General features: G+C 40.0%; 57 protein-coding genes. 6 read left to right on the top strand and 51 right to left on the bottom strand.

Features of this window, described 5'->3' with window-relative positions; translation table 11 throughout:
* Positions 1–55 precede the first annotated feature (55 nt).
* On the bottom strand, positions 56–979 hold the full coding sequence (gene rnz, locus IE222_RS22975; protein ID WP_191276715.1) for a ribonuclease Z: 924 nt from the start codon (positions 977–979) through the stop codon (positions 56–58).
* 224 nt (positions 980–1,203) lie between these two features.
* Here rnz and zwf point away from each other — a divergent pair, with 224 nt between their 5' ends.
* Positions 1,204–2,673 (top strand): glucose-6-phosphate dehydrogenase, encoded by a 1,470-nt coding sequence (gene zwf, locus IE222_RS22970; RefSeq protein WP_240009799.1) that lies wholly within the window; start codon positions 1,204–1,206, stop codon positions 2,671–2,673.
* Between the two features lie 102 nt (positions 2,674–2,775).
* On the opposite strand, the gene IE222_RS22965 is transcribed toward zwf, so the two are convergent.
* The 4 genes from IE222_RS22965 to mce all read right to left on the bottom strand — a co-directional run bounded on the left by IE222_RS22965 (position 2,776) and on the right by mce (position 7,434).
* Positions 2,776–4,053 (bottom strand): DNA polymerase IV, encoded by a 1,278-nt coding sequence (locus IE222_RS22965; protein WP_191276714.1) that lies wholly within the window; start codon positions 4,051–4,053, stop codon positions 2,776–2,778.
* A gap of 83 nt (positions 4,054–4,136) precedes the next feature.
* A complete protein-coding gene (locus IE222_RS22960) occupies positions 4,137–5,258 on the bottom strand; it encodes a tripeptidase T (RefSeq protein WP_191276713.1) in 1,122 nt (373 codons plus the stop codon).
* A gap of 209 nt (positions 5,259–5,467) precedes the next feature.
* On the bottom strand, positions 5,468–7,015 hold the full coding sequence (locus tag IE222_RS22955; protein WP_191276712.1) for an acyl-CoA carboxylase subunit beta: 1,548 nt from the start codon (positions 7,013–7,015) through the stop codon (positions 5,468–5,470).
* A gap of 5 nt (positions 7,016–7,020) precedes the next feature.
* Positions 7,021–7,434, bottom strand: coding sequence for a methylmalonyl-CoA epimerase (gene mce, locus IE222_RS22950; protein WP_191276711.1), 414 nt, complete (start codon positions 7,432–7,434; stop codon positions 7,021–7,023).
* 161 nt (positions 7,435–7,595) lie between these two features.
* On the opposite strand from mce, the gene prli42 reads away from it, so the two are divergent.
* Complete coding sequence (gene prli42 / locus IE222_RS22945) at positions 7,596–7,694, top strand: stressosome-associated protein Prli42 (RefSeq protein WP_155928433.1); 99 nt, start codon at positions 7,596–7,598, stop codon at positions 7,692–7,694.
* Between the two features lie 107 nt (positions 7,695–7,801).
* Here prli42 and IE222_RS22940 read toward each other — a convergent pair whose 3' ends face one another.
* The 8 genes from IE222_RS22940 to IE222_RS22905 all read right to left on the bottom strand — a co-directional run bounded on the left by IE222_RS22940 (position 7,802) and on the right by IE222_RS22905 (position 16,489).
* Positions 7,802–8,314 (bottom strand): L,D-transpeptidase, encoded by a 513-nt coding sequence (locus tag IE222_RS22940; RefSeq protein WP_191276710.1) that lies wholly within the window; start codon positions 8,312–8,314, stop codon positions 7,802–7,804.
* Positions 8,315–8,415: 101 nt separating this feature from the next.
* On the bottom strand, positions 8,416–9,138 hold the full coding sequence (locus IE222_RS22935; protein ID WP_191276709.1) for an amino acid ABC transporter ATP-binding protein: 723 nt from the start codon (positions 9,136–9,138) through the stop codon (positions 8,416–8,418).
* Positions 9,131–9,790, bottom strand: a complete 660-nt coding sequence (locus IE222_RS22930; RefSeq protein ID WP_191276708.1) for an amino acid ABC transporter permease — start codon at positions 9,788–9,790, stop codon at positions 9,131–9,133. The genes IE222_RS22935 and IE222_RS22930 overlap by 8 nt, the downstream gene beginning before the upstream one ends.
* A gap of 81 nt (positions 9,791–9,871) precedes the next feature.
* Positions 9,872–10,648, bottom strand: coding sequence for a transporter substrate-binding domain-containing protein (locus IE222_RS22925; protein ID WP_191276707.1), 777 nt, complete (start codon positions 10,646–10,648; stop codon positions 9,872–9,874).
* Between the two features lie 198 nt (positions 10,649–10,846).
* Positions 10,847–11,284 carry a BrxA/BrxB family bacilliredoxin gene (locus tag IE222_RS22920; RefSeq protein WP_191276706.1) on the bottom strand — a complete coding sequence of 146 codons (438 nt, stop codon included), beginning with the start codon at positions 11,282–11,284 and terminating at the stop codon, positions 10,847–10,849.
* 77 nt (positions 11,285–11,361) lie between these two features.
* Complete coding sequence (gene meaB / locus IE222_RS22915) at positions 11,362–12,474, bottom strand: methylmalonyl Co-A mutase-associated GTPase MeaB (protein ID WP_191276705.1); 1,113 nt, start codon at positions 12,472–12,474, stop codon at positions 11,362–11,364.
* Positions 12,475–14,616, bottom strand: a complete 2,142-nt coding sequence (gene scpA, locus IE222_RS22910) for a methylmalonyl-CoA mutase (protein WP_223282860.1) — start codon at positions 14,614–14,616, stop codon at positions 12,475–12,477. It abuts the gene before it with no gap.
* Positions 14,617–14,653: 37 nt separating this feature from the next.
* The gene (locus IE222_RS22905; RefSeq protein ID WP_191276703.1) at positions 14,654–16,489 is read right to left on the bottom strand and encodes a methylmalonyl-CoA mutase subunit beta; all 1,836 of its coding nucleotides are present in this window, start codon (positions 16,487–16,489) and stop codon (positions 14,654–14,656) included.
* A 220-nt stretch (positions 16,490–16,709) separates the two neighbouring features.
* On the opposite strand from IE222_RS22905, the gene IE222_RS22900 reads away from it, so the two are divergent.
* Both IE222_RS22900 and IE222_RS22895 read left to right on the top strand, forming a co-directional pair.
* On the top strand, positions 16,710–17,036 hold the full coding sequence (locus IE222_RS22900) for a PadR family transcriptional regulator (protein ID WP_191276702.1): 327 nt from the start codon (positions 16,710–16,712) through the stop codon (positions 17,034–17,036).
* 4 nt (positions 17,037–17,040) lie between these two features.
* Positions 17,041–17,703, top strand: a complete 663-nt coding sequence (locus IE222_RS22895) for a DUF1129 family protein (protein ID WP_191276701.1) — start codon at positions 17,041–17,043, stop codon at positions 17,701–17,703.
* A gap of 38 nt (positions 17,704–17,741) precedes the next feature.
* On the opposite strand, the gene IE222_RS22890 is transcribed toward IE222_RS22895, so the two are convergent.
* The 8 genes from IE222_RS22890 to IE222_RS22855 form a co-directional block, all read right to left on the bottom strand.
* Positions 17,742–19,043, bottom strand: a complete 1,302-nt coding sequence (locus IE222_RS22890; RefSeq protein ID WP_191276700.1) for a dihydrolipoamide acetyltransferase family protein — start codon at positions 19,041–19,043, stop codon at positions 17,742–17,744.
* 38 nt (positions 19,044–19,081) lie between these two features.
* On the bottom strand, positions 19,082–20,065 hold the full coding sequence (locus IE222_RS22885; RefSeq protein WP_191276699.1) for an alpha-ketoacid dehydrogenase subunit beta: 984 nt from the start codon (positions 20,063–20,065) through the stop codon (positions 19,082–19,084).
* Between the two features lie 14 nt (positions 20,066–20,079).
* Positions 20,080–21,072 (bottom strand): thiamine pyrophosphate-dependent dehydrogenase E1 component subunit alpha, encoded by a 993-nt coding sequence (locus tag IE222_RS22880; protein WP_191276698.1) that lies wholly within the window; start codon positions 21,070–21,072, stop codon positions 20,080–20,082.
* A gap of 143 nt (positions 21,073–21,215) precedes the next feature.
* Positions 21,216–22,637, bottom strand: a complete 1,422-nt coding sequence (lpdA, locus tag IE222_RS22875) for a dihydrolipoyl dehydrogenase (protein WP_191276697.1) — start codon at positions 22,635–22,637, stop codon at positions 21,216–21,218.
* A 19-nt stretch (positions 22,638–22,656) separates the two neighbouring features.
* Positions 22,657–23,760, bottom strand: a complete 1,104-nt coding sequence (gene buk / locus IE222_RS22870) for a butyrate kinase (RefSeq protein WP_191276696.1) — start codon at positions 23,758–23,760, stop codon at positions 22,657–22,659.
* A gap of 83 nt (positions 23,761–23,843) precedes the next feature.
* A complete protein-coding gene (bcd, locus tag IE222_RS22865; RefSeq protein WP_191276695.1) occupies positions 23,844–24,947 on the bottom strand; it encodes a branched-chain amino acid dehydrogenase in 1,104 nt (367 codons plus the stop codon).
* Positions 24,948–25,031: 84 nt separating this feature from the next.
* Positions 25,032–25,967 carry a phosphate butyryltransferase gene (gene yqiS, locus IE222_RS22860; RefSeq protein WP_191276694.1) on the bottom strand — a complete coding sequence of 312 codons (936 nt, stop codon included), beginning with the start codon at positions 25,965–25,967 and terminating at the stop codon, positions 25,032–25,034.
* 83 nt (positions 25,968–26,050) lie between these two features.
* Positions 26,051–28,126, bottom strand: a complete 2,076-nt coding sequence (locus tag IE222_RS22855; protein WP_191276693.1) for a sigma 54-interacting transcriptional regulator — start codon at positions 28,124–28,126, stop codon at positions 26,051–26,053.
* A 149-nt stretch (positions 28,127–28,275) separates the two neighbouring features.
* Here IE222_RS22855 and IE222_RS22850 point away from each other — a divergent pair, with 149 nt between their 5' ends.
* A complete protein-coding gene (locus IE222_RS22850) occupies positions 28,276–28,521 on the top strand; it encodes a DUF2627 domain-containing protein (protein ID WP_191276692.1) in 246 nt (81 codons plus the stop codon).
* A gap of 24 nt (positions 28,522–28,545) precedes the next feature.
* Here the strand turns inward: IE222_RS22850 and IE222_RS22845 are convergent, their stop codons facing one another.
* The 23 genes from IE222_RS22845 to spoIIIAA form a co-directional block, all read right to left on the bottom strand.
* Positions 28,546–29,280 (bottom strand): glycerophosphodiester phosphodiesterase, encoded by a 735-nt coding sequence (locus IE222_RS22845; RefSeq protein WP_370465080.1) that lies wholly within the window; start codon positions 29,278–29,280, stop codon positions 28,546–28,548.
* Between the two features lie 126 nt (positions 29,281–29,406).
* Positions 29,407–30,201: a sporulation transcription factor Spo0A gene (gene spo0A, locus IE222_RS22840; protein WP_191276691.1), complete on the bottom strand. Its 795-nt coding sequence runs from the start codon at positions 30,199–30,201 to the stop codon at positions 29,407–29,409.
* A 294-nt stretch (positions 30,202–30,495) separates the two neighbouring features.
* Positions 30,496–31,782 carry a SpoIVB peptidase gene (gene spoIVB, locus IE222_RS22835; protein ID WP_191276690.1) on the bottom strand — a complete coding sequence of 429 codons (1,287 nt, stop codon included), beginning with the start codon at positions 31,780–31,782 and terminating at the stop codon, positions 30,496–30,498.
* A 160-nt stretch (positions 31,783–31,942) separates the two neighbouring features.
* Positions 31,943–33,640, bottom strand: a complete 1,698-nt coding sequence (recN, locus tag IE222_RS22830; protein ID WP_191276689.1) for a DNA repair protein RecN — start codon at positions 33,638–33,640, stop codon at positions 31,943–31,945.
* Between the two features lie 16 nt (positions 33,641–33,656).
* Positions 33,657–34,106, bottom strand: a complete 450-nt coding sequence (gene ahrC, locus IE222_RS22825) for a transcriptional regulator AhrC/ArgR (protein WP_191276688.1) — start codon at positions 34,104–34,106, stop codon at positions 33,657–33,659.
* A 125-nt stretch (positions 34,107–34,231) separates the two neighbouring features.
* A complete protein-coding gene (locus IE222_RS22820) occupies positions 34,232–35,068 on the bottom strand; it encodes a TlyA family RNA methyltransferase (protein ID WP_191276687.1) in 837 nt (278 codons plus the stop codon).
* Positions 35,069–35,071: 3 nt separating this feature from the next.
* Positions 35,072–36,967, bottom strand: a complete 1,896-nt coding sequence (gene dxs, locus IE222_RS22815; protein WP_191276718.1) for a 1-deoxy-D-xylulose-5-phosphate synthase — start codon at positions 36,965–36,967, stop codon at positions 35,072–35,074.
* Between the two features lie 145 nt (positions 36,968–37,112).
* Positions 37,113–38,006, bottom strand: a complete 894-nt coding sequence (locus IE222_RS22810) for a polyprenyl synthetase family protein (RefSeq protein WP_191276686.1) — start codon at positions 38,004–38,006, stop codon at positions 37,113–37,115.
* A 2-nt stretch (positions 38,007–38,008) separates the two neighbouring features.
* On the bottom strand, positions 38,009–38,242 hold the full coding sequence (locus IE222_RS22805; protein ID WP_191276685.1) for an exodeoxyribonuclease VII small subunit: 234 nt from the start codon (positions 38,240–38,242) through the stop codon (positions 38,009–38,011).
* Positions 38,239–39,591: an exodeoxyribonuclease VII large subunit gene (gene xseA / locus IE222_RS22800; RefSeq protein ID WP_191276684.1), complete on the bottom strand. Its 1,353-nt coding sequence runs from the start codon at positions 39,589–39,591 to the stop codon at positions 38,239–38,241. The genes IE222_RS22805 and xseA overlap by 4 nt, the downstream gene beginning before the upstream one ends.
* A 208-nt stretch (positions 39,592–39,799) precedes the next feature.
* On the bottom strand, positions 39,800–40,654 hold the full coding sequence (gene folD, locus IE222_RS22795; protein ID WP_191276683.1) for a bifunctional methylenetetrahydrofolate dehydrogenase/methenyltetrahydrofolate cyclohydrolase FolD: 855 nt from the start codon (positions 40,652–40,654) through the stop codon (positions 39,800–39,802).
* Between the two features lie 41 nt (positions 40,655–40,695).
* Positions 40,696–41,085, bottom strand: a complete 390-nt coding sequence (gene nusB, locus IE222_RS22790) for a transcription antitermination factor NusB (protein ID WP_191276682.1) — start codon at positions 41,083–41,085, stop codon at positions 40,696–40,698.
* Positions 41,086–41,251: 166 nt separating this feature from the next.
* Positions 41,252–41,659, bottom strand: coding sequence for an Asp23/Gls24 family envelope stress response protein (locus IE222_RS22785; RefSeq protein ID WP_191276681.1), 408 nt, complete (start codon positions 41,657–41,659; stop codon positions 41,252–41,254).
* Between the two features lie 19 nt (positions 41,660–41,678).
* The gene (accC, locus tag IE222_RS22780) at positions 41,679–43,034 is read right to left on the bottom strand and encodes an acetyl-CoA carboxylase biotin carboxylase subunit (RefSeq protein ID WP_191276680.1); all 1,356 of its coding nucleotides are present in this window, start codon (positions 43,032–43,034) and stop codon (positions 41,679–41,681) included.
* 15 nt (positions 43,035–43,049) lie between these two features.
* Positions 43,050–43,553, bottom strand: a complete 504-nt coding sequence (accB, locus tag IE222_RS22775; protein WP_191276679.1) for an acetyl-CoA carboxylase biotin carboxyl carrier protein — start codon at positions 43,551–43,553, stop codon at positions 43,050–43,052.
* 213 nt (positions 43,554–43,766) lie between these two features.
* Positions 43,767–44,327 (bottom strand): SpoIIIAH-like family protein, encoded by a 561-nt coding sequence (locus IE222_RS22770; RefSeq protein ID WP_191276678.1) that lies wholly within the window; start codon positions 44,325–44,327, stop codon positions 43,767–43,769.
* A gap of 16 nt (positions 44,328–44,343) precedes the next feature.
* The gene (spoIIIAG, locus tag IE222_RS22765; RefSeq protein ID WP_191276677.1) at positions 44,344–44,994 is read right to left on the bottom strand and encodes a stage III sporulation protein AG; all 651 of its coding nucleotides are present in this window, start codon (positions 44,992–44,994) and stop codon (positions 44,344–44,346) included.
* On the bottom strand, positions 44,987–45,619 hold the full coding sequence (spoIIIAF, locus tag IE222_RS22760) for a stage III sporulation protein AF (RefSeq protein WP_191276676.1): 633 nt from the start codon (positions 45,617–45,619) through the stop codon (positions 44,987–44,989). The genes spoIIIAG and spoIIIAF overlap by 8 nt, the downstream gene beginning before the upstream one ends.
* An 11-nt stretch (positions 45,620–45,630) precedes the next feature.
* Positions 45,631–46,839 (bottom strand): stage III sporulation protein AE, encoded by a 1,209-nt coding sequence (gene spoIIIAE, locus IE222_RS22755; RefSeq protein WP_223282859.1) that lies wholly within the window; start codon positions 46,837–46,839, stop codon positions 45,631–45,633.
* Positions 46,840–46,865: 26 nt separating this feature from the next.
* Positions 46,866–47,246, bottom strand: coding sequence for a stage III sporulation protein AD (gene spoIIIAD, locus IE222_RS22750; protein ID WP_191276716.1), 381 nt, complete (start codon positions 47,244–47,246; stop codon positions 46,866–46,868).
* A gap of 25 nt (positions 47,247–47,271) precedes the next feature.
* The gene (spoIIIAC, locus tag IE222_RS22745) at positions 47,272–47,475 is read right to left on the bottom strand and encodes a stage III sporulation protein AC (protein WP_007084610.1); all 204 of its coding nucleotides are present in this window, start codon (positions 47,473–47,475) and stop codon (positions 47,272–47,274) included.
* Positions 47,476–47,486: 11 nt separating this feature from the next.
* Complete coding sequence (spoIIIAB, locus tag IE222_RS22740; RefSeq protein WP_191276675.1) at positions 47,487–48,002, bottom strand: stage III sporulation protein SpoIIIAB; 516 nt, start codon at positions 48,000–48,002, stop codon at positions 47,487–47,489.
* Entirely contained in the window at positions 48,003–48,926 is a 924-nt protein-coding gene (gene spoIIIAA, locus IE222_RS22735; RefSeq protein ID WP_191276674.1) for a stage III sporulation protein AA, read from the bottom strand.
* Positions 48,927–49,138: 212 nt separating this feature from the next.
* On the opposite strand from spoIIIAA, the gene IE222_RS22730 reads away from it, so the two are divergent.
* The gene (locus IE222_RS22730; RefSeq protein WP_191276673.1) at positions 49,139–49,816 is read left to right on the top strand and encodes an SIMPL domain-containing protein; all 678 of its coding nucleotides are present in this window, start codon (positions 49,139–49,141) and stop codon (positions 49,814–49,816) included.
* A gap of 112 nt (positions 49,817–49,928) precedes the next feature.
* On the opposite strand, the gene IE222_RS22725 is transcribed toward IE222_RS22730, so the two are convergent.
* From IE222_RS22725 to IE222_RS22695, 7 genes are read right to left on the bottom strand one after another with little or no spacing between them, the layout of a single operon-like run.
* Positions 49,929–50,438, bottom strand: coding sequence for a TlpA family protein disulfide reductase (locus tag IE222_RS22725; RefSeq protein WP_191276672.1), 510 nt, complete (start codon positions 50,436–50,438; stop codon positions 49,929–49,931).
* 34 nt (positions 50,439–50,472) lie between these two features.
* Positions 50,473–50,604: a CcmD family protein gene (locus tag IE222_RS22720; RefSeq protein WP_191276671.1), complete on the bottom strand. Its 132-nt coding sequence runs from the start codon at positions 50,602–50,604 to the stop codon at positions 50,473–50,475.
* A 3-nt stretch (positions 50,605–50,607) separates the two neighbouring features.
* Complete coding sequence (locus IE222_RS22715) at positions 50,608–51,369, bottom strand: cytochrome c biogenesis protein (protein ID WP_191276670.1); 762 nt, start codon at positions 51,367–51,369, stop codon at positions 50,608–50,610.
* A 3-nt stretch (positions 51,370–51,372) separates the two neighbouring features.
* Positions 51,373–52,053 carry a heme exporter protein CcmB gene (locus IE222_RS22710; protein ID WP_191276669.1) on the bottom strand — a complete coding sequence of 227 codons (681 nt, stop codon included), beginning with the start codon at positions 52,051–52,053 and terminating at the stop codon, positions 51,373–51,375.
* The gene (locus tag IE222_RS22705) at positions 52,050–52,754 is read right to left on the bottom strand and encodes an ABC transporter ATP-binding protein (RefSeq protein ID WP_191276668.1); all 705 of its coding nucleotides are present in this window, start codon (positions 52,752–52,754) and stop codon (positions 52,050–52,052) included. The genes IE222_RS22710 and IE222_RS22705 overlap by 4 nt, the downstream gene beginning before the upstream one ends.
* 21 nt (positions 52,755–52,775) lie before the next feature.
* Entirely contained in the window at positions 52,776–53,771 is a 996-nt protein-coding gene (locus tag IE222_RS22700) for a hypothetical protein (RefSeq protein ID WP_191276667.1), read from the bottom strand.
* Positions 53,768–53,956, bottom strand: coding sequence for a hypothetical protein (locus IE222_RS22695; RefSeq protein ID WP_191276666.1), 189 nt, complete (start codon positions 53,954–53,956; stop codon positions 53,768–53,770). The genes IE222_RS22700 and IE222_RS22695 overlap by 4 nt, the downstream gene beginning before the upstream one ends.
* Between the last annotated feature and the right edge of the window lie 151 nt (positions 53,957–54,107).

Genomic DNA, 54,107 nt, shown 5'->3' with positions numbered 1-54,107 from the left:
GTAAAATTTCACCGGCTTTTTCATCTCAGAGAGGGGTTTTGTCCCAGCCTCTTTCTTATTTATAAGGAATCTTAATTTCCTTAAAATCCTCGGCAATATCAGTATTAGGAAAGATCTCTTGAGCCTCTGCCGCTAATTCCTTCCACGCAGTCTTATCATAGCGAGAGCTAATGTGTGTCAAACATAATTGCTTACATTCAGCCCTCCTCGCAATCTCAGCAGCCTGATGGGTAGTCGAATGGAAGTAATCAAAAGCAAGTGCCTCCTCCCCTTTCGAGAAGGTTGCTTCATGAATTAACAGATCCGCACCCCTAGCCAGCAACATCGCATTCTCACAAGACCTTGTATCTCCAAGAATGGTCACAATCCGTCCTTTTTGGGCAGGTCCTAAAAACTCGCTCGGCTCAATTACCCGGCCATCTTCTAATGTAACAGTATCACCATTCTTTATTTTTCGAAATATCGGCCCTGCCGGCACTCCTGCATCCATCAGCTTATCAGCCAGTAAGGTACCCGGCCTGTCCTTTTCTACAATTCGATATCCAAAAGAGGTAATGCCATGATCTAAAATCTTAGCCTCTACCAAAAATTGCTCATCTTCGAGCACAATCCCTTCGTCGATTTCGACAACCTTTAACGGATATTTCAAGTAGGTCTGGCTAATCGATAGACTTACCTGCAAAAATTCCTGAATTCCTTTTGGTCCATATACGGTCACCTCTGAGTCTCCGCCTTGAAATGACCGGCTTGACAATAAGCCGGGAAGGCCGTATATATGATCGCCATGAAGATGGGTGATGAAAATTTTTTCAATCCTCCTCGGTTTAATTGAGGTATGTAAAATTTGGTGCTGTGTAGCTTCACCGGCATCGAACAGCCAAACCGCCCCGCGCTCCTCGAGCAGTTTAAGTGCTATCGATGTGACATTGCGAAGCTTAGCAGGCATCCCTGCTCCTGTTCCTAAGAAAAAAATATCCACGACAAACCCTCCGTTCCAATTTACCAATATGGATAATATAGCATAAACATCTTTCAATTACCCGAAAATCATATGAAACAAAAGTAATTTCATACATGCAAATCAATATATTTGAGAAATCTAAGAGAAACCGATACTATTATTTTTGTTAATAAATACATAAGCGAGTATGCTGCAAGAAGAGAGGTAACTATATAGTGGAACAAAACATGACTTCATTAATCATGATTTTCGGGGCAACAGGTGATTTGGCAAAACGAAAGCTATTCCCTTCCCTTTACCGATTATTTGAACGAGGTAAATTATCAGAACGGTTTGCAGTAATTGGCGTAGGCAGAAGAACCCTTTCTAATGATGAATTTCAACAGTCTATAAAGGATTCAGTCACATCTGCGTTGGGAGAAAAGGACGACATTGAAGAATTCGTAAGGCATTTCTACTATCAATCCCATGATGTAGCCGATTCAAATTCATATTCAGCTTTAAAAAAGCTTGCTGACGAGGTTGATGAGCATTACCAGCTTGAAGGAAACCGGATTTTCTACCTGGCAATGGCACCAGAATTCTTCGGACCGATTGCTTTGCATTTGAAATCAGACGGCTTAACAGATGTCAAAGGTTATAAACGCCTGGTAATTGAAAAACCATTTGGGCATGACCTAGCATCCGCAAAAGAATTAAATCATCAAATTCGAACCGCCTTTTCTGAGGAAGAAATTTATCGAATTGACCATTATTTAGGAAAAGAGATGGTCCGAAATATTGAGGTCATCCGTTTCGCTAACGCAATCTTTGAACCGCTTTGGAATAACCGCTATATTTCTAATATTCAGGTGACTTCCAGTGAAAGCCTTGGGGTGGAAGAACGCGGCCGCTATTATGAAACAAGCGGTGCACTGCGTGACATGCTGCAAAACCATATGCTGCAAATGGTAGCACTACTTGCGATGGAACCTCCAATCAGCCTGACAACCGATGAAATCCGTTCAGAAAAAGTCCGCGTGTTCCGTTCCTTGCGAACCATCGAGGGTGATGAAGTAAAAGATTATTTTGTCCGCGGCCAGTATGATGCTGGAACTATTAATGGAAAACAAGTACCAAAATATCGCGACGAACCAATGGTAGATCAAGAATCTAATACCGAAACGTTTGTGGCCGGAAAAGTCATGATTGACAATTTCCGCTGGGCAGGTGTTCCATTTTATATCCGTACCGGAAAAAGAATGGAAACAAAATCAACGAAAATCGTTATTCAATTTAAAGATATTCCGATGAATTTATATTACCAGCCGGAAAAAATGCTGAATCCAAACCTGCTGGTGATTCACATTCAACCTGAAGAAGGAATTACCCTGCACTTAAATGCTAAACATGCAGGCGGTCACCTAGATGCCCAAACAGTAAAATTAAGTTTTTCAAATACAGGAACAAATGCAATGAACACGCCGGAAGGCTACGAAAAACTGCTTTATGACTGTATGCGTGGCGATGCTACGAACTTTACTCATTGGGACGAGGTTGCTTACTCCTGGGCATTTGTTGATAAAATTTCAAATGTATGGGCAAAGGAAAAGGCTGATTTTCCAAACTATAATTCCGGTACAATGGGACCTGATGCAGCGGATCAGCTCCTAGAAAAGGACGGATTCTTCTGGTGGCCGGTAACAGACTTAGATGTTGATACATGTAAATAAAAAAGTAGAAGCGGTCATTTAGTAAAGGAACCAAGCCTTTGTCCGCTGAACCTAACAACCATATAAAAAGCTCCACATGCTGATAACAGGCAAGTGGAGCTTTTAATCTTTTTCTTCGTTTTGATTCGGAAATGAGCGGAGAAAATCTTTATTAAAGCTTGTAGCAGTACCGACATGTTGTTTAGGGTCTCTCGTTTGCGAGCCGGCGCTTTCAATAATCTTTTTCCCATATTTCTCGCGTAAACTTGAAAGCGTATGAAGTAAAGGCTCCTTTTTGGCATCTTTCTCATAAGAAAATAAATCCAATTGCTTGTACGCATGATCGAGTTCAACTAAGTCGTATCCGGTGATCCCTAACAGGCGGACCGGATCCCCATTCCAATGCTTTAAAAAAAGCTGTTTAGCAATTTGCCCAACATCGTTTTTATGATCCATTGGGTTGGCCAGTTTTTTGCTTCTTGTAATTGTTTTTCGATCCTTATAACGTATCGTAATCCCCAGCGTAGTCGCTAAAACCTTTTTTCTCTTCAGCCTGACTGATACCGTTTCAGCCAATGATTCAAGCACATGAAATAACTCCTGTTGATTGCTGATATCCCTTGGAAGGGTCGTAGAATTTCCAATACTTTTAAAATCCTCAATTGCCTCCGGGTCAACAGGGCGCATGTCGTTTCCATTTGCCCGTTCTTTCAAGCGGATTCCATTAATACCGAGGAGTTTTTTTAACTGCAGCTCATTCGCCTTCGCTAAATCGCCAATTGTCTGAATCCCAATTGTTTTCAGCTTCTCCGCTGTTTTTTTGCCAACTCCATGCATCTCGTTTGCCTCTAATGGCCAGAGAACAGCTGGTATATCCCGCTTACGAAGAACTGTTATCCCTAAAGGCTTTTTCATATCAGAAGCTGTTTTTGCTAAAAATTTATTTGGAGCAATTCCGATACTGCAGGGTAAGTCAAGCTGTTCAAGAATTCGCTTTTGAATGCTTTCAGCAATATCGATTGGAGCCCCTAACTCAAAGCTATCGGTAATATCCATATAGCCCTCGTCAATAGAAACTGGCTCAACAAGCGGAGTATATTGCCTCAAGATTTCAAACATGCCTATAGAGGCAGCGCGATAGCGTTCGAAATTCGGCTTTTTGACAATCAGCTGCGGGCATAGTTTTTTCGCTTCCCAAAGGGGCATAGTGGTTTTAACACCGAATTTTCTCGCCTCATAACTGCAAGTAACAATAATTCCTCTGCGCTCTTCTACATTTCCGGCAATCGCCAGCGGCTTACCCTTGAGGGCTGGATCATAAGCCATTTCGACAGAAGCATAGAAGCTGTTCATATCAACATGTAAAATGACTCGTCCATTTTTTGGATACATCTCTTTCATGCCGACACACATCCTTACAAATTTCTATTTTAAGTATATCAAAAGGAGAGCCATAGCGTTAAGCCGGCTCTCCTTAAAGGAAATTATTGGTTTGTTACTTCATCGATTATGGAAAGTGTCATTTCCGCAAGCTTGTATAATTCTTCAAGCGGCATGCGCTCATTTGTTGTATGGATTTCTTCATATCCGACAGCAAGGTTAACGGTTGGTATCCCGAACCCATTAAAAACGTTGGCATCACTGCCGCCGCCGCTATGCAAAAGTTCACAGCTTCGCCCAATTTTTGCAGCTGCCTTTTTAGCTATTTCCACTACCTCGTCACCTTCACCAAACTTAAACCCAGGGTACATAACTTCTACTTCAACCTCAGCTCGGCCACCCATTGCAGCGGCAACAGATTCAAATGCTTCTTTCATCTTCGCAACCTGAGCATCCATTTTTTCAGGAATAAGTGAACGAGCCTCTGCTAAAATATCAACGCGGTCGCAAACGATGTTCGTCGCCTGCCCGCCCTCGAACCGGCCAATGTTTGCTGTCGTCTCATGATCAATTCGGCCAAGCGGCATTTTTGCAATCGATTTTGCCGCAATCGTAATCGCGGAAACACCTTTTTCCGGTGCCACACCAGCATGGGCTGTTTTACCGTAAATAATCGCTTTTACCTTTGCTTGTGTCGGCGCTGCCACAACAACATTACCAACTAGTCCGTCGCTATCAAGTGCATAGCCGTATTTCGCTTTCAATAATGCTTGGTCTATCGCTTTTGCCCCATGGAGACCAGATTCCTCTCCAACAGAAATGACAAATTGAATTAACCCGTGCGGAAGATTATTTTCCTTTAATAAACGAATCGTTTCAAGCATAACCGCAATACCGGTTTTATCATCTGCTCCTAGGATTGTAGTACCGTCAGTAACAACATAGCCATCCTTTATCGAAGGCTTAACACCTTTTGCAGGAGTAACGGTATCCATGTGACATGAAAAATAAATCGGATCTACGCCTTCTTTTGTAGCAGGCAATGTACAGATTAAATTCCCTGCCCCATGCCCGGTTACTGCTGTTGTATCATCTTCAAAAACTTCAAGGCCTAAATCCGTAAACTTTTGTTTTAAAACCTTGGCAATTTCAGTTTCAAATTTTGTTTCTGAATCAATTTGGACAAGCTCTAAAAATTCATTTAATAGACGTTCTTGATTCACCATCTTTAACCCCTCCGTATTATGTATTCACTATTTTAGTATACCTTTTCAAATTCTCAGCATCAAATGACAGAGTCCATTAAAAATTGTCCAGCTTCAGCGCCTAGCCCCTCAAGGTCACAAGCCAATATGTCAAGAAGGCTAAAGAACAGCCTTCTCGCCAGATCGACTTGTGCTTGTCGGGCCTGACCAAGGCGCTTGCGCTTTTCTAATTATAGCGGGATATTTCCATGTTTTTTATAAGGCCGCGATTCCTTTTTATTGCGAAGCATTTCTAATGCTTGAATAATTTTAATTCTAGTTTCACGCGGATCAATAACATCGTCAACCATACCTCTTGATGCGGCAACATATGGATTAGCAAATTTATCACGGTATTCTTCAATCTTTTGCTGCCTTGTCTGCTCAGGATTTTCACTGTTTTGAATGTCTTTTGCAAAAATAATGTTCGCTGCCCCCTGCGGCCCCATTACGGCAATTTCTGCATTTGGCCAGGCGAATACAAGGTCTGCCCCGATTGACTTGCTGTTTAAAGCAACATAAGCACCGCCATATGCTTTTCTTAAAATAACCGTCAGCTTTGATACGGTTGCTTCCGAATAGGCAAATAAAATTTTTGCCCCGTGGCGGATAATGCCTCCGTGTTCTTGTTTGACACCTGGAAAGAAGCCGGTAACATCCTCAAACGTAATAATGGGAATATTAAAGGAATCACAGGTACGAATAAATCTTGCTGCTTTATCAGAGGAATCGATATCCAACCCGCCTGCCATCACTTTCGGCTGATTGCAGACAAGTCCCACTGTCTCTCCTTTGATTCTAGCAAAGCCAACAACAATATTTTTCGCAAAATCTTTGTGGATTTCCATAAACGAATGATGATCGACTACTTGCTCAATGACATTTCGAACATCATATGGACGTACGGCATCGAATGGAATCGTATCGGTTAGATCCGGCCGATAATCATCCGATTCTTCTACCGCAGCCATCGGCGGCTTTTCTTGATTATTTTGCGGTAAATAGCTTAATAGCTTGCGAACCTGCAGCAAAACCTCTTCTTCTGATGCTCCTCTAAAATGAGCGTTGCCGCTAATGGTGTTATGTACATTTGCACCGCCAAGGTCTTCGGCAGATATCCTCTCTCCTGTAACGGTTTCAATGACCTTTGGACCAGTAATAAACATTTGACTGGTTTTCTCCACCATGAACACAAAATCAGTAATCGCAGGCGAATAAACGGCACCGCCCGCACATGGTCCCATAATCACGGAGATTTGCGGGATGACCCCAGAATAAATCGAATTTCGGTAAAAGATATGGCCATAACCATCTAGAGAAACAACACCCTCCTGGATTCGTGCACCGCCAGAGTCATTCAAACCGACAAATGGAGTGCCGTTTTTCGCAGCTAAATCCATGACGGTTGCAATTTTTTTGGCATGCATTTCCCCAAGAGCCCCGCCAAATACGGTAAAGTCTTGAGAAAACAAATAAATCGGGCGGCCATTGACTTTTCCGTAACCAGTCACAACCCCATCACCAGGACCTTTTTGATCATCCATGCCAAAATCAACTGTTCGGTGTTCAATAAATGGATTGAGCTCTACAAATGTGCCTTTGTCTACTAAAAGCTCAATCCGTTCGCGTGCTGTTAATTTCCCCTTTTCATGCTGCTTATCAATGCGCTCATCACCTCCGCCAAGCTCAACCTCTCTGCGTTTGTCGTATAACTCATTAATTTTTTCATAGATGTCCATTCCGACTACTCCTTCTTCCCTTTCTTTTCGCAAAGCTCAAATAATACACCTGAAGCTGATTTTGGGTGCATGAAAGCGATATCAGTTCCACCCGCACCTGGCAGAGGATTTTCATCAATCATGCGAATCCCTTTATTTTGTAACTCAGCAATTCTTTCTTCAATTGAATCCACACCTAGTGCGACGTGGTGGATCCCTTCGCCGCGTTTTTCAATAAATTTAGCAACCGCACTCTCCGCAGACATCGGTTCAAGCAGTTCTAATTTTATTTCTCCAGCCTGTAAAAAAGCTACTTTCACCATCTGACTTTCAACCTCTTCTATCTTTAGTAAAGGAAGATGTAAGACCTCCGTATAAAAAGGAAGTACAGCTTCAAGAGATTTCACAGCAATTCCTATGTGGTCGACTTTTTTGATCATTTAAACCCCTCTGTTCAATAGTAGGATAATTTTTCGACATTAATTGTATTCGTTAAAAAGTTCATAAATCCTTCCTAAATTGCATAGATGTTTCCGTTGTTCATTTAGGCTTTTCCTTGTACAATATATATTAATGATTATAGTCACGGGAGGAATTTATCTTGAAAAGTAAGAAAACGAGAAAAATTATTGTCTATTTAATGTTATTTGCGATGCTCGCCTCTACCCTCCTTATAGGAATCGGACAATTCTTATCTTAATAAACAAAAGGCGCAAGTGCCCAGTTAACGAAAAATACTAGTCGCTGGGCACTGGAGCTAGACGATAAAAAGGGACTGTTCCAATCAAGAACAGTCCCTTTCTTTTCTTAATTAATTGCCCCATGTTCTTTTGCCAATATTTCAAATGATTTTTTCGTTGTCGTTACTAATATTTTTGTTCCTAAAGGAATATGTGGAAATAATGAGCTAATGACTTCATTTTGGGTACGAATACACCCTTGGGATACATACTTTCCAATAGACGATGGCTGATTCGTCCCATGGATACCGTAAATTCTGCCGTCCGTTCCTTGGGCATCAAAACCAATCCATCTTGCTCCAAGGGGGTTTTTAGGGTCACCGCCCTGAATCTCGCCGCGGCGATAATAAGGATTTTCCGCTTTCACGGTAATAGTAAACACCCCTTCAGGCGTTAACTCGTCTGTCTTGCCAGTCCCAACACTTACGATAGTCTGCACTCTGTTATCCTTTATAAAGGCAAGTTCATTCGTACTCTTATTAACAATTACAAACGGGTCACCCGGTAATGGATTCAGTCCTAACGGCCACAATGGAGAGAGAAAAAAAGCAAGCAGGAGCGGCGATAAAATATTTGTCAATTACATCCACCTCCCTTTTTCCCCTAGTTTGCTCAAACACCTATCAGTCATTCATAACTTTCATAAATTAAAAAAGATGATCAGTAATGACCATCTCTTGTTTAAAGCATTTTTTCCAAAAATTCTCGAGCCCGTCCACTTTTTGGATTTAAGAAAAATTCAGCTGGAGGTGCATCTTCCACCAGCACACCGCCATCAAGGAATAATACCCGATCTGCCACTTCTCTCGCAAAGCCCATCTCGTGAGTAACTATAGCCATTGTCATTCCGGTGTGAGCGAGTGATTTCATGACTTCTAATACTTCCTTAACCATTTCCGGATCCAGGGCAGATGTTGGTTCGTCAAAGAGCATTACCTCAGGTTCCATAGCTAGGGCTCTTGCAATCGCAACCCGCTGTTTTTGACCGCCGGATAATCTCTTTGGATACTCGTTTGCTTTTTCTGACAAGCCAACTTTGTTTAGCAGCTCAAAAGCAATTTTTTCTGCTTGGTCCTTTGTCAGCCCTTTTACTTTCATTGGTGCATAAGTAAGATTCTGCAGCACAGTCTTATGGGGAAAAAGATGAAAGTGTTGAAAAACCATTCCAACATTTTGCCGCACCTTCATAATGTTTGTTTTCTTATCCGTTGCTTCTTGATCCCCGATCCAAATCTTCCCATTAGTTGGAGCTTCCAGAAGGTTCATGCAGCGCAGGAAGGTAGACTTTCCTGAACCTGATGGTCCAATGATGGCAACGACCTCTCCAGATTTAATCGTCGTGGAGATTCCCTTTAAGACTTCCAGATTACCAAAATTCTTATATAAATTTTCCACCTTAATCACTGCGTCTCATTCTCCTTTCCACCGCTTTACCTACGAAGGTTAAGGCAATAACCATTAAATAATAAATGATACCGGCCATAATTAACGGTTCAAAATAAGAATAATATTCTGCTCCTACCTGATATGAACGGCGCATAATATCCATTACACCGATCGTTGTTACAATTGCGGATTCCTTCGTAAGGGTAATGAATTCATTCATTAAGGCAGGAAGGATGTTTTTCAGTGCCTGCGGCAGGATAATATCCCACATCATTTTTCCATATGGAACCCCTAATGCCATAGCTGCTTCCTGCTGGCCTTTATCAACTGCTAGAATTCCTGCACGGATAATCTCTGAAATATAAGCGCCCGAATTAAGTGAAAAGGAAAGGACTGCTGCAGTATATGGTTCAATTTGAAATCCAAATATCTGCGGGGATCCAAAGTAAATCAACATTAACTGCAGGACAAGCGGTGTACCACGAAAGATGGATGTATAAAAGTCGGCAAACCACCCTAGTATTTTGATATTGCTTATTTTAAATAAAGATAAAATAATACCGAAAACAAACCCTAATACCGCTGCTAACGCAACAATTTTTAAGGTAACCAGTATTCCTTTCAGGATATAAGGTAATGAAGGGATGAATTGCATAAAATCTAATTCCATGCATATACCTTCCTTTCTTTAGAAAATAGTAGAGACGTCCGAAAGAAAAGGATTCTTCCAAACGTCCCTAGGTTAAGAAGATTATTGCTCTCCGCCAAACCACTTTACAACTAATTTATCAAGTTCACCATTTTCCTTCATTTTCTTCAATTCTTGATTAAACTTTTCTGTTAAATCACTATTTTTTGGGAACGCAATTGCGGATCCTTCTACACCTTTGGCTTCAAAGGTAAAACCAGTTAGATCCTTCTCTTTTGTAAGATACCCTTTCGCCACTGTATCTTCAATGATAACTGCGTCAAATCGGCCAGATTTAATTTCTTGAATTAAATCTGGGATACGGTTACGGTCTTCAATTTTAATATCAATTGTTTTGGCGATCTCTTTTGCTTGTCCTTCCTGAATGGAGCCAAGCTGAACACCTACTGTTTTTCCCTTTAAATCTTCAAGTTTGTTAATACCGCTATCTTTTTTAGATACAATCATGAAGCCTGCAGTATAGTAAATATCACTAAAGTCAACGTTTTTCTTTCTCTTTTCTGTCGGTGTCATCCCTGCTAAAACAAAGTCTGCTTGTCCAGATTTTAACGCTTGAACAAGACCATTAAATTCCATGTCTTTGACTTCTACTTTATAGCCTAGTTTTCCTGCAATAGCTTTAGCTAAATCAACATCAAAGCCAATAATTTCATCACTTTTTTCAGTCTCAATATATTCAAATGGTGCATAGTCTGCTGAAGTTCCCATTACTAACACCTTTTTATCAGTGCCGCTCTTACTATCCTTTTCACTTGAACCACAAGCTGCCAGACCCACAGCCATTACCATTGATAACAATAGTATTAGTACTTTCTTCATTTGAATTCCTCCTTAGGTGCTATCCTATTTAAAAAGTTATATTATTTACTAATTTAATAATTATTCAACGTATTGAATTTTAACACATATAAATAATTATGCAAATATATTTTTAAAAATTCCCGAAGGTTTTTTTACTATAAATTTTTCCATTAAAAAAGTCAACCTCATGATGAGATTGACTTCTCTATGAAGGAATTAAATTTCTTCACAATATTTATCAAATTCCTGCTGTAATCTTGTAACAACAGTCGCAGGATCAAAGCCTTCTATTTGATGTCTTTCTACCATAGTACAAATTTTTCCATCTTTCAGCAAGGCAAAAGATGGTGAGGATGGCGGGTATCCAGTAAAATAACTTCTTGCCTTTTCAGTTGCTTCTTTATCCTGCCCGGCAAAAACCGTTACAAAATGATCTGGACGCTTATCATAATGAACCGCATGTGCAGCCGCTGGACGAGCTATACCACCGGCACAGCCGCAAACCGAATTAATCATTACTAATGTTGTGCCTTCTCTATTTAGTGCAGACTCCACTTCTTCCGGAGTAGTAAGCTCTTCATAACCCGCTGTGGTAATTTCCTGACGTGCCTGACGGACAACATCATTCATGAAAAAATTGAAATCCATACCCATTAATATTTTCACTCCTTTAATTTAAGCCTATAGTTACATATTAACAGTAAAAATGTATTTTTTCCAAATAGTAATACCTATAAAAATTTCTTAAAAAGAATATCCACTGCTGCAGCGACTGTTTTCCCCCCTGCAATGACTTCATTCTCTAGTTTTGGTAAAAGATTTTTAATTTGGGGATGATGGTAAAAATGATAATGCAGCTGATCTGCAATATGTGCATGAAGCCATTCACGTGATTGCACTTTTCTCCTTTCCTTAAAAACCCCTGATGATTTCCCATTTGCTTCAAAGGTTTTGATGACATCCCAAACATCGCCTATTCCTTCCTCCGTAATGGATGAACAGGTATGTGCTTTTGTCACCCACCCTTTTGTCGCTGGCTGGAGAAAGTGTAGAATCCGATTATATTCATGCTTCGTTTTTTCCGCCTTCAGTTTATTATCGCCATCAGCCTTATGAACAATAATCGCATCGGCTAATTCCATTATCCCTTTCTTCATCCCCTGTAATTCATCACCCGCACCAGTTAGAACAAGCAGCATGAAAAAATCGACCATGTCCCTGATAATGACTTCACTCTGTCCGACACCGACTGTTTCAATTAAAATTACATCAAAGCCGGCAGCTTCGCAAACTATCATTGATTCTCTTGTTTTTCGATGCACGCCGCCAAGCTTCCCAGCAGAGGGAGAAGGTCGGATAAATGCCAGTGGGTTCCTTGCAAGCTTTTCCATTCGGGTTTTATCGCCAAGAATACTTCCGCCGCTGATCCTTGAACTAGGATCAATGGCAAGTACTGCCACTTTTAGCCCTTGGCTGCAAAGATAATTTCCAAAAGCCTCAATAAATGTACTTTTTCCAGCACCCGGCACCCCGGTTATGCCGATACGAATTGAATTACCGCTGTATGGCAAAAGCCTTTGCAAGAGTTCCTGTCCCTTTTGGAAATGATGCTCGGCATTACTTTCAATCAAAGTAATAGCCCTTGCCAGGAGTCCTCTGTTACTACTTAATACTCCATTGAATAATTCATCTATCGTAGGCTCTGAAGCCTTACGTTTGGTAAAGCGGCTGTTTTTTTGCAGGGAGGCCGTCGAAGCTGCATGCTCCTCCCCTTTTCTTACCACACTTGAGCAAAGCTCGGGATTGTTTGGATCATTCCATTCTGGTTTATAATCAGCCGTCATTTAGTTTGCCACTTCCTCATAACCGAGCTGCTGATAGATTGCTGTAATTACCTTTTGCGCCGCTACCGGTATAACCGTCCCCGGCCCAAAGATCGCAGCTGCCCCATGTTCATATAAAAATTGATAATCCTGGGCTGGAATTACACCGCCAACTACTACTAAAATATCTTGACGACCTAATTTTTTTAGTTCTTCAACCAGCTGTGGCAAGAGAGTCTTATGCCCGGCAGCCAGCGAACTCATTCCAATTACATGAACATCATTTTCAACGGCTTGCAACGCTGTTTCTTCCGGAGTTTGGAACAATGGACCAATATCAACATCAAATCCAAGATCAGCAAACGCAGTTGCAATGACCTTTGCCCCGCGGTCATGTCCATCCTGCCCCATCTTTGCTATCAAAATTCTCGGCCTTCTACCTTCATTATCAAGGAATTCATCAGACATTTGTTTTACTATTGTAATTTCATCTGCATTACTAAACGCTGTGCTGTATACCCCGCTGATGGATTGAATAACGGCTTTATGTCTGCCGCAGGCTTTTTCAATAGCATCGGAAATCTCTCCTAGTGTGGCCCGGTTACGCGCCGCCTTGACAGCCAGCTCTAACAGATTACCTTCTCCCGTTTCGGCCGCATGAGCTAATAACAGCAGCGCCTCTTCAACCTTTTGGTTGTCACGGCTCTCCTTAAGGGCATTTAATTTTTCAATCTGCTTTAATCGGACTGCCGTATTATCGATATCTAAAATATCAATCGGTTCTTCCTTTTCAAGGCGGTATCGATTAACACCGATAATCGTTTCTTTGCCAGAATCAATCTGAGCCTGTCTTCTAGCAGCTGCTTCTTCAATTTTCATCTTTGGAAGACCAGTTTCAATTGCCTTTGCCATGCCGCCAAGATTCTCTATCTCCTCGATATGGGTCCAAGCGCGTGTGACAAGTTCGTCCGTTAGTTTTTCAACATAGTAGGAACCAGCCCATGGATCGATTACCTTTGTAATCCCGGCTTCTTCCTGCAGGAATAGCTGTGTATTGCGGGCAATTCTTGCTGAGAAGTCCGTTGGCAGGGCAATTGCTTCATCAAGTGCGTTAGTATGTAGCGATTGTGTATGTCCCATTGCGGCAGCGTGAGCTTCGATCAGCGTCCGTGTCACATTATTGAATGGATCCTGCTCTGTCAAACTCCAACCTGAAGTTTGTGAGTGGGTGCGGAGAGCCATTGATTTTTCATTTTCCGGCCCAAATGTTCTCATCATTTTTGCCCAAATTAATCTGGCAGCCCGCATTTTGGCAACTTCCATAAAATAATTCATGCCTATCCCCCAAAAGAAAGACAGTCTTGGAGCAAACGTATCAATATCAATTCCGGCTTTCAGGCCAGTTCTCACATATTCCAGTCCATCAGCTAGAGTGTAAGCCAATTCTAAATCTGCCGGTGCTCCCGCCTCCTGCATATGATAGCCGGAAATACTGATACTATTAAACTTTGGCATATATTTAGATGTATATTCAAAAATATCAGCAATGATTTTCATCGACATTTCCGGCGGGTAAATGTACGTATTGCGGACCATATATTCTTTTAAAATATCATTTTGAATCGTTCCGGACAGTTTTTCTTGACTAACTCCCTGCTCCTCAGCAGTGACAATGAAAAAGGCCAGCACAGGCAGTACTGCACCGTTCATCGTCATTGAAACGGACATTTGATCAAGAGGGATACCATCAAATAACGTTTTCATATCAAGAACGGAATCGATGGCAACCCCTGCTTTGCCAACATCACCGACAACGCGCGAATGATCAGAGTCATAACCTCTATGTGTGGCCAAGTCAAATGCAACCGATAAACCTTTTTGTCCCATAGCAAGGTTACGACGATAAAAAGCGTTACTTTCCTCTGCAGTGGAAAAACCGGCATATTGTCTAACAGTCCACGGACGATTTACATACATAGTTGAGTAAGGTCCTCTCGTGTATGGCGGCAGACCTGGAAGATGGTCAATTTGTTCAAGCCCTTCGAGGTCTTCTTTTGTATAAAGCGGTTTCAATTTTATCTGTTCGTTTGTTTCAAACAGCAACTTTTCGATGGAATTCTGAATTTCTTGATTGACCCTTTTTTCCCACTCCTCTTTTGTCATTAGAGTCTGTTCGTTAAACAGTTTGGTATTTTGAAAATCAGGCTTTTTGTGTTTCATCCACGGACGCCTCCAGTGCTTTAAGAATAGCAGCAAGTGTTTCATAGCAATTGCATTTCACATGGATAAACTGCTTAATTCCTTCCGCCAGCCACTGACTTTGATTTTCTTTGTCAGGGAGTCCGGCAAGTAAAAATGTCTTCTCAGGAAAATCCTGCTTTAATGCAGTTAAAATTTCATGACCAAACAACTCATATTGTTCATTTGTACCACAGATGCAAATGAACTTAGATGGCTGTTGATTTAAATAAACTCTTGCTTCTTCAATTGTGAAAATTGGTGTGCTTTCTACTGTCTTGATTCCGCCGGCAGACAGAAAACCTTTCATAAAATCAAGCCTTGCTTTTTGCTGTTTTAATTGGCCCAAGCAAAGCAGACCTAAAGCTGGAGGAACCCCTTTTTGTTCTTCCAAAACCTTTGCTTTTCCTCGTAGTTCCTCAAATGATTCCGCTAATCTTCTTTTCGGGATGATATTTATCTCCGCGTGTTCTTTAACTATCTCATTCTTTACATGAATAACGGACTCATCAAGATTTACATACACATTTGTGCCGACAATGCTTTGTTTTCTAGTATCTGCATCCTGTTTCTTTTTTGTAAAAACTTCAGCAATTTTCTTCTTCAGCCAATTTGTTTTTATTCCTTCTAGAATACCGCCATTTGCCTCGATCTCTTGAAAGAACGCCCAAGCCTTCTCAGCCAGTTCATTTGTCAATGTCTCTATATACCAAGAGCCTCCCGCAGGGTCAACTACCTTATTTAATAGTGCTTCCTCTTTTAAAATCAACTGCACATTACGGGCAATTCTTTCTGAAAATGGGCTAGCCCCGGCAAGTTCATCAAAAGGGGCAACATGCAAATATTGAACCCCTCCTAACACGGCAGCAAACGCTTCGTTAGCAGAACGAAGGAGATTCACATGCGGGTCGTATACTGTTTTCGTAAAATGGGAAGTCTCAGCAGCAATCTGCATGCCCCGGTCTTTCTCAGAAACACCATAAAGTTCTGTAATCCGGTTCCAAATAATTCTGGCTGCCCGAAGCTTTGCAAGCTCCATAAAGAAGTTAGCACCAACGGAAAACTGAAATACCATTTTCGAAAGAGCTCTAACAGACTCCATACCGCTCTCCGTCAGCTTGTCAAGATAATAGACACCTGTTGCTGCGGCAGCCGCCAGCTCCTGGACAGCGTTAGCACCGCCATTATGGTATGGTGTTGTATCAATAAGAACGGTACGTAAATTAGGAAAATGATGGTCTGCTTGCTTTATTTCCGCTGTCCAATCTTGAAGTGCCTCCATTTCAATTGTTCCTTTTTCAGTAAAAAGGGCAATTGGATCACTAGCAATATAGCCAGTCAGCTGGGAACCGCTTGATAGATTTGCAAGCAGCTTGGTTTGGAACTGTTTTGAATTAATCGCAAATGGATAGGAATTTACCTTTTCCCCCAAACATTCTAAAAAACAATCTGCAATATCGTTTGAAATTTCAAATGAAATCGCAGTCTGTCCCTTTGTCAAGGCATCCTCAAGTTTTTGGCTGAGTTCCTCAGCAGTTTTATAGGGAATTTTCTGCGCAATCTTCCATTCATTTGTAAGATAGCCTAACAGGCTTGTACCCCTTCTAAAATCGGTTCCGCCCGGAAATTCCGATATAGAACGTTCGTCCTTTTTTGTGTAAAGCGGTTTCAAAGTAATCGTTTCATATGTAGTACTTTGTAGCGATTCGACCGTTTTCCCTTTTAGCGATTGCTCAGCTTTCTCTTTCCAATCATCTATTGATTTTTTTTGGAATTTCTGACTCCTTATTTGGTCCAAACTTCTTCTCCCCCTTCCGTGTGTTTATGTTTTTATTTTATGGCACATTTAACAAACAGGCAATGAAAACAGATTGCAAAACTTCCATTTGATTGGATATTATTGATTGACAACAAAATTTTTCCATATTATTCTATAGTTAGCTACTTTGCATTACAAAGTAGTTTGATTTTAGCATACTATCTTGTATTACCATATACTGAGTGAAGGGAGGCGCATTATGTCGTTAAGGAGTCAATTATTAAAAGGTATATTGGACGGCTGCGTACTTTCAGTGATAAAAAAAGAACCGGCATATGGCTATGAGCTTTCGAAAAAACTTCAGGAGGCAGGACTTGAAGATGTTAGTGAAGGCACCATTTATCCTGTCTTGTTAAGACTGCAAAAGAATGGCTACATCTGCGGGGAAATGCAGCCTTCTGAGTCAGGACCAAATCGCAAATATTATTACTTAACAGAAGCGGGAGATAAGGTTTTAGGTGAGATTGCAAAAGAATGGGAACAAATCGTCATACCCGCAAGCTTACTATTAAAAAGGGGGATTTAAATTAATGGAAGCAAAGCAATTGATTGAATTAAATAATCAACGCAGAACAGAATTGACAGCTGAAAACGAAAAATACTATAACGATTTTATGCTGTATATAAGACTGCAGTTTTTTCTTTCGGAACAGCAGTCGGAAGAAATATTAATGGAGATATTGGAGCATTTAATTGAAGGACAAAAAGAGGGAAAAACTGCCGCAGACGTTTTTGGAGACGACCCAAAAGCATTTGCAGACGAACTGATTGAGCAGCTGCCAAACGAGAATAAAAAAAGTATCGTTCAATTCTTTTCTAGGATTGCATTCAATCTATTTAGTTATTTCCTAATAATCCATGGCTTGATAGTTTTAATTGGATCTTTCTTTAAAGAAGTTGATTCGGTGGTTTATCCCGTTAAAGCTGCCATGATTTCCTTGTTAATTTTCGTATTCAGTCTTTTTGGGGTTTGGTTTATTTTTGGGATTATTAATCAATCACTTTTTAAAGAAAAGAAAAGTACAGTTACGGATTACATAAAGATAGGGCTAATCGGCAGTATAGGCATGGGATTGATTATTGCTGCCGGTTATTTTCTTCCAAATATAGGGCCATCTTTATATTTGCCATGGTATGCCTACTTCATTTTAGGCGGACTGATTTGGGGAATTTCTTGGGTGATGAAAAAATGAACGGAATAATACCGCTGCCAAATTAGGCAGCGGCTTTTTTAATAGATTGAAGTGTTTGATTTTGACATATTTTCGATAATCTCTTTTACTCTCGCAAGAAAACGTCCGCAAACAAGACCGTCTAATACGCGGTGATCAAGCGACATACAAAGATTAACCATATCACGAACTGCAATCATGCTATTATTCATGACAACCGGACGCTTCACAATGGATTCAACTTGTAAAATGGCTGCCTGCGGGTAATTGATAATTCCCATTGATTGGACAGAGCCAAATGAGCCGGTATTGTTAACGGTAAAGGTTCCACCCTGCATATCCTCCGCTTTAAGTTTTCCATTTCGTACTTTCCCAGCAAGCTCAGAAATTTCGCGGGCAATCCCTTTAATTGTTTTTTCATCAGCATTTTTAATGACCGGCACAAATAAAGCATCATCCGTCGCTACCGCGATTGAAATATTAATATCTTTCTTCTGAATGATCTTATCGCCAGCCCACATAGAATTGATCTGCGGAAATTCCTTCAGGGCCTGGGCAATAGCTTTGACAAAGAAAGCAAAGAAGGTTAAATTGAAGCCTTCCTTTTTCTTAAATTCATTTTTGAGCGAATTACGGTATTCAACCAGGTTGGTCGCATCCACTTCCACCATGGTCCAAGCATGCGGTGCCTCATGCTTGCTGCGAAGCATATTTGCCGCAATTGCTTTACGTACACCAGTTACTGGAATCTCAACATCACCAGCAGCTACAGGGATATTGGCAGCAGGTGCTGCTTGAATTGACTCAGCTGCAGGCTTGACTTGCTCCTGACTAACAGCAGGCGCTGCTGTCTGTGAAGTCACTGCCGCTCGCTGTCCTGCAGCAGGAATACTTCCAGATTCAATTAATTGCAAAAGATCTTTTCTAGTTATTCGGCCGCCTGCCCCGCTGCCTGACACCATTGTTAAATCGATACCATGTTCTTGTGAAAGTTTCAATACTGCCGGTGAGTAGCGGGCTTTGTTACCTTGGCCTGCATCAGTGGTATCTTCAGTGGAACCAGCGGACACTTCCTGCTTGCTTTCAGGCGCAGGCGCATCCATACCAGCTTCTGCACCGCCTTCTATTTCAATGGTACAAATAATTTCCCCAACAGCTAATGTATCGCCTTCTGCTGCAATAAGTTCTTTAATGACCCCAGCAAATGATGATGGCACTTCCGCATTTACTTTATCTGTCATGACCTCGGCAAGAGGATCATATTTATTCACTTTATCCCCGACGTTAACCAGCCATTTACTAATCGTGCCTTCTGTTACGCTTTCGCCTAACTGCGGCATTTTTATTTGTTCAACTGCCAATGGTATTACCTCCTAAGCTTAAGATCCGCTAAGATCAATTAGAATTCAGCCAATTCTCGCATTGCCTTTTCTACCTTATCAGGATTGATCATAAAGAACTTCTCCATTGTCGGAGCATACGGCATTGCAGGGACATCTGGTCCGGCAAGACGCTTAATTGGTGCGTCTAATTCGAATAAGCAATGTTCTGCAATAATCGCCGCGACTTCACTCATAATACTGCCTTCCTTGTTGTCCTCCGTCACAAGCAAAACCTTCCCCGTTTTAGATGCAGCTTCGATAATAGCTTCTTTATCGAGCGGGTAAACTGTTCTCAAATCAAGAATGTGAACTGAAATTCCATCATCAGCCAGTTTCTCAGCAGCCTGTAAAGCAAAATGAACACAAAGTCCATAGGTAATAACCGTAATATCTTCCCCTTCACGTTTTACATCTGCTTTCCCGATTGGCAGTGTGTAGTCCTCTGCTGGTACCTCTCCTTTTATTAATCGATATGCCCGTTTATGTTCAAAGAAAAGAACAGGATCATTGTCACGAATCGCAGCTTTTAATAGGCCCTTTACATCATAGGGCGTTGATGGCATCACAATTTTAAGCCCCGGCTGATTCGCAAAAATAGCTTCCACTGATTGTGAGTGATAAAGCGCTCCGTGAACACCGCCGCCGTAAGGCGCCCGAATAACTAGCGGACAGTTCCAATCGTTATTTGAACGATATCGGATTCTTGCTGCCTCTGAAATAATTTGGTTAACAGCCGGCATTATGAAATCAGCAAATTGCATTTCAGCAATCGGCCGCATTCCATACATTGCAGCTCCAATACCAACACCAGCAATTGCCGATTCTGATAGCGGTGTATCTATTACTCTTTCTTCACCAAATTGTTCATATAAACCTTGCGTTGCTTTAAAGACACCGCCCTTTTTCCCTACATCCTCACCGAGTACAAAAACCTTTGAATCTCGTTCCATTTCTTCTCGAATAGCCATTGTAACGGCATCAATATATGAAATTATTGCCATGTTTCATCCCCCTATCAATTCTCATAAACAAATTTCAACGCATCCTCTGGGACTGCATACGGTGCATTTTCTGCATAGTCAGTAGCTTCATTGACTATCTTCATGACTGAATCGTTTATTTCTTTTTCGATTTCATCTGTCATTACACCAGTTTCCTTTAAGTAAGCCCCAAATGTGATGATTGGATCTTTTGTTTTCGCTTTTGCCACTTCGTCAGGGGCACGGTATGAGCGATCATCGTCATCAGAGGAGTGAGGGGTTAGACGATAAGAAACCGTTTCAATTAATGTTGGTCCCTCGCCGCGGCGTCCTCTTTCTGCTGCTTCTCTAACAACCTTGTATACTTCTAAAGGGTCATTACCGTCAACCGTGAAACCAGGCATCCCATAGCCAATTGCACGATCAGATACTTTTTCACATGCCAATTGTTTTTCAATTGGAACAGAAATTGCGTATTTATTATTCTCACACATGAAAATGACAGGCAGTTTATGAACACCTGCAAAGTTTGCACCTTCATGGAAGTCTCCCTGATTAGAAGAACCTTCACCAAATGTTACGAATGAAACGAAATCCTTCCTCTCCATTTTACCGGCAAGAGCAATACCAACTGCATGAGGCACTTGAGTTGTAACTGGAGATGAACCGGTAACAATCCGGTTTTTCTTTTGACCAAAATGCCCCGGCATTTGCCGTCCGCCTGAGTTCGGATCCTCAGCCTTAGCAAATCCTGACAGCATAAGTTCACTTGCAGTCATACCAAATGTGAGTACCACTCCTAAATCGCGGTAGTATGGCAGAACATAATCCTTTTCCTTGTCAAGCGCAAAAGCGGCGCCAACTTGTGCTGCCTCCTGCCCTTGACATGAAATAACAAATGGAATTTTTCCTGCACGGTTTAACAGCCACATTCTTTCATCAATGCGGCGGGCTAAGAGCATCATTTCATACATCTCTAACACCTTTTCATCGCTTAAACCTAGCGCTTCATGACGCTTTTCTACCATATAGTCCATCCTCCCGTTTATTTAAGTCACACACGTAAAAATTTACGCATTTTCCAGATGTTAGAAGCTTTTGAAAAAGAATTCGGCTTGCCCGGCCGACTCCTTTAATTATCTTTTTTCGACCGAAAAGGTTCCCTTTAAATTTATCCATGAATTGCTTTTCCATCCACAGCCAATGCTGCTTCGCCAATTGCTTCTGACAAGGTTGGATGTGGATGAATCGTCTGAGCAATTTCCCATGGTACAGCATCTAATACCATTGCAAGACCTGCTTCTGAAATCATGTCTGTTACATGCGGTCCAATCATATGGACGCCCAAAAGATCATCTGTCTCTTCGTCAGCAATAACTTTTACAAAGCCATCTGATTCACCAAAAACAAGTGCTTTACCAATTGCCTTGAAAGAAAATTTACCTACTTTCACTTTGTGTCCTTTTTCAATCGCCTCGGCCTCAGTAACCCCGACACTAGAAACCTCCGGATTACTATAAATACATCTAGATACAAGCCGATAATCAAGCGGCATAGGATGTTTCCCGGCGATATGTTCCACTGCAATAATTCCTTCATGTGATGCAACATGTGCCAACTGCAGACCGCCTATACAATCTCCAATCGCGTAAATATGAGATTCCTTCGTTTGAAAAAATTTATTTGTGGCAATGTAGCCTTTATCAATTTGAATCTCTGTATTATCAAGGCCAATCCCTTCTATGTTTGCCTGTCTGCCAACAGAAACCAGCATCTTTTCAGCCTTAAATTCTTTGACCTCACCCTTAACCTCTGCTGAAATGGTCACACCTGTATCCTTCACAAGTGTTTCAGGCAGAACTTTTGCTCCGGTTACAACTTTAATTCCTTTTCTCTTTAACAGCCGTAGCATTTCTTTAGAAATTTCATGATCCTCAGTCGGAATAATACGATCTGCATACTCGATCACCATTACTTCAACACCAAAATCAGACAGCATTGAAGCCCATTCAATCCCAATAACGCCACCGCCCACAATGATAATAGAACCAGGAAGGGTTTCCATTTCTAATGCTTCATCAGAAGTGAAAACAATTTCCCCATCAACTTCTAGACCAGGAAGGGTTCTCGGTCTAGAACCAGTTGCAATAATTACATTTTTCGGGATCAGCATTTCGTTTTCAGCACCGTTATTCATCTCGACCGAAATCGTCCCAGGCATTGGCGAGAAAATAGAAGGTCCAAGAATACGGCCAAGACCTTCATACACATCAATTTTCCCCTGCTTCATTAAATGTTGGACACCTTTATGAAGCTGGTTAATGATCCCGGTTTTGCGTTCCTGAACTTTTGCAAAGTTTAAAGTAATATCATTTGCAACGACACCGAAATCTTCACCACGTTTTATGGTCGCAAAAACCTCCGCACTTCTTAATAGTGCTTTACTTGGAATGCAACCTTTATGTAAGCATGTACCTCCTAGTTTTCCTTTTTCCACAATTGCTGTTTTTAAGCCTAGCTGAGAAGCACGAATAGCAGCCACATACCCCCCGGTACCGCCACCTACTATCACCAAATCATATTCATGTGCCACTTTGTTTTCCTCCGAACATCTATATTTTAGCTTTTTTTATCTTTCCAGGATAGATTTTTACTTTTTCCTCTCCACGTAAAACTCTCAGAGCCCCTTCTGCCAGTGCTCGAAGTTCATCTTCACCTGGCTGAACAATCACATCTGCAATCCAATTGATACGATTGGATATGGCAGTTACAAAATTCCTGCCATAGGCTAAACCACCAGTTAAAATAATGGCATCAACTTTGCCTGATAAAACGGTGCTGGCAGCACCTACTTCCTTTGCAACTTGATAGGCCATGGTATCATAAATCAATTTTGCTTGTTTATCACCAGCTGCTATTCTCTCTTCTAGTTTAACTGCGTCATTAGTCCCGAGATAGCCGACAAGTCCTCCTTGCCCAACAAGCATCTTCATGATTTCTTCCCGGAAATATTCACCCGAAAAGCACAAGTCCACTAAATCACCGCAAGGCACTGTCCCAGCCCTTTCCGGACTAAACGGACCTTCACCATGAAGTCCATTATTAACCTCAATAACCCTTCCTTGCTTATGAACCCCAACTGTTATTCCTCCGCCCATATGAACAACAATAAAATTTAGTTCATCATAACTTCTGCTAAATTCCTTTGCGACCCTTCTCGCAACGGCTTTTTGATTTAAAGCGTGAAAAATGCTTTTTCGTTCAATTAACGGGAATCCGGAAATCCTGGCAATGGGATCAAGTTCATCCACTACAACAGGATCAACGATATAGGCAGGGATATTAAGACCCGCGGCAATTTCATAGGCAATAATTCCTCCTAGATTGGAGGCATGCTGCCCTAAGTAGCCGATGCGTAAATCCTCCAGCATTGGCTCATTAACAGCATAGGTTCCCCCCTCAATCGGACGGAGTAAACCGCCTCGGCCGCAAACTGCACTTAATTTAGAAATATTAATACCTTCATAATCCAATGTCTCCAAAATGGTCGTTTTTCTAAATTCATATTGATCAATAATATTAGCAAATGAATTTATTATTTCAGCCTCATGGCGAATGGTTTTTTCAAGAATAGAACTATCATTATCGAAGATTCCGATTTTAGTGGATGTCGAACCTGGGTTGATGATAAGAATTCGATATTCATTTTCTGGCAATGGTAATACCTCCAAATAAGCTTTAATAAAGGCAAAGACATTGAATTACTCATTCAATCCTTTGCCTTTAGCTTACACAACCCCTATCTTGATCTTCTGCGACTTAAAATATGGTGTCCGTTCTGTAAAAATTGACTTCTAGAATTGCGAACTCTTTCAATTCTTTCTTCTGCCATCCGATCTGCGGCGACATATGTGGGAATACTATCCCGTTTTGAAATTTCAATTATTTTTTCAATCGTGTTATAAATCATTTCTACCTTTTTCATTGCTCTTTCACGATTATAACCATATAATTCGTCAGCAACATTAATTACCCCTCCAGCATTTATCACATAGTCTGGTGCATAAACGATGCCCATTTCATGAATTATATCGCCGTGACGTGTATCTTTTAATTGGTTATTAGCTGACCCTGCAATAACCTTCGCCTTTAATTGAGGAATCGTTTCGTCGTTTATAGTTGCTCCCAAGGCACACGGTGCATAAATATCACATTCAACCCCGTAAATTTCATTAGGATCTACAGCCTTTGCATCAAAATCTTCTACAGCGCGATTGACTGCCTCTTTATTTATATCCGTTACAATTAGTTGTGCTCCTTCTTCATGCAAATATTGACAAAGCGTATAAGCAACGTTGCCTACACCTTGAATAGCAATCGTTTTTCCTTCTAACGAATCTGTTCCGAAGGCCTCTTTTGCTGCGGCCTTCATACCGCGATATACTCCGTAAGCTGTTACAGGTGAAGGATTGCCAGATGAACCAAAAGCAGGTGATATCCCTGTGACATAATCAGTTTCTTCATGTATTAAATCCATATCAGCTACTGTTGTACCTACATCCTCTGCTGTAATGTAACGGCCGTTAAGTCCTTGAATATAGCGGCCAAAGGCACGAAACATTTCCTCATTTTTGTCTTTACGAGGGTCTCCAATAATGACTGTCTTGCCTCCACCGAGATTTAAGCCGGCTGCAGCATTCTTATAAGTCATCCCTTTTGCTAAACGAAGGGCATCTTCAATTGCTGCTTCTTCTGATGCATAAGTCCACATTCTTGTCCCGCCAAGTGCCGGTCCAAGAGTGGTATCGTGAATAGCGATAATCGCCTTCAAACCAGATTGTTTATCTTGACAAAATACTACTTGTTCATAATCATAATTTTCAAGATACTTAAAAATTTCCATATCCATTTCCTCCTTATATTCAAACAAGCCTACTTTTCATTTTCAAAATCAGGTCTATTTATAAGAGCAAAAAAACCAATAGAGCTAATCAACAGCACAGCATAATGCCAAAGAAAGTGAATAAAGCTTACTTTCTGAACTGTCTGCTCTAGATGTTAGCACAATAGGCGCCTTGGCTCCCGAAATGACTGCCCCTACTTTTGCTTTAGCAAAATAAATCAGTGATTTATATAAAACATTACCAGCCTCGATTGTTGGCACAAGCAAGATATCAGCATTTCCAGCCACTTCACTATGGATACCTTTATGTTCAGCTGCCAAAACTGATACTGCATTATCCAACGCAAGCGGTCCATCTATAATACAACCGGAAATTTGTCCGCGCTGATTCATTATTGTTAGCGCTGCAGCATCTATTGTAGCTTCCATAGCCGGATTTATAACCTCAACAGCAGCAAGGGGGGCTACTTTAGGCAGGGCAATCCCAATCGACTTGGCAATTGACACAGCATTTTGGACAATTTGAACCTTTTGATCTAAATTTGGAGTCATATTCATTGCAGCATCCGTAACAATCATCAAACGATTAATGTCGGGTATTTCAAATACGGCTGTATGGGAAAGAATATTACCGGTTCTTAAACCATAATCCTTATTTAATACAGCTTTTAGAATGATATTCGTCGGTAAATTCCCCTTCATTAGCACTTCAGCTTCTTTTTTAAAAACTGCTTTTACTGCAAGCTCAGCTGAGGCTGTGGTTGAATCAGCATGAACAATCTTAACATCCTTATATTTTGATCCTAATAATGTTCTAATTTTTTCCTGATCCCCAAAAAGAATAAATCGCGCTAGATTCCTCTCAGAAGCTTCAATCACCGCCTTGATGACTTCCGAATCCTCCGCTGCTGCGACTGCTACTGTTTTAGTGCTTCCTTGGGTTGCTTTTTCAATAAGTGAATCGAGCAACAAGTTGTTATCAACCCTTCCATTCTGTACTGCATTCCAATTTAATAACATGCAAGTATCATGCCAAACAAGGAATAATGAAAGCGCTTCACTATCCGGTTTTCTACGATGAAGAAAATTTCACACTATGAAAATTATTGCATGTCATTGTTTTCAAGTTTATGCTTTTCGAGCTTATAATATAAATTCCTTACAGATAACCCGAGGTTTTTTGCTGTTAAGGTCTTATTCCCGTTAAAACGGGATAGCGATTGCTGAATAATTCTTGCCTCATGCTCTTCCATCATTTCCGATAAGGTACGACCTACAGCAATATAATCTGTGTCATTGTTCTCTATTTGTTCATTTCCTGATTTAGTATTTTTTAGCTCAGGTAAGTGATGCTCATCAATTTGCGTTTCGAAATAGTTCATAAAAATCATGGCCCTGCCGAGAATATTTTCTAATTCTCTTACATTTCCCGGCCATTCATACTTCATTAACTGATACAATGCTTCTTCAGTAATCCCCTCTACATTCCTACCATAATCTCTGTTAATTTTTTGAATTAATCGATCACATAAAGCAGGTATTTCTTCCTTCCGGCTTCTAAGCGGCGGAATATGGATTGGCATACGATTTAGACGATAATACAAGTCTTCCCTAAACGTTCCTTTAGCAATACCCTTTTCCAAATTGACATTCGTCGCTGCAATAACTCTGACATTAATCGTTATCGGCTTTGTAGCACCAACGCGTATAATTTCACCTTCTTGAAGCACACGCAGCAGCTTTGCCTGGGTATTTGCTGACAGTTCACCGATTTCATCAAGAAAAATACTGCCATTATTCGCTTCTTCAAATAGTCCTCTCTTCCCGCCTCTTAAAGCTCCGGAAAACGCCCCTTCTTCATAACCAAATAATTCACTTTCCAATAGTGATTCCGAAATAGCCGCACAATTAACACGAATAAATTTACTGTATTTTCGATCGCTTGCATTATGTATAGCATGAGCAAATAACTCTTTTCCAGTTCCTGATTCCCCGCGCAAAAGAACTGTTGCTGGTGTTTTTGCTCCGAGCTTAGCTTGTTCGATTGCCAGCAGCATTTCATCTGATTTGCCTATAATATCCTCAAATGTATATTTCGCTTCCAGCTTACGAATTAGCTGCCTGGCACGACTCAATTCCCTGCTGAGTGATTTCATTTCGGACCTATCATGAACGACTCCAACAGAACCTTTTAATATTCCATTTACAATGATAGGTGCCACATTTACAATTACTTCCCGCTTATTAGGTCCTACTCTCATTGGTACCCCTCGTACAGGACGCCTTGTTTGAAGCACCTTCATATGCATGCTTTCACCCTCGGAAATATCAGCATTAGCCGGTTTTCCAATAACCTGCTCTTCGGAAAGACCAGTGATTCGGGTATAAGCTGGATTGATCAAGATGCCTCTTCCGTTTTCATCAACAACAGATATCGCATCATCACTTGAATGGATGATAGCCTCGAGCATTGTTTGAATTTCCTTTAAATCGGTAATTTCCTCTGCCAATTTTACAACTTCAGTAATATCTTTAAAGACCGCTACTGCCCCGATCAATCTCCCGTTCTCTTCGACTATTGGAATCCGGGTGGTTATGATTTTCAGGCCGTTTCCTAAAATCATTTCCTGATTTGTCTCAATTCGGCGAGTTTTTAATATGACGGGCAAACGACTTTGTGGAATAATTTCTGCTACATATTTTCCTAGAGCTTGATTTTTTTTCATTCCCATCATTTCTTCTGCCCTGTTGTTAAACAAAATGACGTACCCCATATGATCAATAACGACCATTCCGTCATTTGTGGCATTAAAAATGAGTTCTTGAAAATAGGATTCATATTGATGCTTCCTAATTAATTCTTCTTTCTCTTCCATTAGTTTTGCCACAAGAAAGGCAACACTGCCTGGAATGAGAACGGTCTTTTTATTTTTCCCATTTCTCAAGTTTTGAAAAACGGCTTCATCGCCAGTTACTTCGATAATGATATCGATTTTATCCGTTAAAAACGGCTTCCAATCTGTCGCCGTTCGAATTCCTTCCTCCTGTGCCAGCAGAATTCCCGGTGCATCTATATTTCGATCAATGACTGCAAAAACATGAAGGACCTCAGATTCTTTTAATATTTTTAAGATTGCTGTGCCGCCCTTTCCGGCACCAACTATCATTACATTTTGCATGATCTGCCCCTTTAAAATAGAAATTTTTTTCATGCAATATTTTTCATGTTTATTGTAGCGTGAAACTGGATTCTTGACAAATTATATCTATGGACTATTATTTCCTTGAGAGAGATAATAGAAATAATTAAAATTGGAAGGAATTATTTATGACACGTATAGTTGCTCTTATTATCCTGCTAATTCCTGGATTTTTAGCTGCACTGGGGATTAAATTGATGCGTGATATGACCTTCGGAGTTCTGCAGGCGCCGTTTACCCATTTTTGGCTGCAATTTCTTGCCGGGTTATTATTATTTGTGATTGGGCTGGGTTTTGTTGCTGGATTTATTTTCCACCGAGATCGAAAACGCAATAATGTTCAAGCTCGATTTAAACAACAACAGAAAAAATAAAAAGAGGCCGGTAATGGTCTCTTTTCATATTGTTTTTTTTATCTTTATAGCCTTTATGGGATTATCGGTTATAACAGCCGTGCAATTCAGCTTAAATAGCCGCTTTAAATCTGCCTCTCTATTCACAGTATAGGGTCGTACGGCAACACCATTTTGTATGGTTGTGGTGATAATGTGGTCAGGAATAGTGGAATGCTTTGGATGAATTCCCTTTGCCCGAATTGATTGCGAATAAACCCAAGGCATATAAATAGCTTCAAGAAAAAGAGGAGCTGTTTCAATATCAGGCGCAATTCTATAGCAGTGCACAATGCTGTAATGGTTAAAAGAAGAAAAAATAATACGGTCTGTCAAATTATATTTTCTTACAAGTTCAATGACCTTTTCTTCCATTCCTTCATAAGGAAATAAACCATTTTTCATTTCAATATTACATAATAAATTGTTGGTTTTCAGCCATTCAAAAACCTCAATCAACGAAGGAATAGACTCCTTTTTACCTCCGTTTTTATTGGCATTTAGTTTCCTAATTTCTTTATAGGTCAAATCTTTTATAAAACCATGGCCGTTTGTTGTACGATCCACTTTTTCATCATGGATTACTACTATTTCACCATCTCGAGTTAATTGAACATCAAGCTCTAATCCGTCAGCCCCGGCTTTTTCTGCTCCAATAAAGGCACTCATCGTATTTTCAGCGAAAGAAGCGGAGTATCCCCGGTGAGCAAATATTTGTGTCATCTCTTCACTTCCTAACATTTAAATGGACTCCATCATCAAAAATACCTATAGAACAGATTATGCATTTACACTGGCATATTCTCATTGTAAACAAAAATGAATGTTAGATGAAAAAAAGCCCCATTACTGAGGGCTTTATTCCTTTCAAGAAGCTTTATGCTCCAGACGCAATTTATCTGCTACCATAGCAATGAATTCGGAGTTTGTCGGCTTTGCTTTGGACATGCTTACAGTATAACCGAATAGAGAAGAGATCGAGTCGATATTCCCTCGGCTCCATGCTACTTCTATAGCATGACGGATAGCTCTTTCCACACGGCTTGCAGTAGTGTTATATTTTTTAGCGATATCCGGATAAAGAACTTTAGTTATGGATCCTAATAACTCGATATCGTTAAAGACCATAGAAATAGCTTCCCGCAAATATAAATACCCCTTTATATGTGCAGGAACCCCAATTTCATGTATAATGCTGGTAATACTGGCATCCAAATTTTTTGGCTTTGAATCATTTTGAGAACGATAGCTAGATGATGAACTCTTTCTTGCAGTAATTGAAGGACTATTTCCACTCACCTGGCGGATATGATTACCGAGGTTCTCCATGTCAAATGGCTTTAAGATAAAATACGATGCACCAAGTTCTACCGCTTTTTTCGTTACATCTTCTTGCCCAAATGCCGTTAACATAATGACATTTGGAAGAATCCCTTTTTTCAACTCACGGAGCCGCTCAAGCACCGCTAAACCGTCAAGATGCGGCATAATGATATCTAATACTAAAACATCAGGTTCTATTGTATTCAGCATATCTAAACATTCCTGGCCGTTATGGGCGACTCCTGCTATTTCCATATCATCTTGTGAGGATATATAATCCTCGAGCAATCTTACCAATTCTCTATTGTCATCAACGACACAGACTTTTATTTTCTTCAACTTCTGTTCCTCCCTCAGGTCATATCCAAATTTCTCTATTACATTCAATATCCTTTATCTTCCTTACATTCTATTCTAAATAAGAAATTCGACAATGCAACAAAAATTCCTCTCATTTTTTTAATATTTCTTAAATTAGTGATAAAATCTTATCTTTTCTTTGTTTTTCTTCTTATTTCGACGTAAATCGCATATTATGTAAAAAACTGAAATTATATGTCAGAAAATCACTTATGTAGTAAAAAGCAAAACAGGAGAGAAGTCCTATTTTGCTTTTTTGTTATTGATTTGATATTAGCTCGCCTTACTTTTTGGCGTTTCATATATGTTAATTCCTGCTTCGTTTAGCATCCATTCGATGTGCACTCCATACCCGGAGGTTGGATCATTTACAAATACATGGGTAACGGCTCCAATTAACTTACCATTTTGGATAATCGGACTTCCGCTCATCCCTTGAACGATCCCCCCTGTTTTTTCTAAAAGCTTCGGGTCAGTTATTTTAATCACCATGCCTTTTGTAGCAGGAAACTTTTGCGGAATTGTACTGACAATTTCTACGTTAAATTCTTCGACCTTGTCGTTATTCACTACTGTCAAAATTTTAGCTGGTCCTTCTTTTACCTGATGTGATAAGGCAATCGGCAGCGGCTTATCTAAAATACCATTAGATAGGTTCTTGTTTAATTCGCCAAATATGCCAAACGGGCTATTTTTATTAATATTCCCGACAATTTCTCGATCATTTGAAAAGCGGGCTAGTTTTTCTCCCGGGTCTCCACTGCTTCCTTTTTCAATAGAAGTAACCGTCGAACGAACAATTTGCCCGTCCTCCACTACTATCGGCTGCTTTGTATCCATATCTGAAATTACATGCCCTAAAGCACCATATTTTTTCGATTGAGGGTGAATAAAGGTCATTGTACCAATTCCTGCTGCTGAATCCCTAATGTATAACCCTAGCTTATAGGAATTTTCACCCTTGTCTTTTAATGGGGTTAGCTTTGTTGTAAATTTTCCTTTTTCGCGGCTTATTACCATATTTAATGCTTCTTTATTTTGACCAGCAGCCTGAACATAAGGGGCGACATCTGTCATTTTTTCAATTTTATTTCCGTTGATTTCTGTAATAATATCTCCAACTTTAATTCCTGCCATTTCCCCTGGGGACTTTTTTCCATTTGTTGTATTCACCAAGTGGTGACCAACCACTAGGACGCCAACTGTATTTAATTTTACTCCAATGGATTGTCCACCGGGAATTACCCGGAAATCTTTTAATACTTTTACATCGACCTTCTTAATGGGAATACCAGCGTACTCTAATAGCATTTCATTGTTGCCTGGCGCCCTTCCCTGTATTGAAATAGTATTATCTTCCTGTTGAAGCGATATATTCGCATGAGATTTTAGGGCGGCTGTAACCGGAGCAGCCTTATTTATTTGAAAGTCTTGACCTTCAAACATTGTAACATTCTTTGGGATACTTACATATTGACGCATAGGTTGAAAAAAAATAATGCTGATTAATGAAACAAGGAGAATTCCACCAATTATCTTTCTAATCATCTCTATCTTCAAACTTTTCACTCTCCTCGCTTCTATTTGTTACAATAAAAATGGCTACATCTATAATTTTGCCTCCTTGACAGTCATTTATAACTTCCTCCTATATAAAAAAGCTACCCAAGATGGATAGCTTTTCATTTTTTTATAAAATTATCTAGTTTTTGCCCAGAATTTAGTGAGTTTCACTCTTTTTTGTTTTTAGCGCTAATTGTAATAATTCCTCGGCATGCTGTTTTGTTAAGTCAGTAATCTCTACTCCGGAAATCATTCGGCCAATTTCCTTTATTTTATCTTGGTCAGATAGTGCGTTAACTGCAGTTGATGTACGTCCGTCTTTAACCGTTTTTGAGATAAACAAGTGAGTGTCTGCCATTGCAGCAACTTGAGGCAGATGTGAAATACATAAAACTTGGGAATCAACAGCAACTTTGTAAATTTTTTCGGCAATTGCCTGAGCAACCCTGCCGCTTACGCCTGTATCAACCTCATCAAAAATAATCGAAGTAACACCCTGATGCTTGGAAAAAATACTTTTTAATGCCAGCATTATTCGAGACAGTTCTCCCCCAGAAGCCACCCTTGATAATGGTTTTAGAGGTTCTCCGGGGTTTGTAGAAAGATAAAATTCCACATGGTCAGCCCCATTTTTTGAAAAATGATCTTCATCTGTTTCAAATTTTATTTCAAAAACCGTCTTTTCCATGTACAATTCTTTTAATTCTTTATGTATTAATCCCGTCAACTCAACAGCCCATTTATGACGAAGTTTTGTCAACTGATTAGCTTCAAGGATTAAATCTTTTTTAATAGATGCTAATTCCTTTTCCAATTCACTAATATGTGTTTCTTTATTTTGAATAGTCTCGATTTCCTCTTCTATTTTGGCAGCATATTCTAATATTTCCTCTATTGTTTTCCCATATTTCCGTTTTAACTGATTAATTTCATTTAAACGGTCTTCAATTTCATTTAATCTTTGGGGGTCGAATTCCAAAATGTCTAACTCATTTCTAAGTGTCCTTGCAGCATCCTCTAACTGATAAAAGCTGTTTGTGACAGCTTCAGAAAGGTCCTTATAAGCTTCGTCAATTGCTGCCGCATCCTCAAGGTGCCCCATTACCATACCAATCCAATCAAGTCCTCTTTGTTCACCTTTTAGTGCCGTAAAACTTAATTGTATCGATTCATATATTTTTTCAAAATTTGAAAGTTTCTTTTTCTCTTCATATAACTCATCATCTTCATGGAGCTTTAAATTCGCTTTTTGAATTTCATCAAATTGAAATAATATTAAATCTAATCTGTGGGCCATTTGTTGGTCATTTTCACTCAGAGCCTTTAGTCTATTTTGCGTTTGTTCAAAGCGGTGAAAGACTCGCTGATATTCCTGAAGTGATGCAGCAATTTCTACTGCTCCGAATTGATCAAGTAATAGTACATGTCTCGTTTCATCCATCAGTTCTTGATGCTCATGCTGACCATGAATATCAACAAGAGCCGCACCGAATTCCCGGAGCGTAGATATGGTAACTAATTTCCCGTTAATACGACAGACACTTTTCCCTGAACGGGAAATATCACGTCGTAAAACAATCATTCCCTCTTCTATTTCAATTCCAAATTCCATTGCCTTACCATATACAGGATGATTGGCAGCCTCTATTTGAAATAAGCCTTCTATTTCTGCCTTATCCTCACCATGACGAACAAACTCTGCTGAACCTCTGCCACCTGTTAATAAATGAATGGCATCAATGATGATTGACTTTCCTGCCCCCGTTTCTCCTGTTAAAACCGAAAGACCCTTTTCAAAGGATATCGACAGATTTTCAATTATGGCAAAATTTTTTATTGATAGTTCAGCAAGCATGAACTATTCCCCCTATTTAAAGCATCTCCAGGAATCGATTTGTAATGATTTCAATATCTTCAGGTGTTCGGCAAATAATGAGAATCGTGTCATCACCACAAATTGTTCCTAATATTTCATCCCAATCCAAATGGTCAATCAGTGCACCTATCGCCATAGCATTTCCAGGCAAACACTTCATGACTAATAAATGGCCTGCCGAGTCAATCCGGATAAAGGCATCAATTAGTGCGCGTTTTAATTTTTGCAAGGGATTAAATCTTTGATCGGCCGGTAAACTGTATTTATATCGACCATCACTTAATGGAACCTTTACAAGATGTAATTCTTTTATATCACGGGAGATAGTCGCTTGGGTAATATTATAGCCTGCTTCTTTTAGTGCATCGACTAATTCGTCCTGCGTTTCAATATCATTACTTGCGATGATTTCCCTAATTTTAATATGACGTTGACCTTTATTCATTTTGTCACCTCAATGATTTTACCTCGGGTAGTACAGCTTTAACCTAAAAGCTCATCCTACCAAAATTGAACATTTATTCTTTATAATTATACACTAAAATACATAAAAGGATAAGCAAGATCTGCCTATCCTTCAATTTGTTTCGTATGAAATTCCTTATGTGCCTCATCAACAACTTCCTTAGGTGTTATAGACAGCTGATTAATCCCATGCTCTTTTTCACCCTCCCATTTTAGATGAAGGAGAAATTCAATATTTCCATCCCCTCCGGTGATTGGTGAATAGGACAAATCCTTGACTACATACCCTTGTTCAATTGAAAAATCAATAATCTTTTGGATAACCTGAAGATGGACCTTCTCATCACGGACAATCCCTTTTTTCCCAACCTGCTCGCGCCCAGCCTCAAATTGGGGCTTTACCAATGCGATGATATCACTTTCTGAGACAAGAAGTGTTTTTAAAACAGGCAGAATTAAAGTTAAGGATATAAAGGAAACATCGATTGTTGCAAAGCTTGGCATTTCTCCTGCTAAATCAGCCGGGGTTACATAGCGGAAATTAGTTCGTTCCATCACAATAACCCGTTTATCCTGCCGCAGCTTCCAGGCAAGCTGATTATAGCCTACATCAAGGGCGTAAGAGCTTTTGGCGCCGTTTTGGAGGGCACAGTCGGTGAACCCTCCTGTTGAAGCACCAATATCTAATAGCACTTTATCGGCGACAGACACATCAAACACTTTTAAAGCCTTTTCCAGTTTCAATCCCCCGCGGCTGACATATGGCAAAATATTGCCTTTGACAACAAGCGGAGTATCGATTTTTACTTTTTCACCTGGCTTATCAAGGCGTTCTTCATTAGCGTAAACAAGCCCCGCCATGATCGCACGTTTCGCTTTCTCCCGGGTTTCACATAGCCCTCTTTCGACAAGTAAAACATCTATACGTTCTTTATTTTTCATGATTCAAGCCCTTTGTTGTTTTTTCCTTGCCATAATTGAAATCCTTTTGACAACCTCATCCGTAGTCAAACCAATTTCCTCTAAAAGACAGGATACATCTCCATGCTCAATGAATTCATCTGGTATCCCCATTCGGTCAATATACGTATGGTAATATCCGTGCGACTGTGCATACTCCAGCACAGCACTGCCGAATCCTCCTTGCAGCACAGCTTCCTCTATTGTAAGGATTGGAATATTGTCATTAAATAAAGTCTTGAGCATATTTCCGTCTAATGGCTTAATAAACCTTGCGTTAATTACTTTAACAGAAATCCCTTGCTTTTCAAGCCTCATTGCTGCTTCTAGCGCCATTGGAATTGTTGTTCCAAAGGTTAAAATAGCAGCATCATACCCCTCTTTAACAACTTCCCAAGTACCAATTGGTATCGTTTTTAATTCTTGATCAAGCGGTACTCCTAAACCATTGCCGCGAGGGAATCTCATGGCAATCGGGCCATTATCATGTTTTAAGGCGGTATAGACCATATGCTGCCCTTCATTCTCATCCTTTGGCATCATTAAGACAATATTGGGAACATGTCTTAGAAAGGCTATATCAAAAACTCCTTGGTGGGTCTCTCCATCTGCCCCAACAAGTCCGGCACGGTCAATCCCAATAAAGACATTTAGATTTTGCCGGCAAATATCATGAACAACCTGATCGTACGCCCTTTGTAAGAACGTTGAGTAAATGGCTAAAAATGGTTTCATATTTTGGGTGGCCAGACCAGCTGCTACAGTAGCTGCGTGCTGCTCTGCGATTCCCACATCATACATCCGTTCAGGGAATTCACTGGCAAACCCTTCAAGTTTAGAACCTACAGGCATTGCAGGAGTAATGGCCACAATCCGGTTATCCTTACGCGCTACCTTTCTAACTGTTTCACTTACAAGACTGCTCCAAGCTGGCGGCTGCTTTTTGGATGGTTTGACAAAATCGCCTGTGTCCATTTTGTAAGGTCCGGTACCATGCCAGGTTCCTGTTTTATCTGCTTCAGCAGGGCGAAAACCCTTCCCTTTTTTCGTAATGACATGTAGTAAAATTGGGCCTTCCGTCTTTTTAGCGTAGCTAAAATTCTCAAACAAGGCTTCAAAGTTATGACCATCTATCGGTCCAAGATAAGTAAAGCCCAATTCTTCAAAAAACATGCCGGAAACAAATAAATATTTAAGACTGTCCTTAATCCTTTCTGCGGTAGCAGCCAGTTTTCCGCCTACAGCTGGAACCTTTTTCAACAATACCTCAAGCTCATCTTTAACCCATTGGTATTTTCCTGCCGTCCGCAATTGCCCAAGAATATTGTGTAATGCCCCAACGTTCGGTGCAATTGACATTTCATTATCATTTAAGATGACAATCATATCTTTCTTTTCATGACCAATATGATTTAAAGCCTCTAAAGCCATTCCCCCGGTAAGTGCTCCGTCACCAATCACAGGGATGACATAATTCTTTTCTTTTTTTAGGTCCCGGGCAATCGCCATTCCCATTGCTGCAGAAAGGGATGTCGAGCTGTGACCCGTTTCCCATACATCATGCTCACTTTCAATCATTTTGGGAAAGCCGCATAAACCTTTATATTGCCTTAATGTATCAAATTCAGATGCTCTGCCCGTTAGAATCTTATGTACATAAGATTGATGACCAACATCCCAAATAATCTTATCCGCAGGACTATCAAAACATTTATGCAAAGCAATCGTTAATTCGACTACCCCTAAATTGGGACCTATATGACCGCCGGTGACCGATAGCTTCTCAATCAAGAATTGACGTATCTCCTGACTTAAGCCTTCTAGCTCTTTGTTTGACATTCCTTTTAAAAAGGATGGGTCTTTTATTGATAATAGATCCATTGATGGACCACTCACTTTCATACTTTATCTTGCCGTTAGTTTTCTAAAAAATAGCCGCTAACACAATTGTGTAACGGCCTTTACAACGTATCAACATTGAAAACAATTATAACACAGTTATTTCATTGTCTCAAATTCCCGTTGTTTAGTGATTTCTAGTTGCCACTAAGTCCGTAATTTCTAGAAGAAGATTTGTATTTAACCCTGTTTCTGCTAAATATCCTTTGGCTTGTACAATATGCTTTTGTAAAGCTGCTTGGGCCCCATCCAATGATAACAATTGCGGGTATGTGCTTTTATGATTAGCGGTATCACTGCCAACAGGCTTGCCCAACATTTGTTGATTTCCAGTCAAATCTAGAATGTCGTCCTGAATTTGAAATGCAAGTCCAAGGTGGTGGGCAAATTGAGACAAGTTATCGATTTGGCTTTGACTTGCTCCCGCTAGTATCGCCCCGGCTAAAACACTAAACCTTAACAGCTTTCCTGTTTTATGAATATGAATATATTCAAGCTCCTCAAGGGTTAATGTTTTCTCCTCACCTTCCATATCAGCCACCTGACCGCCAACCATTCCTTCCGCCCCTGCAGCTTTAGCCATCTCTATGATTACATTTAATTTGACCGATGGCGCAGCAGCATCATTTGGAATTTTATTTATTACTTCAAAGCTATAGGTTAAAAGTGCATCCCCAGCAAGTGTTGCAATGGCATCGCCAAAAACTTTATGATTCGTTGGTTTTCCCCTGCGAAGATCATCATTATCCATGCTAGGCAAGTCATCATGGATTAAGGAATAAGTATGAATCATTTCCACTGCCGCAGCTGCAGCCAGACCATTTTCTGGGGCTGCCCCAAATGCGTCAAGAGTAGCAAATAACAACAAAGGACGAATTCGCTTGCCCCCTGCTTCAAGAGAATAGATCATCGATTCTTTAATAATAGATGGTGCGTTAAGTTCTTCAACTAAATGTTTAAGCTCACGATCCAGCAGTTGTTTATATTTTTTAGAAAATGTGTCTAAATCATGAAGTACCAACTCTATTCCTCCTCATTAATAGAAAAACTCTCCGTACGTCCATCCTCTGTAATGATTTGCGCTAATTGCCCTTCTACGCTTTTCAACTTATCATGGCAGAGTTTGGATAATTCCATACCCTCTTTATAAAAAATAATTGCCTCCTCTAAAGGCACATCGCCCTCTTCAAGCTTTTCAACTATTTTCTCCAGCTTCGACATTGCTTCTTCAAAAGAAATGTTTTTTTCAGTCGTCATGCTTTTTTGTTCTCCTTTATATTTTCCACTTTACAAATCAAGCTGCCATCTGTCAGCTGAATCTGTACCCGGTCTTCTTCCTTTACTTGGTTTACACTTTTTACTAATTGATTCCCCTCCGTGTAAGCCAAGCTATAACCCCGTTCCATAATTTTTAATGGACTTAATGCTTGCATAGTAGATAGCATCCGTTCAAAATCCGTTTGTTTTTTGGATAAGATCTGCCTCATTGAACGGTTCAAGTCTTTTTGGCTCCGTTCAGTATGTAATCTCGCTTCCCTTATCAATTCTTTAGGATTATTCCGCTCGAGACGCTTGCAAAGAATCGTCTGCTGATTTTGTTTTAGCAGTGTTAATCGGGATGCTCCACGGACTAACTGTTCTGTCAATTTATCAACCTGCTCCAGCTTTTGTTCATACAATCTGTGCGGGTAGCGAAAAGCATAGGATTTTTGAACCCGATATAAGCGTTCTTTTTCAAACCGAAATGTTTCCTGCATTATACGGATGAGCCTTGTTTGCCGCTGCAGGACACGGTCCATTAATTCATCTACGTGTGGAACCGCTAATTCCGCCGCCCCGGTAGGTGTAGGTGCCCTTAAATCAGCAACAAAATCGGCAATCGTGAAATCTGTTTCATGACCTACGGCAGATATTATAGGAATGGCAGAAGCATAAATCGCCCGGGCAACGAGCTCTTCATTAAATGCCCACAACTCTTCTATCGATCCTCCGCCCCGTCCAACAATTAAGATATCTATATCCATCTGGCTGTTCGCTTTCTCAATTGCCTTTGCAATTGATGGAGCCGCTTGATCACCCTGGACTAGGACAGGGAAAACAAGGATATTAACAATTGGATACCGCCGTTTAATGGTGGAAATCACATCCCTAATCGCTGCCCCTGTAGGAGATGTAATTACGCCCACTGTTTTCGGAAATGACGGCAGCGGCTTTTTCTTTTCCTTTGCAAACATACCTTCTGCTTCAAGTTTTTGTTTTAACTGCTCATATGCCAGAAATAATTCACCAATACCATCAGGCTGCATTTCTTTAATATAGATCTGATACTGGCCGCTTGGTTCGTAGACTGTTATATCACCTTTTACAATTACCTTCATGCCATTCTCAGGAGTAAATTTCATCGTGCGGGTATTGCCTGCAAACATGACAGCAAGGATGCGGGCCTTTTCATCCTTTAAAGTAAAATACATATGGCCGCTCGAATGCTGTTTAAAGTTTGAAATTTCCCCCCGTACATGAAGATCACGCAAATGGGGATCGGCATCAAATTTTCGTTTTATGTACTTGGTTAAAGCATTTACAGATAAATATCGCTGCTCCTGCATAATAACTCCTTCTTAAAAAAACTGTCCCTATCTATTATATATTTAGCCCTTGTTTTTGTCCGCTAAAACAATTAGAAAAGCGTAAGTGCCTTGGTCAGCCCCGACAATCATAAGACGAGCTTTGGCTTATGACCTCAGAGGGGCTAGGCGCTGGAGCTAGACAATAAAAAGGTAACTAAAAAATAAAAGATAAGGACATAATTGAATTTTAGCGATTACTGCTTTCTGCTGCTGATTTTACGGTATTGTACATCAGCATCGTGATGGTCATTGGTCCTACTCCCTTAGGTACTGGAGTAATATATCCTGCTACCTGGCTTACTTCTTCAAAATCTACATCACCGCAAAGTTTTCCTGCTTCATTACGGTTAATTCCAACATCAATGACCACAGCACCCTCTTTAATATGATCTGCTTTAATAAAGTTTGCAATCCCAACAGCAGCCACTACAATATCAGCCTGTTTCGTATAGGACTTTAGATCTTTTGTTTTGGAGTGGCAATAAGTAACAGTGGCATGCTGATTAAGCATTAGTTGTCCTACTGGCTTGCCGACAATATTGCTTCTACCAACAACTACTACATGCTTCCCTGCAACCGATATCCCTGTTTCTTCTAGAAGCACCATAATTCCATACGGTGTACATGGAAGAAACGTATTCTGTCCTGTCATCATTCTGCCTATATTAACCGGGTGAAAGCCATCGACATCCTTTAAAGGAGAAATAGATTCAATTACTTTTTTCTCATCAATATGCTTTGGAATCGGAAGCTGGACTAAAATCCCGTGAATTTCAGGATCTTGATTTAATTCGTCGATTTTTCCGAGCAGTTCTTCTTCGGAAACCTCTTCCGGCATTTCTATTAGAATAGAGTGCATGCCAAGCTCCTGACAAGATTTTTGTTTATTTGTCACATATGTACGTGAAGCATGATTATTTCCAACAAGAATAACAGCTAGACCCGGTGTAACACCGTTTTCTTTTAGTTTCTCTACTTCCTTGGCAATTTCTTCTCTTTTTTTTGCAGCAATTTCTTTACCATTAATAATTTCAGCGGTCATAATCTTTGTTCCTCCCCTAAAAGATCCAAATGAATGATTTGCTATAACTTTTGTTTTACCTTTGAAAGAACAGCATTAATAAACTTGCTCGATTGGTCATCACCATAAATTTTTGCTATTTCAATCGCTTCGTCTAAAATGACATTCTCCGGCACTTCATTCTGCATATACTTTAATTCATAAACAGCCAATCTTAACAAATTGCGATCTACAGTGGCAAGCCGGTCAATAGACCATTTTTCCAGATTTTCGATTATTAAAAGGTCCATTTCCGCTTTATGCTCGACTACACCTAAAACGAGATTTGATAAATATTCGTCACCCGCCTCGCCATCTAATACATGCTCAATAGCTAAAGATGGGTTACTATCACTTACATCAATTTGAAAAAGAGCCTGTAATGCCTTTTCTCTCGCTGTTCTTCTTTTCATTATATCGTGTTCTCCTTTAAAAATAGTAACTAACATTTGTCAATTTTTCATCTTATTATAGTATTTAACACAAAACGATGATAGCATAACTATTTTTACTCTGCACCCTAAATTGGCATTTCGTAAAAAGAAAAACCAAAGGACAAAGTCCTTTGGCATACAAACTTTAAATTTCTTCCTCAATAACCGGTTCTTGTTTCGGAGCATCAAAGTGTACTCCAACAATGTGGATGTTAACTTCTTCCGGGTCTAAAGCGGTCATATTGATCAGAGCCTGACGAATATTTTCTTGAATCTTTCCGGCAACAGTTGGAATTGAAACGCCAAACTTCATCAAACAATACACATCAATGATGATACCAGATTCCGTTAGTTCTACCTTTACACCTTTGCCATGATTCTTCTTGCCTAAACGTTCCACAACACCTGTTGCAAAATTGCCGCGCATTCCTGAAACCCCTTCGACTTCGGAAGCAGCGATTCCAGCAATAACCTCAATCACTTCAGGGGCAATCTCGATTTTCCCATGACTGTTGTTTCCTTGCTCCATTTCTAAAATACTAAATTCGCTCATTCAAAACACCTCCAGTTTTTTAAACTGACTTCATAACATCGTGTAATTCCAGGAATTTGGTATTAAAGTTACCTTCGACAAACTCCTCATGATCAAGCAGTCTTAAATGGAATGGAATGGTTGTATGAATACCTTCAACAACAAACTCGCTTAGTGCCCGTTTCATTCTGGCAATTGCCTCATTACGGCTGGCGCCATAGGTAATCACTTTGGCAATCATGGAATCGTAATAAGGCGGAATGGTATATCCCGGATAAGCAGCTGAATCCACTCGCACACCCAGTCCGCCAGGCGGTAAATACATTTTAATTTTACCAGCGGACGGCATGAAATTCTTCTCCGGATTTTCAGCATTAATACGGCATTCTATTGCCCAGCCATTAAAAGTAACATCCTGTTGGGTTAACGATAACTTTTCACCGTTTGCAACATGAATCTGTTCCTTAATAAGGTCAACACCAGTTACCATTTCCGTTACTGGATGTTCTACCTGAATCCTTGTGTTCATTTCCATGAAATAAAATTTACGATTACGGTAGTCATATATAAATTCTACCGTTCCAGCACCTGAATAATCAACTGCTTTTGCTGCTTTTACTGCAGCGTTTCCCATTTCTTCACGAATTTCTCCGTCAAGAGCAGGAGAAGGCGTTTCCTCTAAAAGCTTTTGCAGTCTGCGCTGAATCGAGCAATCCCTTTCACCTAAATGGATCGCATTGCCATAGTTATCGGCAATGACTTGGATTTCAACATGACGGAAATCTTCAATATATTTCTCAATATAAACGCCAGGATTGCCAAAAGCAGTTAGCGCTTCCTGTTGAGTAATATTAATTCCCTTAATTAACTCCTGCTCATTTTTAGCAACACGGATTCCTTTGCCGCCACCGCCTGCTGTTGCTTTAATAATAACTGGATAATGAATTTTTTCAGCAAGCTCAATTGCTTCACTAATATCGTTAATAATTCCTTGAGAGCCAGGGACAATTGGAACTCCCGCTTCACGCATCGTTTCTCTAGCAATATCCTTTGTTCCCATTTTCGTAATGGCTTCAGGACTTGGTCCTACAAAGGTAATATTACATTCGCGGCAAAGCTCGGCAAAAGCGGCATTTTCCGCCAAGAAACCATATCCTGGATGGATTGCATCGCACCCTGTAAGTTTTGCGACACTAATAATATTCGTTACATTTAAATAGCTATCTTTAGATGCTGTAGGTCCAATACAGTAGGCTTCATCCGCCAGCTGGACATGAAGAGCTTCCCTGTCTGCTTCAGAATAAACAGCAACGGACTCAACACCCATTTCACGGCAGGCACGAATAATCCTGACGGCAATTTCTCCCCTGTTTGCAATTAACAGTTTTTTGATCATCCTGTTTACCGCTCCTTATTCAGGCTTTACTAAAAATAAAGGCTGTCCGTATTCTACTAATTGTCCATCTTTTACAAGGACTTCGACAATTTCACCGTTTACTTCTGCTTCAATTTCGTTAAATAACTTCATTGCTTCAACAATACAAACGATAGAATCCTTTGATACTTTAGAGCCTGTGGTTACATAAGCATCCGCATCCGGGCTTGGTGAAGCATAGAAAGTACCAACCATCGGTGACGTAATTTTATGTAAATTTTCTGTATGTGCTGAACTTGCTGGCTCTGCTTGAGGAGCATCTTGTTTCACTACCTGAACCGGCGCCGCAGGAGCAGCTGGAACAGGAACTTGTTGAACAGCTTCAGGAGCCGCATGAACTGCCGGCTGAACGGTTGAAACAGTTACACTGCCTGTTTTCTTCATTTTGATTTTTGAACCTTCATTTTCATAAACAAATTCATCAATACTTGATTGATCGACTAATTTAATCAATTCACGAATTTCTTGTACTTTTAACATATTAGGTTACACCCCTTTGAACGACTTAAATTATGACTAGCTAATAATACTATACGATAATACCAAATAAAAGTTCAATAATCTAATATTACTGTGTATGTCATAATGTTGTTCTATTTCTATCTTAATATTTTTTACCAAAAATGTGAAATGGGATCATAAAAACCTAAAAAAAAAGGAAAGCCTCAGTAAAGTGCTTTCCTTTCTTGTATCTTATTTAGAAGGCTGGAAGGTGACGGCTACAAAATTAGATTCGCCAATTTCTTTCTTAACTTCAAGAATAATTTTATCTGCTTCTTGAGCAGAAGGTTTTTTCTTAGATTTAACAGTCACTTTTACTTGCTCTCCGTCTGCACGAACAAGGGCGTCTTCATATCCCATCGTTTTAATCATTGTTTCAAGAATTTCTTCCTTATGAGCTGTTGCTCTTAATTGATCCATTTGATCTTTTATTTTACTTCTCTCATCTGCAGGCAGGTTAGTTGCGGCCATTTCTAACGTTAGTTCCTGCTCCTTTTCGCTGCGCATATCATCCAGCTTCATCCTTAATTCAGCAAATTCAGCGTCACCGGAAATCGTGGAGATAACAGCTTTTTCATCGTTAGCTTTCGTGTTTGACTTTGCTTCCTTTTTATCAGCTTTGTCTTTAGCTGTTTCTTCAACTGAGGTAAGGTCGCTCTTTTGCTGCTCTGGAGAAGTAATATAGTACACCGACAACACCACTACAAGACTCAACATTGTTAATAACCACACTGTTTGTTTCTTTAATAACATTTAACATACACCCCTTTTATTTTTTAGGCATAACTGAGACCCGGTAGCTTGGAACGTCCAAAACCCTAGTCACAGCTTCTTTGATCCATTTCTTCACTTCAATATTTTCAGCACCTTTTGCCACAACAAGTACACCGCGAACATTAGGTTTTTTTGTTTCAACTACAATCGGCACTTCTTTTTCTCCATTACGGATAATGACAAGCTGTTCATCTGTTGATACCTCTTGAACCTTACGCTGTCCGCCTTCTCGATCTCCCTCTTCCGTCGTTTGGGTTTTGGTGTTAGTGTTCTTTTCCAAAACCTTGCGATCTGTTGAATCAATATTGACTACCACTGTTACATCATTAACTCCCAACATTTCTTCGAGTGCCTTTTTAAGCTGCATTTCATACTTTTCCTCATATTCGGCGATTGATTTATTTCCTGCTGCCTTTTTTTGACCAAAAACTGGAACATCTTTACTTTCAGTTTTTAGATTGGCTGCAGCTGGAACCTCAGAAAGACTCGTATCTGGTTTAAAAATCATATTGCCAACTATCATGAATGCTGCTCCAATCAGAAGCACCAATAGCATATATTGAGATTTTCCAGGTTTCTTATCATTTGATTCATCCAATTTGAGGCGTTTTTTGAGCCATGAAAATGGACCTTTATTTTTATCCATTCTTGTTATGAACCCCCCCTTCAATCGAAACTTCAACTGTTTTTTCTGTTACATTCCATTTTTGCGATAAAAATGCGGCAATTTCTTTTGCTTCCTCTGTTGACTTTTGAGATGGAAGAGGTGTTTCTGTGTTAATGACAATCGGTTTAACTGCTTCGACGACTGTCTTCCCGCCCGTTTCCGGCTGCGTCAGAAGAACCATTACCTTTTGGAGGTTTTTTACATTTGCTTGGTCGTTTTCTAAGTTCATTTCTACATCAATTTTTGCTATCTCCAATCCGTATTGTTCCATCAACTCCTCCTTAACGTCCTTTTTCAGTTGGACAGCCAATTCTTCTAAAATATATGCATGTTGTGAGGCTTGTATTTCTTTTTTCTTCAAATCTATTAAATTTTTCATATTTTTTTCCTTCGGGCCCTGGTTAAACGGGATGGAGGTAATCGCTGTTTCAAAATCCTTAGAGATGATTTTAAAAATTGGGGTAAGAATAATAGCAATTAGCAAGAGCCCCATCACCATTTTCGTGTATTTTTGCATACTTGAATTGGGCAGCAGCATATCAATAACAGTGGCTAACAAAACAAATAGAATAATATTCGTTACCCACTCTGTGATAAATTCCATTTTGTTGCCCCCTATCTCATCATCATTGTCAGATTTCCAGCTGCTACTATTACCGTAATACTTAGAAAAAACATGAATGAGACGATCCCGAGCGCAGCGAATACATAAATGACACTCTTGCTGATAATATCGAGGCAGGTGATAATCGGTCCGCCCCCCAGCGGCTGAAGGATTGCCGCGGCGAATTTATATATGAATGAAATAAGCAATATTTTTATAGCCGGAAAAGCTACAATGATCATCAGGATGGCAACACCGGCAATCCCAACTGAATTTTTCAACAGGACAGAGGCACCGATTACGGTGTCGGTCGCATCCGTAAACATCCTGCCGATAACCGGGATGAAGTTTCCTGTAATGAACTTCGCTGTTCTAATGGCAACTCCATCTGTAACAGCTGCTGAAGCCCCCTGCACGGAAATAACGCCGAGGAACACGGTCAAGAAAAGTCCCATCAATCCGATACTCCAGTTTCTTAAAAGTGCAGCCAGCTGAGTTACTTTATATTGATCTGACATGGTACTGACGATGCTAAGCAATGTCGCTAAAAACAGGAGCGGCAGAATGACATATTGCATAAACATTCCGCTCATATTCATTAAAAATAATATCACCGGATGGAAAAAAGCAGCTGAGACAATCCCTCCTGAAGCCGCTATCAAAGCAAGCAAAAGCGGAATCAGTGCCAGAACAAATGAGATCATTGTTCCAATTGCCTCATTTGTATAGCTTATGGCAACATGGAAACTATTCAAGGCAATGATCACTAGGACCATATAAATAATTGCATATGCAACTTTACTAATATTGCTTTTTTCAAATGCATTTTGCATCGACTGCAAAAACATACTGAAAATGGCTAGCATAATCAGGGAGCCTAGTAATTTTCCATTGGCAACAAATTCATGAAAGGCAAACTTTAAAAACCCCTTCCCCCATTCTTTAAAAGAGAAGTGCTTTTCTCCTTTAATGAAATCATACAGGCTGCCTTTCTGACTCTCCGGCAGGAATCCACCGTATTTATTGGTAATATCCTCCCAAAACTGTTTTAATTCTGATAGATCTAGAGACTCCAGCTGGGTATCTACGAGTTCCTGAGGCGAAACAGATGGAGGTGCTTCCGCCTCTTCTTGAGACCCTTGGGTGGCATGGACACTAGGTATTGAGAAAAAAAGGAAGAAAAGAATCATAATAGGAATCATCTGCAAACGCTGCTTCAATTTTCACACCCCATTTAGGACGGTAATTAGCTCGGAATAAGTTTGATAATGGTTTCAATCAATACAGTTAAAATCGGAATTGCCATTGCAAGAATTATGACCTTTCCTGCTAATTCGATTTTAGAAGCAATCGCTCCTTGTCCGGCATCTTTCGTAATCTGGACAGCAAACTCAGCAATATAGGCGATCCCAATAATTTTAAGAATTGTTTCTATATAAACAAGATTAACTTTGGCATTTACCGCCAGCCTCTCAAGCATATGAATAATTTCAAAGATCTTGTCCACTAAAAAGAGAAAAATCACACAGCCGACAAAAACAGTCAGCAAGAAGGCGAAATTTGGTTTTTGCTCTTTTATAATTAAGGCTAAAAAGGTGGCGATGAGGGCTACTCCAACTATTTTTATAATTTCAATGGCAAAGCCCCCCTTTCTATTGAAACAAAAATACAGATTTTATTTTTTGGAAGAGGTCATCCACGATGGAAGCTACCTGGAACAAGATATAAATAAACCCAAACAGCGTTACCCACTGTGCGTATTCTTTTTTCCCTACTTGATCAAGAACCGTATGCAAAAAGGCGACCACGATTCCTACCCCTGCAATTTTAAAAATAATATCTACTTCTAAACCCATTGCTTTTCCCCCTAAAATAATAAAATAATCAGTAACAAGCCTGACAAGAATCCAAGGCTCTTTACCATTTTTTCGTATTTCATTTGCGCTTGTATGGCATTTGCTTCTTCTCTTTCAAGGTGGGAAAGAGTCAACATGATATGCTTCTGCTGGGAAAAGCGATCATGGCGGCCTAGAGTTTCCCCAAACTGCTTCATAATTTCAAACTCGCCTTTTTTTAATGCAGTTGATTTCCAAACCTCTCGTAAACTAGTTTCCCATGCTTCATTTACAGTTGTTTCCGTATCAGTTAGTTTCTTGGCAAAACTATCGAAAAAATTTGACAGCGGCTTTGATAGCTGAGCTGAAAGCCTTCTGGCGGCTTCATGCAATGGGGTATGGCCATACATAATCTCTGCTTCAAGTGATTGCAGCGCTGACCGTAAAGAACGAAGCTGCTGCGGCCGGTCACTTAAGTGCCTTGAGGCTTCAAAGCCGATAACAGTGGTAGCAACAATTATAAATACGGCACCTATCAGCTTTACCATCTATGTCACGCTCACTTTATCCTTTATTTCTCGTCCAGTCCCATCTAATATATGAGTAATTGTACCTGGACCTGCTTTGCGGCTTAGGACAACATATCTCTCAAAAATTCTTTGTTGGATAATTTCCTTTAATGATGGCCGCTTGCTGATTTCCTCGACGCTTGACCCATGAGTTGTCATCATCAAGTTAATCCCTGCATGAACAGCCTCTCGAATCGCTTCAGCATCTTCTTTACGGCCAATCTCATCGACAATCAAAACATCGGGGCTCATCGAGCGAATCATCATCATCATACCTTCTGCCTTTGGACAGGCATCCAATACATCTACCCGGACCCCGAAGGTCAATTGCGGTATTCCATTTATACAACCAGCAATCTCACTTCGCTCATCGACAATCCCAACCTTTTTAGCGGGAATTCCGTTTGTCTCGTTTCCGTCCGATATGATTCTGGCAATATCGCGTAGTAACGTTGTTTTTCCTGTTTGCGGCGGGCCAATTACCATCGTATTCATCCATTTCCCTTGAAAAATATAAGGAATAATAGGCTGCGCAATCCCAATTTTCTCTCTGGCAATACGAATATTAAAAGATGAAATATCCCGAATCGCCTTGACTTTACCGGATTCTAAAATCACTTTGCCAGCTAGTCCAATTCGATGTCCTCCAGAAACTGTGATATAGCCTCGCTTAAGTTCCTCTTCTAGTGTATAAATCGAGAAGTGGCTGATTTTATTCATTAGATGAAAGGCATCTTCCGGCTGAATAATATATGACAGGAATCTTGGCGCCCCCTTCGCTGTCAGTTCAATTGGCCGATTGATTCGGATACGAATCTCTTCCAGTTCTTCTTTTACGTAAGGAGGGATTTGATTGATTTGGTCGGCAATCGTCTTAGGTAAAAAGTTCAAAATCATTTCCACTGCATTTTCCCCCTCTTCCAGCCTGTCTCATTAATTAAAATGTATGCCCCAATGGACACATTATGACTTTCTAATCTGGCAAAATATAAGTTTAAATCTATTTTTTATTTATTTTTACTAGACTCTATTCAAAAAAATCGTATAAGCAGAGGAACATTTACTTTTACCAGCCGTAATCTATAGAAAAAAAGTCTAGTTAAGGGGAGAAGGTTTTGTACAATTATCAGCTGCAAGGTCAAAATGGACTGCCTAGTCTAAAGTGGAATGTGATGAAAGTAAATGGAGAAGGAGTAGTGGATGTACGCCCCGATTCCGCTTCGGTAAATTTAGGCGTGATTACAGAGAGCAAGGAATTAATTGCTGCCCAGAAGGAAAATTCCGTAAAAAGCACAAATGTCATTAACTCGCTTGTTTCTCAAGGAATCGGCCATGAGCGGATTAAAACATTTGATTACCGAATAGATTCTGATTATGACTATATTGAAGGAAAGCAAATTTTCAGGGGTTATAAAGTGACAAATATACTAAAAGTGAAAATAGACGATTTAGCAGGGGTTGGTAAAGTGGTCGATGAAGCCGTCAAGAGTGGAATAAATTATGTCTCTAACGTTCAATTCTCTGTTGAAAATAAAGAGCATTTCTATAAACAGGCACTAACATTAGCCCTTACTGATAGCATTGAAAAAGCAAAAACATTGGCTGCAGCACTGAAGGTACACTTAAATCCGACACCGCGTTTAATTATCGAAAGCGGTACAACTGTTCACCCCCTTTCAAACTATCCTGAAACACTTGTTAAAGGTATTAGTTCTACTCCATTTGAACCTGGACAAATTCAGGTCAAAGCTTCTATATTGGCGGAATTCCAATATACACCAAGGGTGGTGTGAGCAGAGCTAAACCCCACCAGTCTATTTTGGTATTTTCTTTAACTTACTTAAGATTAAACCAACTAGACTGGTGCGACGCTCCGCCCCTTTTCCTAGATTGAACCAAATTGGTTCAATCATCATATTTCTTCACCCATTTATATAGCTGCATTTCGGTTACTGCGCCATTATAGTGCTCGCGAATAACTCCTTTTTTATCAATCACAAATGTTTCAGGCTGTCCGGTTACATTAAATCGTTTTGAAACCTTGGCATTGTAATCAAATAAATAATTCATGTCTTCTCGATTATTCTTTGTCACTTTATTAACTTTATCGATAGTTTCACCACGGTTGATCATCAGAAGGGGATATTTGTCACCGTAATCCTTTTGAAAAGCCGCTAGCTCCGGGAATTCGTCCTTACATGGTTTACACCAGGTAGCAAAATAATTCAAGATGACCACTTTCCCTTTATATTCAGAAAGCTTTGTTGTACCTCCTTCGATATTTGGGAGTTCAAAATTATAAGCTTGATCGCCAATATCAGTATGCTCACCCTTGGTGACCAAACTATAACCAAAAAAGCCGAACATTGATATGATTAGAATCATCACGAATGATTTGATAACCCTTTGGTTCACGTTCAAACCTCCTATCTTAAGTAGCCGCATTCAACTATTGATCCATTTGCTTTAAAAATTCAATTTCCTTTTTGAGTTTGTCATGCCTTTTTCCTAAAATAAACATGTAAGCAAAAATGACCACCCATGCAACAGAGTAAGCACCTAACATATATTCGTAATTCATTGTTTATTCCCCCATTTTCGCTCTTAATTTTTCTTTATGCTGATCTACCGACAGTCTCATTTTCTCAAACGACACTCCCTTTCGGAGCAAGTATGAATAAAGAATCGTGAAGGCTGTTATTGTCACCAGCAATGCCACAAGCATCGTATCCTCAATTCCGCCCCCTTTTTGCGAAGGACCCTCACCAAATACGATTGGATGGAATTTTGTCTGCCACCAGCGAATTGCAAAGAAGACAATTGGCACGTCAGCAAACCCGATGATTCCAAATACGGCCGCCAGCCTTGCCTTTTTATCCCAAACCCCATCCATTTGCCGAATCATGATATAAGCAATGTAGATAAAGAATAATATTAGCGTCGTTATTAAGCGCGGTTCCCATACCCACCAAGTATTCCAAGCCGACCTTGCCCAGATGGGACCTGTCGTTAACACAATTATCGTAAACACAACACCAATCTCAGCGGAAACATAAGCATACGTATCATAAATTCGTTTTCGTTTGATTAAAAACAAAATACTAAACAAAAAGGTTACAAAAAACGCCATGAATGCAAGCCAGGCGGAGCTTACATGGAAATAAAAGATTTTCTGGGCTGCATACATTGTTTTTTCTTCCGCCGCATAGATAAAGATGAAATAAAGGGAAACCAGCATCGAAACAACCGTTGCGCCAAACAATAAATTGGATAAATTAGCACTGCCGGCACTCTCCGTTGGGATAACGGGAAGCGCCGTTTTTTCGCGTTTGAGATTCATACTCATCGCTTATACCTCCAGAACATAATCAATTAATAGGAAACAAACAACAAAAAAGATTACATCATAAGCTGTAATTAATTGGATCCACGCTAAGGCGCTAGCAAGCTTCTCCATGTTCGTCAGAATAATTCTCGTAGCTTGTACAACTCCTATTAAAATTGGGGTTGTTATCGGAAAAAGCAGTAACGGCAACAGCATTTCACTGCTTTTTGAATTGGCTGCCAGTGCCGCTAAAAACGTACCAATAGCAACAAACCCAAAGCTGCCAAGGAAGATTACAATTAGAAAATAGGGCAGGCTTCCAAGAAATTTAAAATCAAATAATAAAAATAAAAACGGAATCGAAATAATTTCAACCACCAGGATCATCATAAAGTTAGCAAGAAACTTCCCTAGATAGATACTCGCAGCTTCCATTGGTGCAGCCAAAAGACCCTGCATCGTATCATTTCGCTGTTCTGAAATAAACGAACGGTTTAGACCTAAAATTCCTGCAAATACAATAATCACCCAGATAACACCGGGAATGACAGCTTTGGTCGTGTTATTAGCCGGGTCAAAAGCAAAGCTGAATACAACAATGACAAGAGCAGCAAAAATAATTTGGGTTACCAGGATTTGTTTAGTTTTTAACTCAGAATACAAATCTTTTTTTGCTAGCAGGACGGCTGTGCGAAGGAGATTCATGACGCCCCCTCCACCTGCAGCTGATATTTTTTAGATACGAACCCAATGTTTTGATTTTCAATGTAAAAGTCATCAGCAATCCTGCCATTTTTCATAATGATAATCCGGTCGCAAATTTCAGCTGCCTGCTTGAAATCATGAGTAACCATTAAGGTTGTTGTCTTCTTTCCTTTCATTGAGAGAATCACATTGTTTAGAATTGATATGGCTCCTTGATCCAAACCAGTATGCGGTTCATCCAACAGAAGGACTTCAGGTTCATGGATAATTGCCCTTGCGATAGCGATTCTTTGAATCATTCCGCGGGAAAAGTTCTTTACTGGTTCATTTAAAAAAAAGGATAGGCCTACCTCTTTCACCAGCCTTACAGCCCGTTGTTCCACCTCGGTAGCCCCATATATATTTCCGAAGAAAACGAGATTTTCCAGTGGTGAATAATGATCATAAAGCAGGCTGGAATGGGGCAGGTATCCCAGCATTCTTTTGATTTCAAGCTGATTTTTCTTTAGTTCTAAACCATTAATTTTAACGGAGCCTGCCGTCGGTTTAATTAAGGAAGCCAGCACTTTTAGCAGCGTACTTTTTCCCGCTCCGTTCGGTCCCAAGATGGCTACTGTTTCTCCTTTAAGGATGGATAGGTCAATACCGCGTAAAATCAGCTTGTTATCAGCCTGCTTTGTCAATTTCTTGATTTCAATCATTTACTTCCCTCCCAACCGATGCTAATCAATGAAATCTCTTATCCTTAATTTCACCTGAATTAAATGTTGTTTATAGGCATCAAGCCTCGCTTGATATTCAGCTTCGGATAGTTTCCCATTCCCAAAGGTTTCTTCCAGTTCAATGATTTTATCCATAATCGTCTTTTGCTTTGTCATCAATAATTTAAAGGTTTTTTCTTCCTTATCTGCCCCAAGTTTTTCTTCCTCTAAACGTGCTTTGCGCCTAAAATAGGCATAATAGGAAATGCCCGCTATAATGACCGAACCTATAATAATTAAAAACACATGCGGATTAAACCGGTGTAATGGCGACTGGGCCCACATCCTTAAATGACCTGGGTTATGGAAAGCCGGCGCGGTATGAGTAACAGCATTATTACCTTCTATGACGTTCTCAGCCTGCAGTTGTTTCCCGCTATCGGCGGCAGGCTGTACATTTTTGTTATAGACAATCGTAAAGGCTTGTTTTGCCTTTATTCCCTCAATGCTGTATCCCCAATAATTTTGATCTTCAAATTTGAAAAAACCTTGATTTATCGATTGAATCCCCTTAACTTCAATACTTCCTCTTCCTTCCGGGACAAGGATTTGCATCGTCTTCACTGGATAGTCGACCGAAAGCCTAATTTCCTTATCCTTAGGCATGCGATAGCTATACGGAAGGACCATTGTTTGGTTCGCGGGGATAGGCGTTGTTGTAATAAAGCCCTTGTCCACTTGCTTAAAGGCAATTTTATTATCTAAGAAATTTAAATCCTTTGCCTCTAGCGGAAGAGTTACTTGTAAAACAGCCTCACCTTTTCCGTCTCCTGTATATTCCTTTTTGGAACTATTGGTGTAATTCACCATGTTCATCATATTGGTCGATCCATCTTCAGCAGGGCTTATAACAAGATAATGCATATCAATCAAAATCTTTTGATCTTCTGCTGCTAACCCCTTGTATGATGTGGACAGCAGTAATCCAAGGAGGAGTATGGCGATTTTCTTCGTCACTTTTGTCCCCCCTTTTTATTTTTGGAGATTATCATTCGCTCATTAATTTCTCTTTCCACTTCAGCCATTAAATCGTAATCAACACTTGGTATTGTTAACTGCTCTTCTTCTTTCATAATGTTGGCAACCTCTGCTTCATATTGCTTCTTTAAGTGTTTATAATCAGCAGGAGAAATTTTATCCATTTTGTATTCAAACTCCAGCTCATTTAAGGTTGTTAACAGAGCTTCCTTAGTGCTTGTTAGTTCCCTTTCGCTCTTTTGAAGATGAAAATTTAATGAACCAAACGTAAAAAATGGCGATAAAATCAAAAACAAACAAAACTATCATGAGCTT

Source organism: Neobacillus kokaensis, assembly GCF_014656545.1.
Lineage (GTDB): Bacteria > Bacillota > Bacilli > Bacillales > Cytobacillaceae > Neobacillus > Neobacillus kokaensis.
The sequence above is the reverse complement of the archived record's forward strand: the minus strand, read 5'-3'. Positions and strand labels throughout refer to the sequence as shown.

Excerpts from the sequence above, each read along its gene's own strand:
- zwf (WP_240009799.1), top strand. The coding sequence starts at position 1,204 with ATGATTTTCGGGGCAACAGGTGATTTGGCAAAACGAAAGCTATTCCCT.
- IE222_RS22965 (WP_191276714.1), bottom strand. The coding sequence starts at position 4,053 with ATGAAAGAGATGTATCCAAAAAATGGACGAGTCATTTTACATGTTGAT.
- IE222_RS22960 (WP_191276713.1), bottom strand. The coding sequence starts at position 5,258 with ATGGTGAATCAAGAACGTCTATTAAATGAATTTTTAGAGCTTGTCCAA.
- IE222_RS22955 (WP_191276712.1), bottom strand. The coding sequence starts at position 7,015 with ATGGACATCTATGAAAAAATTAATGAGTTATACGACAAACGCAGAGAG.
- mce (WP_191276711.1), bottom strand. The coding sequence starts at position 7,434 with ATGATCAAAAAAGTCGACCACATAGGAATTGCTGTGAAATCTCTTGAA.
- IE222_RS22930 (WP_191276708.1), bottom strand. The coding sequence starts at position 9,790 with ATGGAATTAGATTTTATGCAATTCATCCCTTCATTACCTTATATCCTG.
- IE222_RS22925 (WP_191276707.1), bottom strand. The coding sequence starts at position 10,648 with ATGAAGAAAGTACTAATACTATTGTTATCAATGGTAATGGCTGTGGGT.
- IE222_RS22920 (WP_191276706.1), bottom strand. The coding sequence starts at position 11,284 with ATGGGTATGGATTTCAATTTTTTCATGAATGATGTTGTCCGTCAGGCA.
- meaB (WP_191276705.1), bottom strand. The coding sequence starts at position 12,474 with ATGACGGCTGATTATAAACCAGAATGGAATGATCCAAACAATCCCGAG.
- scpA (WP_223282860.1), bottom strand. The coding sequence starts at position 14,616 with ATGACAAAAGAGGAGTGGGAAAAAAGGGTCAATCAAGAAATTCAGAAT.
- IE222_RS22900 (WP_191276702.1), top strand. The coding sequence starts at position 16,710 with ATGTCGTTAAGGAGTCAATTATTAAAAGGTATATTGGACGGCTGCGTA.
- IE222_RS22895 (WP_191276701.1), top strand. The coding sequence starts at position 17,041 with ATGGAAGCAAAGCAATTGATTGAATTAAATAATCAACGCAGAACAGAA.
- IE222_RS22885 (WP_191276699.1), bottom strand. The coding sequence starts at position 20,065 with ATGGCAATAATTTCATATATTGATGCCGTTACAATGGCTATTCGAGAA.
- IE222_RS22880 (WP_191276698.1), bottom strand. The coding sequence starts at position 21,072 with ATGGTAGAAAAGCGTCATGAAGCGCTAGGTTTAAGCGATGAAAAGGTG.
- bcd (WP_191276695.1), bottom strand. The coding sequence starts at position 24,947 with ATGGAAATTTTTAAGTATCTTGAAAATTATGATTATGAACAAGTAGTA.
- yqiS (WP_191276694.1), bottom strand. The coding sequence starts at position 25,967 with ATGTTATTAAATTGGAATGCAGTACAGAATGGAAGGGTTGATAACAAC.
- IE222_RS22855 (WP_191276693.1), bottom strand. The coding sequence starts at position 28,126 with ATGCAAAATGTAATGATAGTTGGTGCCGGAAAGGGCGGCACAGCAATC.
- IE222_RS22850 (WP_191276692.1), top strand. The coding sequence starts at position 28,276 with ATGACACGTATAGTTGCTCTTATTATCCTGCTAATTCCTGGATTTTTA.
- IE222_RS22845 (WP_370465080.1), bottom strand. The coding sequence starts at position 29,280 with ATGTTAGGAAGTGAAGAGATGACACAAATATTTGCTCACCGGGGATAC.
- recN (WP_191276689.1), bottom strand. The coding sequence starts at position 33,640 with ATGCTTGCTGAACTATCAATAAAAAATTTTGCCATAATTGAAAATCTG.
- ahrC (WP_191276688.1), bottom strand. The coding sequence starts at position 34,106 with ATGAATAAAGGTCAACGTCATATTAAAATTAGGGAAATCATCGCAAGT.
- IE222_RS22820 (WP_191276687.1), bottom strand. The coding sequence starts at position 35,068 with ATGAAAAATAAAGAACGTATAGATGTTTTACTTGTCGAAAGAGGGCTA.
- dxs (WP_191276718.1), bottom strand. The coding sequence starts at position 36,967 with ATGGATCTATTATCAATAAAAGACCCATCCTTTTTAAAAGGAATGTCA.
- IE222_RS22805 (WP_191276685.1), bottom strand. The coding sequence starts at position 38,242 with ATGACGACTGAAAAAAACATTTCTTTTGAAGAAGCAATGTCGAAGCTG.
- xseA (WP_191276684.1), bottom strand. The coding sequence starts at position 39,591 with ATGCAGGAGCAGCGATATTTATCTGTAAATGCTTTAACCAAGTACATA.
- folD (WP_191276683.1), bottom strand. The coding sequence starts at position 40,654 with ATGACCGCTGAAATTATTAATGGTAAAGAAATTGCTGCAAAAAAAAGA.
- nusB (WP_191276682.1), bottom strand. The coding sequence starts at position 41,085 with ATGAAAAGAAGAACAGCGAGAGAAAAGGCATTACAGGCTCTTTTTCAA.
- IE222_RS22785 (WP_191276681.1), bottom strand. The coding sequence starts at position 41,659 with ATGAGCGAATTTAGTATTTTAGAAATGGAGCAAGGAAACAACAGTCAT.
- accC (WP_191276680.1), bottom strand. The coding sequence starts at position 43,034 with ATGATCAAAAAACTGTTAATTGCAAACAGGGGAGAAATTGCCGTCAGG.
- accB (WP_191276679.1), bottom strand. The coding sequence starts at position 43,553 with ATGTTAAAAGTACAAGAAATTCGTGAATTGATTAAATTAGTCGATCAA.
- IE222_RS22770 (WP_191276678.1), bottom strand. The coding sequence starts at position 44,327 with ATGTTATTAAAGAAACAAACAGTGTGGTTATTAACAATGTTGAGTCTT.
- spoIIIAG (WP_191276677.1), bottom strand. The coding sequence starts at position 44,994 with ATGGATAAAAATAAAGGTCCATTTTCATGGCTCAAAAAACGCCTCAAA.
- spoIIIAF (WP_191276676.1), bottom strand. The coding sequence starts at position 45,619 with ATGGAATTTATCACAGAGTGGGTAACGAATATTATTCTATTTGTTTTG.
- spoIIIAC (WP_007084610.1), bottom strand. The coding sequence starts at position 47,475 with ATGGGTTTAGAAGTAGATATTATTTTTAAAATTGCAGGGGTAGGAATC.
- spoIIIAB (WP_191276675.1), bottom strand. The coding sequence starts at position 48,002 with ATGGTAAAGCTGATAGGTGCCGTATTTATAATTGTTGCTACCACTGTT.
- IE222_RS22720 (WP_191276671.1), bottom strand. The coding sequence starts at position 50,604 with ATGAATTACGAATATATGTTAGGTGCTTACTCTGTTGCATGGGTGGTC.
- IE222_RS22715 (WP_191276670.1), bottom strand. The coding sequence starts at position 51,369 with ATGAGTATGAATCTCAAACGCGAAAAAACGGCGCTTCCCGTTATCCCA.
- IE222_RS22710 (WP_191276669.1), bottom strand. The coding sequence starts at position 52,053 with ATGAATCTCCTTCGCACAGCCGTCCTGCTAGCAAAAAAAGATTTGTAT.
- IE222_RS22705 (WP_191276668.1), bottom strand. The coding sequence starts at position 52,754 with ATGATTGAAATCAAGAAATTGACAAAGCAGGCTGATAACAAGCTGATT.
- IE222_RS22695 (WP_191276666.1), bottom strand. The coding sequence starts at position 53,956 with ATGGATAAAATTTCTCCTGCTGATTATAAACACTTAAAGAAGCAATAT.